The organism is Bradyrhizobium sp. I71, from assembly GCF_022354745.1.
Taxonomy (GTDB): domain Bacteria; phylum Pseudomonadota; class Alphaproteobacteria; order Rhizobiales; family Xanthobacteraceae; genus Bradyrhizobium; species Bradyrhizobium liaoningense.
Genome location: NZ_CP059398.1, coordinates 6,918,808 through 6,975,710, shown reverse-complemented (window position 1 = coordinate 6,975,710; position 56,903 = coordinate 6,918,808). Strand labels below are relative to the sequence as shown.

Genomic DNA, 56,903 nt, shown 5'->3' with positions numbered 1-56,903 from the left:
GCCGCGGCACGCCACAGGAAGGTGCGCGCGGCCTCGAGCTCGATCGCCATGTCGGCAAGGCGGAATTGCAGGGCCTGGAATTCGTCGAGGCGTTTTCCAAACGCCTTGCGCTCCTTCATGTAGGCGCGCGCCTTGTCGAGCGCCGTCTGCGCGCCACCGAGCGAGCATGCCGTGATGTTGAGGCGGCCGCCGTCGAGACCGGCCATCGCGATCTTGAAACCGACGCCCTCCTCGCCGAGGCGATTGGCCGCCGGCACCCGGGCGTTCTCGAACATCACCGCGCGGGTCGGCTGTGCGTTCCATCCCATCTTGCGCTCATTGGCACCGAAGGAGACGCCCGGCGTCTTGCCGTCGATGACGAGGGTCGAGATGCCGCCGGGGCCGTCGCCGCCGGTCCTGACCATCGCGACCAGGAGATCGGTGCCGCCGGCGCCGGAGATGAATTGCTTCTGGCCGTTGAGGACGTAGTGGTCGCCGTCGCGTACCGCGCGGGTGCGCAGCGCAGCTGCGTCGGAGCCTGCGCCCGGCTCGGTCAGGCAGTAGCTCGCGATCAACTCCATGGTGCAGAGCTTCGGCAGCCATGTGTGGCGCTGGGTGTCGCTGCCGAAGGCATCGATCATCCAGGACGCCATGTTGTGGATGGAGATAAAGGCCGAGGTGGTCGGGCAGCCCGTCGCCAGCGCTTCAAATATCAGCGCCGCGTCGAACCGCGTCATCGCGGATCCCCCGACATCGTCGCGGATATAGATGCCGCCCATGCCGAGCGTGGCGGCCTCACGCATCACGTCGACTGGGAAATGCTTCTCCTCGTCCCAACGCAACGCGTGCGGCGCGATCTTCTCCGCCGCGAACGCGAGCGCCATGTCGCGGATTGCAATCTGATCCTCGTTCAGAGCGAACTGCATGCTGCCGTTACTCTCTTGCCCCATCGTCATTGCGAGCGCAGCGAAGCAATCCAGGCTGCCTCCGCGGAAAGACTCTGGATTGCTTCGTCGCACCAGTGCAAAATTGCTACGCAATTTTGTCACGGGCTCCTCGCAATGACGGGCTGGGCTACAGCCTTACTTCATCAGCGGGATCGAGAACTCCGCACCTTCCTTGACGCCGGACGGCCAGCGCGAGGTCACCGTCTTGGTCTTGGTGTAGAAGCGGATCGAGTCCGGGCCGTGCTGGTTGAGATCACCGAAGCCGGACTTCTTCCAGCCGCCGAAGGTGTAATAGGCGATCGGCACCGGGATCGGCACGTTGATGCCGACCATGCCGACGTTCACCTTGGCCGCGAAGTCGCGCGCGGCGTCGCCGTCGCGGGTGAAGATGGCAACGCCGTTGCCGTAGTCATGATCCGACGGCAGCGCCAGCGCTTCCTTGTAGTCGTGCGCGCGCACGACCGAGAGCACCGGGCCGAAGATCTCTTCCTTGTAGATCCGCATGTCCTTGGTGACGTTGTCGAACAGCGAACCGCCGAGATAGAAGCCGTTCTCGTAGCCCTGCATCTTGAAGCCGCGGCCGTCGACGGCGAGCGTCGCGCCTTCCTTGATGCCGATGTCGATGTAGCTCTTGACCTTCTCGACCGCCTCGCGCGTGACCAGCGGACCGTAATCGGCCGACGGATCGATCGAGGTGCCGATCTTGAGCGACTCGACGCGCGGGATCAGCTTCTCCATCAGGCGATCGCCAGTGGACTTGCCGACGGGCACTGCGACCGAGACCGCCATGCAGCGTTCGCCGGCCGAGCCGTAGCCTGCGCCGATCAGTGCGTCGACAGCCTGGTCCATGTCGGCGTCGGGCATGATGATGGCGTGGTTCTTGGCCCCGCCGAAGCATTGGCAGCGCTTGCCGGTCTGCGCGGCGCGCTCGTAGATGTACTGCGCGATCGGAGTCGAGCCGACGAAGCCGATGGCCTTGATGTCGGGATCGTCGAGGATGGCGTCGACCGCCTCCTTGTCGCCGTTGACGACGTTGAGGATGCCGGCCGGCAGGCCCGCTTCCATCATGAGTTCAGCGAGCAGCATCGGCACGCCGGGGTCGCGCTCCGACGGCTTGAGGATGAAGGCGTTGCCGCAGGCGATCGCCGGGGCGAACTTCCACATCGGGATCATCGCCGGGAAATTGAACGGCGTGATGCCCGCGACGACGCCGAGCGGCTGGCGCATGGAATAGATGTCGATGCCGGGGCCGGCGCCCTCAGTGTATTCGCCCTTCATCAGATGCGGAATGCCGCAGGCGAATTCCGCGACCTCGAGGCCGCGCTGGATGTCGCCCTTGGCGTCGGGCACGGTCTTGCCGTGCTCGCGCGCGAGCAATTCGGCGAGCTTGTCGTAATCGCGCTGAACCAGCTCCACGAATTTCATCATCACGCGGGCGCGGCGCTGTGGATTGGTTGCGGCCCACTCCGGCTGCGCGGCGCGGGCATTCTCCACGGCGGCGCGGACTTCGGCCTTGGACGCCAGCGCGACCTTGGCCTGGACGTCACCGGTCATCGGCTCGAAGACGTCGGCAGTGCGGCCCGAGGTGCCCTTGACCTCCTTGCCACCGATGAAATGTCCGATTGAACGCATGGGATGATCTCCTTAGGCCGAGCGTGGTCGCTTTGACAAATCCTATCGACCTGCATTTTATAGGATTCAAGTCTGAGATATTGCACCATAGATGTGCGAAAATGCTGGATCAAGGCGCTATCGACTGGGACGACTTTCGCTTCGTGCTGGCCATCGTGCGGGGCGGCTCGGTCTCGGCTGCGGCAAAACAGCTCGGCGTCGACCATGCCACGGTGATCCGCCGCGTCGATCGGCTGGAAAAGCACCTGTCGGCCAAGCTGTTCGACCGGCGCAAGACCGGCTATCTCCTCACCGAGGCAGGCCAGCGCGTCGCCGACAGCGCCGAAGCGATGGAATCGACCATCGTCGCCAACCAGGAGCAGGTCGGCGGCTCGGTGGCACGGCTGACCGGAACGGTGCGGATCGGCGCGCCCGACGGGTTCGGCACTGCCTTCCTGGCGCCACGGCTCGCCCCCTTCGCCGACCGCTACCCCGATCTCGATCTGCAACTTGTGGCAACCGCGCGGCTGTTCAGTCTCTCCAAGCGCGAGGCCGATATCGCCATCAGCCTGACCATGCCGAAGGAGGGTCGTATCGTCGGCCGCAAGCTGCTCGACTACCGCCTCGGGCTCTATGCCGCACCAGCCTATCTCGACCGCTTTCCCAGGATCTCGTCACGGCAAGACCTGCCGCAGCACCGCTTCGTCGGCTACATCGAGGAGCTGCTGTTCACGCCGGAGCTCGACTATCTGCCGCAGGTGTCGCCGCGGATTTCCGCGCGCTTTCGCAGCGCCAATCTGATCGCTCAGCTCAATGCTACGCTCTCGGGCTTCGGCATTGCGGTGCTGCCGCATTTCATGGCGAGCGACCATCCGCAGCTTGTCGCAGTGTTGCCGGACGACATCTCGATCATGCGGACATTCTGGATGCTGATGCACGCCGACAGCAAGGACCTCGCGCGGATCAGAGCGGTGGCGGACTACATCAGCGAGATCGTCGAGCGCGAACGGACGCTGTTTGCGGGACGGTAGCGCCGCTTCCGTAGGTGGGCAAAGCGAAGCGTGCCCACCATATCAGTCGCGCGAGTAGACAGATGGTGGGCACGGCGCAAGAGCGCCTTTGCCCACCCTACGGCTGCCGACTAACTCTGCTTCGCCTTCTTCGCCGCAGGCACCTTCGGCTCGCGCTTCACGCCACCGAGCGCGCTATCCCGGCCTGCCTTCAGCACCTCGTCCGACAATTCGTTCGATCCGGCTATGCGCGCCAGCAGCATGGTGCCGGCCATCGTCGCCAGCGTCGCGATCGCCTGCTTGCGCGCGGCCTTGCGCGGCATGTTCGGGACATAGTCGGTCATCATCTCGATCATCTGGTCGAGCTTGCCGGCAAAGGCCTTGCGCGTCTTCGGGCTCTCGCGGGCGATCTCGGCGCCCAGCGCGGGGATCGAGCAGCCATGGCCGGGATTGTCGCGGTGCAGCGTGGACAGATAGCTTTCCGCGACCAGCGCCAGGCGCTTTTCAGGAGCGGCCTCGCCGGTGAGCTTGCGCCAATGCTCCATCGAGCGGTCCATGGCATAGCCAAAGGCCTCGATCACCAGCGCCTCGCGGGAATCGAAATGCGCGTAGAAGCCGCCATGGGTCAGGCCCGCCTCCTTCATGAGATCGGCAACGCCGATGCCGTGGGCACCCTTCTCGCGCAGCCGCACGGAGGCCTTCTTCACGATGCGGTCGTGGGTTTCCTGCTTGTGTTCCGGGGAATAGCGCATGCGGATCTCATTGGATGTCGAGAGTCATCTCATAGCACGCAAATGCCGGGATCGGTGCATTAATTCACGTTAAGTTGCGCCGATCATGGAAAAGGTTGCAGTTGCATGGACCGCCAGGGCCCCCTTGCCGTCGCGGACAAAGCCCTCGGTGTAGCTGGTCTGGCGTCCCAGCTTGATCACCTTGCCCTCGGCCGAGACCAGCCCGGAGCGAACCGACAGCGGGCGCAAGTAGGTCAGCTTCAGATCGAGGGTCACCGAGCTTTGCCCGGCCTCGAGCCGGGTGGAGATCGCACACCCCATGGCCGTATCGAGCAGCGCCGCTGCAGTCGCGCCGTGGAGGAGACCGATGGTGTTTTCGAGATCTTCGCGCGGCTCCAGTTCCATGACGATCCGGCCCGGCTCGACCACGGCCATCGTGAAACCGATCAGTTTCGCAAAGGGCGGCGGCGGCAGCCGGCCGTCGCGAATGCCGAGCATGGCGTCCATGCCCGACAGGCCCATTGCCACTTTCGCAACCGGCGCCGGCACCTGCCAGTCCACCACGCGCTCACGCCGCCGTTCAGGCGAAAACAGATCGAGTTGATCGAGATGGGTCATGACATGTCCCTTTGTATGATTATCATCATACTATGCCACGGACTTCGCGCTGGCAACTCGATCTCGCCTGCTTGACAAGCCGGGCGTTTCGGCCCGGAAGTGATCCCGACCAGTGCGCCTCGCACGCGTCCACGAAACCTTCGAGATGCCCCGATGGAAATGCTCAACAACCACTGCGGCGTGACGCGCGATGCGCGCGGCGTCGTTCATGTCGCGATCTGCAACGCCGGCCCGCTCAACATTCTCGGCTCGCCCGTCACCGAGGCCGTGCGCGAAGGCCTCCAGCAGCTCGCCTCCGACCGCAGCATCCGGGTCGTGGTGCTGCGCGGCCAGAGCGAGAAGAGCATGATCGGCGGCGCAGACATCAAGGAGATGGCCAAGCTCGACCCAAAATCCGCCGAAGCCTTCATCAGCCGCCTGCGCGATCTCTGCGAGGCGGTGCGCCAATTCCCTGCCCCGGTGATCGCACGGATGCCCGGCTGGTGTCTCGGCGGCGGGCTCGAAGTGGCGGCGGCCTGCGATTTCCGCATTGCCGCGCATGATGCGCATTTCGGCATGCCGGAGGTGCGCGTCGGCATCCCCTCGGTGATCCATGCGGCGCTCCTGCCGCGTCTGATCGGCTGGGCCCGCGCGCGCTGGCTGGTGATGACGGCGGAGAACATCGACGCCCCGACCGCGCTGGCCTGGGGACTGATCGACAAGGTCGCGCCGGAGGGCGAGCTCGATGCCGTGATCGAGCACATCGTGACGGCGCTGCTCGAATGCGGCCCCGAGGCGCTGCGATCGCAGAAGGCACTGCTGCGGCAATGGGAAGAACTGCCGCTGACGGAGTCGGTGAATCTGAGCGTCAAGGTGTTCGGCGAGTCGTTCCTGACCGACGAGCCGACGCGGCTCATGCAGGCATTTGTGAACCGGAAGCGGTAGGCCTGCTCCAAGAACGGCGTACTGGGTCACCCGCCCGCGCGGGTGATCACAGCGTGCCGTGAAGAAGCATCTCTTCACTCGAACGACCAAATCTCATCTGAATCACGACATTTTCTCATCCCTGGCGCGGTTGCATTTTTTGCGTCGCATCATATGATGACCATAATCTTACCCGTCATCGCAGGGAGTTCCGTCATGGCCGAAGCCGCCGATCCCGTCGTCATCGTCTCCGCCGCCCGCACCCCGCTCGGCCGTTTCATGGGCGAATTGTCGCCGCTTGCCGCCCACAAGCTCGGATCGCACGTGATCGGTGCGGCGCTGGAGCGCGCCAGGCTCGCACCCGAAAAGGTCGACGAGGTCTTCATGGGCTGCGTGCTGCCGGCCGGACAAGGCCAGGCGCCGGCGCGCCAGGCGGCGCGTGGCGCGGGTCTGCCCGATGCCACCGGCGCGACCACGGTGAACAAGGTTTGCGGCTCCGGCATGAAGGCGACCATGCTGGCGCACGACATCATCCGCGCCGGCTCGGCCGACATCGTGGTCTCCGGCGGCATGGAGAGCATGAGCAACGCGCCGTATCTGCTCGCCAAGGCGCGCGGCGGCTATCGCGTCGGCCATGACCGCATCATCGACCACATGATGATGGACGGGCTCGAGGACGCCTATGAGACCGGCCGCTCCATGGGCGATTTCGGCGAGGCCACGGCTGAAGCCTATCAGTTCACCCGCAAGGACCAGGACGCCTACGCCATGGAGACGCTCAGCCGCGCCCGCAAGGCGGTCGAGGGCGGCGCGTTCAAGGCCGAGATCGCGCCGATCACGCTGACCGAGAAGGCCGGCCCGCGCGTCATCGCCAATGACGAGCATCCGCTGAAGGTTGACCCCGCCAAGATTCCCGGATTGAAGCCGGCGTTCCGCGCCAACGGCACCATCACGCCGGCGGCCTCCTCCGCCAATGCCGACGGCGCCGCTGCGCTCGTGCTGACGAAGCGCTCGCTCGCCGATCGGGGCGGCCTGCCTGTTCTCGCCGAGATCAAGGGCCACGCCACTCACAGCCAGGAGCCGCAATGGTTCACCACGGCGCCGATTCCGGCGATCCGCAAGCTGCTCGACAAGGTCGGCTGGGCTGCCTCCGATGTCGACCTGTTCGAGATCAACGAGGCGTTCGCCGTGGTCGCGATGGCTGCGCAACGCGATCTCGGCATTCCCCGCGAAAAGCTCAACATCAACGGCGGCGCCTGCGCGCTCGGACACCCGATCGGCGCCACCGGCGCGCGGCTGATCGTGACGCTGCTGCATGCGCTCGAGGCGCAGAACCTCAGGCGCGGCATTGCCGCGCTCTGCATCGGCGGCGGCGAAGCCACGGCCATCGCGGTGGAGCGGCCGGCACACTAGCCGTCCGCGGAATGGCCGAAATCAAGGGAAGTCTGGCATTTCAGCCTTTCCTCGCCTGTGCCAGAATGTAACGATGACGCGGGTCTCCCGAGGGCTCGCAAACCAAGATTGAGGCCCAATGATCTCGAACTGGCTCGCGGCAGCGCTTTCTCGCCGCAACATTCACTATGGCTGGGTGATGGTCGGCGTGACCTTCCTCGCCGCGCTGATCAGCGCCGGCACGGTCGGCGCGCCCGGGGTGTTCATCGTGCCGCTGCAGAAGGAGTTCGGCTGGAGCACGGCGGAGATCTCCTCCGCGCTGTCGATCCGCTTCGTCCTGTTCGGGCTGATGGCGCCGTTCGCCGCAGCCCTGCTCAACCGCTACGGCCTGCGCAACGTGACGCTGGTCGCGCAGCTGATCGTGGTCTCGGCGCTCGTGCTCTCGCTGGGCATGACCGAGGTCTGGCAGCTCATCGCGCTGTGGGGCGTGCTGATCGGGATCGGCACGGGCATGACCGCCCTGGTGCTCGGCGCGACGATTGCCACGCGCTGGTTCGCAGCAAGACGCGGCCTCGTCGTCGGCATCATGACCGCGAGCGTCGCCACCGGCCAGCTCGTGTTCCTGCCGCTTTTGGCAAGCCTCACCGACCATTACGGCTGGCGGCTCGCACTCGGCTTCGTCTGCATCGCGCTCGGCGTGTCCGCGGTCGCCGTGCTGCTGGTGATGCGCGACCGGCCGAGCGACGTCGGCCTGCGCCCGTTCGGCGATGAAGGTACTGAGCCCCTGCCCGCCCCGCCGGTCAGCCACGGCACGATTACCGGCGTTGCGCTCGGAACGTTGCGCGATGCCTCGAAATCGACGGCGTTCTGGATCCTGTTCGCGACCTTCTTCGTCTGCGGCGCTTCGACCAACGGCCTCGTCCAGGTGCACCTGATCCCGATGTGCCTCGATTTCGGCATCCCGCAGGTTCAGGCGGCGAGCCTCTTGGCTGCGATGGGCATCTTCGACTTCTTCGGCACCATCATGTCGGGCTGGCTGTCGGACCGCTACGACAATCGCTGGCTGCTGTTCTGGTATTACGGCCTGCGCGGACTCTCGCTGATCTTCCTGCCCTTTAGCGACTTCTCGTTCTACGGCCTCTCCGTCTTCGCAATGTTCTACGGGCTCGACTGGATCGCCACAGTGCCGCCGACCGTGCGGATCACCGCGCAGAAATTCGGACCGGAGCGCGCCAATCTGGTGTTCGGCTGGATCTTTGCCGGCCATCAGCTCGGCGCCGGCGCCGCCGCCTTCGGAGCCGGCCTGTCCCGCACGGTGTATGAGAGCTACCTGCCTGCGTTCTTCATTGCCGGCGCGCTGTGCGTGTTCGCCGCGCTGATCGTGCTGGCCCTCTCGCGTCAGCCCAAGCCGCAGCCTGCGATGGCGTAGTATCTCATCGTGATGGTGACGCCGAACACGGCGGCGTCACCAATCCGCTCGAGCCGGTGAAACCTTCGAGCACCCGGCGCGTCGCTGAGGCGGAGAGCGTTTGCCGTGTATGGTAGATTGTGACGGCACGAGGATCGGCATCACTTCGAATCCTTGTTCAATTCGATCGCGACCTCCGACATCCAGGACCCCGGCGCCTCCATCAGGAAGGATTGATGATTGCTCTTGGTCTGGATCGTCACCAGCGCGGCCACCGTGTTTCCCTCGATTCGCGCCTCGATCAGGCCGTCCTTGTTCGTGCCGTAGACCTTGCCGCCCTGTCGATATTCGCTCTCGAACCAGTTGCCGGAAAGCTCCGTCCCGCTCTGCTCGATGTTCGCGGAGAGGACCATCCTGTACGCATCGCTTGCGCAGCGCAGATCGAGTGTCAACGACCGTCCCGGCCTGGTGACGTTGTATGCCACTTTGCAGCGGACCTTCTCACGCGGACCATCCGACGGCTTCATCGTACCGATACCCGACCATGCGCCGGCCAGGCTGTCGAACACCGGCTCTGCGCACAACGGGCTGATGCCGATAAGTACGAGGCAGGCCGCGCCGATGCCGATGCGCGCCGCCGGAAACTTCAATAGCATTCTGCCGATCCTGATTTGTAAAGTCTGGGCGCGTCCTACGCCCCAACAGCCGCGGGATGTTGACGAAGCTGTTTAGAAATGTTGCAAAGATTGCCTGAACGTTGCCGGGATCGGCACAACGAGTACACGCCAAGATGTACCCCAGGGGAAACAAAATGCCGGCTCCATCGTCCGCACCCATCATCCCGACCAATCCAGTGACCGCCGAGATGCGCGATGCGTTGCGCGCGATCGTCGGCGAGAAGGGATTTATCGAGGACGAGCATGGCAAGCAGCCGTTCGTGACGGATTGGCGGGGACTGCTGGTCGGCGGGGCCGGCGCCGTCGTTCGTCCCGGCAGCACCGAGGAAGTGTCGAAAGTGGTCCGGCTTTGCCACGCGCACGGCGTGGCGATCGTGCCGCAGGGCGGCAACACCGGCCTGATGGGCGGGGCCACGCCCTGGCCGGCGCACACCGGCATTGTGCTGTCGCTCGGCCGCATGAATCGCGTGCTGGATGTCGATCCCGTCGGCTATTCGATGACGGTCGAGGCGGGCTGCGTGCTGCAGACGCTGCAGGAGACCGCCAGCGAGCACGACAGGTTCCTGCCGCTCAGCCTCGGCGCCCAGGGCTCGTGCATGATCGGCGGCAATCTCTCGACCAACGCCGGCGGCGTGCAGGTGCTGCGCTACGGCAATGCCCGCAATCTCGTGCTGGGGCTCGAGGTCGTCCTGCCCAACGGCGACGTCTGGGACGGATTGCGTGCGCTCAAGAAGGACAATACGGGCTACGACCTCAAGCACCTGTTCATGGGCGCTGAGGGGACGCTCGGCATCATCACCAAGGCCGTGCTCAAGCTGTGGCCGGCGCCGAAGGACGTCAGCACCGCGTGGCTGGCGATCCGGGATCCACGCGCGGCGCTGGAGATCCTGTCCGAAGCGCATGCGGCATCCGAGGACAATGTCGGCTCCTGCGAGCTGATGAGCCGCGCCGCCATCGACATGGTGCTGCGCCACATTCCCGGCACCCAGGATCCGCTCAAGGCGGACACGCCATGGTATCTCCTGCTCGAATGGTCGTCTGCGCGCCCACGCCGGGATGGGACCGAGGGCATGTCCGAGAAGCTGGAGCAGTTCCTTGCCGACCAGCTCGAGGCCGGCCGCGTGCTCGACGCCGCGATCGCTCACACGGTCGGCCAGTCGCGCAACATGTGGCGGATCCGGGAGGGTGTGGCCGAGGCCTCCCGGGCCGAGGGTCCGGGGCTGAGCTATGACGTGTCGGTGGCGATCTCCAGGATACCGGACTTCATCGACAAGGGGACCAAGGCCGTGCTCGACATCCTCCCGACCATCCGCCCCTACCCCCTGGGTCACATCGGCGACGGCAATCTGCATTTCTCGTTCATGGGGCCGGTCGGCATGGATCAGCAGACACTGACCCAATACAAGGGCGCCATCACGCGGGCCGTGAACGACCTCATCACTTCCATGGGCGGATCGATCTCGGCGGAGCACGGCATCGGCATCGACAAGCTCGACGAGCTCAGTCACTACCGGTCGAAGACCGAGCTCGACATCATGCGCACCATCAAGCGCGCGCTCGATCCGCAGAACATCATGAACCCCGGCAAGGTGCTGCGCCTGTGACTGCCGATCAACAGGTCTTCTTCTGCAAATGCTCGACGCAGGTGCAGGTCTTGGTCGCCGGATATTTCACGTCGTAGTAGGGAAAGCTTGAGGTGGCCGGGCTGTTGGTCGAGCAGCGCGGGAACAGATAGTAGTTGTCGGACAGCTTCACGGTGCCAGCGATGGTGAAGCCGAGGTTGGGCGCGTAGTCATAGGTCACCTCGCTCAGGACGAGCGAGATGTTGGCGTTGGTGGTGCCGCTCGGCCCCGTGAACTTCGACAAGGTCATCGGGTCACCCTTCTTTCTCGCGCCCGTCGAGCTGGTCGACGTGCTCCATTGCACCGTCGCATTGCCGTTGCTGTCGGTCGACACGCCCGAGACCGTGATCGTCATCAAGGAGGTGCTGCCGCTCTTGGTCGGATAGGGAGCCATGATGGCGCTCGCAGCCGCGAGAATGCCGTCCATCTGAGACGAGGTGACGGCCGTGTTCTGCGTGACCATGTCGGCGACACTGTGCGCGGTCGCGCTGACCTTGACGTTCATCGAAAGGCCGGTAGCGAGCTCGACGCCGCCGACATAGAGCACCAGCATGAACGGCGCCACAATGGCGAACTCCGTCGCGGCGACAGCGCGGTCATCGGCGACCAGGTGCCGGGCGCGAGACGACAGGGCGGAGATCATCAGGAGGCTCCTGGCTCGTTCTGGAACGCGGCGGACGACATGATCAGCCGGTTGCCGTTGCTGAGGTTCGAGAGGTTGAAACCGAGCGGCCCGAGCACGACCGGCCAGACATACATGACGCGGAGCACGACGATATCGCCGGCATCGCCGGGGTCGTACTGCCAGGTATTGGTGACCTTGCCCGAGCTGTCGAAGGTCAGGGTCGGCATTCCCGTGTTCGTGGACGTCCACGAGGTCGCCACCTGCATGTCGACCATGAGGCCGCTGCAATTGAACAGGATCACGATCTGCTCGCAGACCTTCTGCTTGAAAGCCGCCTGCGTCATCTGTGCGGATTGAACCTGTCCGGTCATGACGAGGCGCGCCGACTGGCGCACGATGGTTTCGAGCGTCTGCTGCGCGAAGAAAACGAGGAACGTCTGGATCAGCGCGATGATGAGGGCGAGGAACGGCGCAGCGACCAGCGCGAATTCCACGGCCGTCGCGCCCCTCTTGTCCCGCGCGAAAGCCGTGCAGCGATTGCGGCGTCTCATGGTTGTTGCATCTCCCGGCCCCGTCATGGCGCTTTCTCTACTGCACGAGGCTGGCTGTGCTGGACGCGACCTTGATGAACAGGTCGGTCAGCGCATCGGAAATGTTCTTGCCGCTCTGAACACTTTTATAGAAACCAGGCGAGGCGCACGCCTGGAGGTTTTGCGCGATCTTGCCGGTTGAGGACTCAGGCTGGTTATACTTGTGGATCCAGTCCATGTACCATTTATCGGTTTTCTGGATGCCGGTATTGGGATCGGCGATGAGCTGTAGATACTCCGTGTAGAGGACGGCGATCTTGATGCCGCGGTTCTTGATGGTCGTGCACATCGTCGTGTCGAGCGGCTGCTGGCATCGATTGTTGGAGGCGAAGCTCGCGTTGGGGCAGGTCGTGGAAATCTTGTCTTCGACGCCGTCGGTGACGAGGAATACCACTTGCTGCGGCGTATCTCCCGCCGCGTTGCTCCCAAGCCCGGGCGTGGGCATGATGTCGTTGAGGCTCTTGAGCGCGCCTGCGATGTTCGTGCCATTGTCGGTCTTACAGTTGGTCTTCACAACGACGCAGTTCTGGTAGGCGACCGGCATCAGCGAGATGCTGGAAACCTTGGTTCCGGCGAGGGTCGGGGTGGTCAGCGTGGCCAGTGTGTTCAAACTCAAGTCGAACGTGTAGAGCGCCGCCTTGTAGGTGGTGTTGTTCAGCGCCGCCATGCACTGCATGACGCCCCCCGAGATGCCGGACTGCGGGCAGTTCGACCATGAATTGAGCAGCTGATTGACGGCATTTGTCACCAGATCAATCCGCAAAGTGATATTATTGTTTCGCGCGATCGCGAGGTTATCGTATTTCCCGCCGTCGTGGGCGATGTCGGTCTGATGACAAGCGAAGCCGCAATTCTGCGAGGCCGTTGCCGACTGATACGCGGGGGCGGTGTACTTGATGAGATCGCTAATGTCTTTCGCGGTCGCGCCGATCCCCATGGACGGCGAGTCATCCATCAGCAGATAGAAATTCATGTTGGGCGCGCTGGACGCCCGCGCTGTGGCGGATCCATTGACCTGCCAGGTCTGCTTGCCGAGAACACCGGGGAAATTGTTGATGGACTGCGCGGTGTAGGACACCGTGATCGTGCGAGCAAGACCGGTATCAGTGACGGTGACCGTCGGCGTCGGGACCGACGACAGGCCGGGAAGATTCGCCTTCGCAGCGAAAACGGCTTCCGCGGTCGCCTTGACGATGGCCGTGTCGCTCTGCACCAGCATCGCCGGCCGCACGGCTGCGATCGCGGCGGCGTCGGCGGCGGCGTTCAGCTGCTCGCGCTTACGCAAGGCCAGTGTGTAGTCGAGCGTCATGCCCAAAAGAAAGATGATCGGAACCATCGTGAGCGCGAAGATGATGGCGACGTTGGCCTTCCGATCACTCCCGAAACGGAGTACTGCGCGGCGGAGCATGACCTTCATCCTGATTGCCGTCGTTACGGCAAAAAACTTCCCTGAAATCTCGTGATGGGAGAGGCCGCAGCATGGCTGCGATCACCCCCATATCGCAGGCTGCAATATGGATTTGGCCTTCTTAATCAACACTTACGGGCGATCGACAAACATGGACCGCGACAAAGTGCGATGTATCGTATTGAGAAAGCATCATTAACGTCGCTTAAACGCGATCGCAGAGATCGACGGTTAACGGAATCATGCGCAAGGTGCCGACGGGTACACGACGTGCACCGGCAGACGAAGAGCGCGTCAGGCGCGCCTGGCGCGGGCGGCGGCTCAAACAAGCCCCCCGAAAACGCCCCCATGAACAGCTGTCGATGCAAAAAACGCCCTGATTGCCGGGCTTTCCGGGCCATGAATGCGCACCATCAAGCGGGCGCTCGATCCGCAGAACATCATGAATCCCGGCAAGGGTGCTGGGCCCGGCGCCAACAATTGGTCCAGCGTGGGAGGGTCGCAAAGATGTTGCGACCCGTCCGCGATCTGTCGAGCGTGGCGTTAGCTGTCCTCAAGCCACCGAACCGCCACGGGGATTGACGATCGTATACCCTCGCAATGAACGTGCGTGGATTCGCGTCGCGCGCCCGCCCGAGTTGGCGTCATAGGCCATCCAGACGTCGCCCCCCAGGTGCTGCTCCAGGACGAAAACGTGTCCTCGTCGCGCAGCAACCATTCCTGGTGCGGGTGATGTCCGCGGAAAGCGCAGCCAGTTGGACGCAAGATTCAATTCCGGCACAATCCGGCCAAACACGCGCAGGGCCGCGCCGCAGCCGCAGAAGGACGAAGGGCAACCGGCCGGACGGCCACCGACGATGCGAGCGTTGGAGACACCGGAGACGGTCGCCGACGTGGCGGTGCCCCCCGCATCAGTCACCGTCAGTTGCGTCGAGCGGTAGGCTTGCAGCGAGGACCTGGAAACCGGTGAAGATCTGGAAGCTGCTAAGGATCGCGAAGTCCGTTCGCGTCGTGTCTGCGAATACGAGAAGTCGCAGGGCATGGTGACATTACATTCAGGGGCTTGATGAATGCGATAAGGCCGTGCTTCCGAAGCGACAGAACCGAGGACAATGAAGAGGCACGCAGAAAATACTCGCTTGAACATTGCAAGGACTCCAAATGAGAGACCCTGCCCCGGATCATGAGAAACAAATACAGTTTGGCTGAAATGGGACTAAAGGCCGGCTGAAAACCGACTGCATTACGCGACACGGCCAGCAATCGTCATAGCCTACACGTAGCGGCCGAGATGATTAACTCGCAGCGCACGAATGCCCGCTCAGCGGGTCACGCTTGCGGCATGCAATCAAGTCAGATTCGCATTTGGAGCGTTGCGAAGGCAGAACCCGCTGCCGCTCACTGCATCATCGCGGCCGCGATCTTCTCCGCCGACATCAGGACCGGGAAGTTGGTGTTGGCGCACGGCACCACCGGGAAGATCGAGGCGTCGACGACGCGCAGGCCCTGCACGCCCTTGACGCGGCCCTGGCTGTCGACCACCGCCATGGGATCGTCGGCCCGGCCCATGCGGCACGAGCAGGAGGCGTGCCACACGCCGATGGTCGCCTTGCGCACGAAGGCTTCCAGCGCCTCGTCGTCGTTCATCACCTGGTCGAAGGTGAAGCCTTCCACCACGAAATTGTCGATCATGTAGTGACGCAGCGCCGCCGGCCCGTCCATCAAGGCTGCGGCGATCGTGGTGAGGATTCTGTTCCTGGTGTTGACCACGCCGATCTTGCGGACGCGGTCGGTGTAGGCGGCCGGGAACGGCTTGTCCGTCACCTTCCTGACGACGTCGCTCATCTGCACCGCCGCCATCTTGCGGAAGCCGCTCATCAGACGATCGAGGTCGCGCCGGTCGGACAGCAGGTTGAACTCGACGATCGGCTCTGCCGAGGGATCGCGCGAGGCGAGCTTGACCTGTCCGGTCTCGGAATAGGTCTTGTTGACGAAGGTCAGGAGCGAGCCGATCTGCGCGCCGACGGCGTGCCAGGCCGACTTGCTGATGACGACGACGAACATGTCGCCCTTCGGCACATCAGGCAGCCCGGACGAATAACGCAGGCCCAGCTGCATGTGACGCCTGGTATGCTCGTTCATGCGCGCGCCGCGCCGAACGAAGGACGACAGTGAGATCGAGGGATGATCCATCAGGCGCTGGCCGACGCCCGGCAAGCCCATCAGCACGGGAATGCCCATGTCCTTGAGGTGACCGACCGGGCCGATGCCCGCGCGCAGCAGATGCGCCGGCGAATGGATCGCGCCGCTGGAGAGAATGATCTCGCGTCCGCGGAATTCCTGCTCGCGTCCGTCAACCGTCGCCTTCACGCCGACGCAGCGCGTGCCTTCGAATAGAAGCTCTTTGACTTGCGTGTTGGTGGAGATCGTGAGGTTGGTACGCTTGCGGGTGTCGCGGTCGAGATAGCCCATCGCGGCCGAAACGCGCTGCTCGGCCTGGTTGGAATGCGTGACCGGAAAATAGCCGTCGACGAACTCGCCATTCTGGTCGGGCAGGAATTGATGCCCGGCCTGCTGGAAGGCTTGCGCGAACGCCTGCGAATGCCGCGTCCAGTGCTCCCGCGGGATACGGCGCACCGGGATCCGGCCGTCCTTGCCGTGATACGGTCCGTCGAAGTCGAGGTCGCGCTCGACCTTCTTGAAGAAGGGCAGCACCTCGGGCCACGACCACCCCTCGGCGCCCCGCGCCTCCCATTCGTCGTAATCGGTCGGCGCGCCGCGATTGGCCATCTGGCCGTTGATCGACGAGCCGCCGCCCAGCACGCGCGCCTGTTCGTATTTGCGTAAAGGGAGACGCGATTCGTTCGGATTGTTGTGACTAACGACCTGCGTCGTGACCTTGAGCTCGGTCCAGTGAAAGCGCGGATCGAAATAGGCCGTGCCGGGATAGCTGTCCCTGATCTCGGCCGGCTCGTTGCCGGGCGGCGTGTCCTGTCCGGCCTCGCACAGCAGGACCTTATTGGCGCTTCTTGCGGAGAGTCGATGGGCGAGCACGGATCCGGCCGAGCCGCCGCCCACGATGATGAAGTCGTACACGATTGGCGTTTCCTGTTGTTTTTGTTGGGGGGAGCTTAGCGCGGGATTGCGACGCGATGGAAGCTTGATTGCATCGCCATCAACTCGTCATCCTGAGGCGCTCGCGCAGCGAGCCTCGAAGGATGCACGGCCCCGATGCAGCCGGGCCGTCGTCCTTCGAGGCTCGTCCTGCGTTGCAGGGCGAGCGCCTCAGGATGACGGTGATGGAGTTGTGCTTCAGCCGCGTCTAAGGCCTGATCGAAAAGTTCGCCGGCGGCCCCGGCTTGCGCAGCGGCTCGGCGAGGCGCGCGAACTCGCACAGCAGCGAGCGCGTCTTGCGGGGATCGATGATCTCCTCGACCCAGAATTTCTCGGCCGAGCGGAACGGCGAGCGCAGCTTGTTGAGACGCTGCTGGATCTCCTCGAGCTTCGCCGCCTTGTCCTCCGCTGCGTCGATGTCGGCGCGGTAGGCGGCTTCGATGCCGCCTTCCAGCGGGAGCGAGCCCCAATAGGCCGACGGCCAGGCATAGCGGATCGAGAAGCGGTCGGCGGGCTGATGGACGACGCCCGCGACGCCGAAGGCGTTGCGCAGGATCACGGTGCACCAGGGCACCGTGGTCTGGTTGACCGCGGCCATGGCGCGCACGCCGTGGCGGATGGTGGCCGCCTTCTCGGCGTCGAGGCCGATCATAAAGCCGGGGCAGTCCATGAGATAGACGATCGGCAAATGGAAGGTTTCGGCGAAGTCGACCCAGCGCACCACTTTCTGGCAGGCATCGGCCGTCCAGGAGCCGCCATAGTGAAAGCTGTCGCTGGCCAGCAGCAGCACCGCCCTGCCCTCGAGCCGGGCGAGGCCGACAATGATCGGCTTGCCGAAATTCCTGGCAACCTCGAAGAACGAGCCCTTGTCGACGACGGACTCGATGATCGGCCGCATCTTGTAGACCTGCTTGCGGTTGCGCGGCACCGCATTCATCAGCGCTTCGTCGCCGCGCTCCGGATCGTCGGTGCTGGGCAAGGTCGGCGGCAGCTCGTAGACCGATGACGGCAGATAAGAGAGGAAACGCCGCGCGCAGGCAAAGGCCTCCTCCTCGGTGTCGACGGCGTGATCGACCGCGCCGGCGCGGGTCTGAATGTCGGCGCCGCCGAGCTCCTCCTTCGTGAGGTCCTGCCCCAGCGCCTTCACCACCGGCGGCCCAGCGACGAACATCGCCGATTTCCGGGTCATGATGGAATAGTGGCTGGCTGCAAGACGCGCCGCCCCCAAGCCCGCCACCGAGCCGAGGCCGAGTGCGACCACCGGCACGCGCGACAGATTTTGCGTCGTGAAGCGATACCAGCGCGTGCCGCCGATGCCGCCCGGCAGGTTCGCCGCCCCCTTGGTCTCGATGGTCTTGACCGAGCCACCGCCGCCGGAGCCCTCGATGATGCGGACGATGGGCAGACGGAAATCGTGCGCCATCTCCTCCGCCATCAGCGGCTTTGCGGAGATCGACGCATCGGCCGAGCCGCCGCGCACCGTGAAATCGTCGCCGACCACGACGACGGTGCGGCCGTCGACGCGCGCGCGGCCGAACACGCAGTTGGCCGGCGTCAGTTTCTGCAGCTCGCCGCTGGAATCGTATTCACCGGTGCCGGAGACGGCACCGATCTCGTGAAAGCTGCCTTTGTCGATCAGCTTGTCGATGCGCTCCCGAACAGTCAGCCGGCCCTGGTCATGCTGTCGCTTGACCTTGTCAACGCCGCCCATCTCCCGCGCGAAGGCTTCGCGCCGGGCGAGCTCGTCGAGTTCCGGCTTCCAGTTCATTCACTCCCTCCGAATTGATCGGCTTGTTATTGTTGTGCACGGCCATGGCGACCGGTTTACGCGAGATACGGTTGCTGAAGGCGTCGCCCTCCGCCCCTTCCATCAGGCTGCCGAGCGAGCGGCCAAGATGGAGCATCAACGGGGCGACCTCGTCGTGCAGACGCTGCTCGTCATACATCGCAGACAGAAGGCCGATCGTGACGACCACGAAGGTCTGGTACTGCGGCGACCAGATCGGCACCGCGAGGCCGTTGATGTGCGGGCTCCAGAGGCCGCAGGCCACGACATAGCCGCGCTCGCGCAGCGACTGCCGGTTGGCCTCGATGCGGGGCCTGAGGATCTTCGCAGCCTCGGGGGCTTCCCGCTCCATGTCGGAGACGAAGGCATCGCCGACTTCCGACGCCAGGGCTGCGGTGTAGGCCGCGCCCGCGGCGGTCGACGCCATCGAGATGCGGCTGCCGGTGCCCTCGTGCAGGCCGAGTGCGCTCGCCGAGCGCGCGAACAGGAGATAGACGAGATGGAAGCGATCGGGGACGACGAAGCCGACGGTGCCCGGCAGTTGCTCGGCCACTTCCTGCAGCCGCTGCCGGATCATGCTGCGCAGCTGTGCGCCCTTCATCATCGAGGCGCTCATCGCCACCGCGCTCGGGCCGATGCGATATTTCTGATCGCGCGGCAGATAGACGAGCTGGCCCATGCGGGTCAGCGTGTGCGTGAGCCGCGATACCGTCGAGCGCGGCAGACCGCAGCGGTTTGAAATCTCGAGATTGCCGAGCCTGCTATCGTGGCCCTCGAAGCAGCGCAACACGTCGAACGCGCGCGAGACCACCTGGATGACATCACCTTCGCCGGCATCGCCAGCGAGCGCGCCTTGCCTACTCAACCGCTCCGATCGTCGTCCCATGTTCCCTACCATCTGTTCCGCTGTGCGGAATTAAATTCCACTTGCAGACGACGCTACCTCAGGCATTTTGCGACGACAACAAAAAGGCGATGGCATGCCAGAAATTAAGATCGTCACGGAGATCGCGGGACGCGTCTGCGCAACTCCCGTGCAAGTTGGAGGAACCGTCGCGGATGGCGATGACGTTGTGGTTGTCGAAGCGATGAAGATGGAGATACCGGTGGCCTCGCCGGCGAGCGGCACGATCACGTCGCTTCTCGTCAAGCTCGACGACGTCGTTGCCGAGGGACAGACGATCGCGATCATCGCGAGCTAGTGCTTTATCTGTCGTTTCCGCGACAATCTGTCAGCCGCATTCCCGCTTGCACGGTACGGCGTTGCCATCGTGGATGCGCGGTGACATGATCCGGCTCAAGCAAGAATGTCTTCGCGCTGAAGCGAGGATGATGGAGGGAAACATGCTTCGTGGGCTGCTCGTGCTCGCGCCTGCCTTGGTGGCGGGCATTTCTTTTGCGTCTACACGCTACTCGTTCGCCGAAGACATCAAGCTGCCGGCGACATTGACCTTCACGGCCTATGACACCGGAACCGCCGGCTTCAACATCGCGGTCGGCGTCGGCAAGATGATGAAGGACAAGTACGGCACCGACGTGCGCGTGCTCCCCGCAGGCAACGACGTCGCCCGCCTCGCGCCGCTGCGCGCCAAGCGCGCGGCCTCGTCGGCGATGGGATCGGGCACCTACTTCGCGCAGGAAGGTGTGTTCGAGTTCGGCTCGAAGGAATGGGGGCCACAGCCGCTCCAGATCCTGCTCTCCACCGTCGACTGCAATTGCGGTTCGCTCGGCGTCGCTGCCGACACCGGCGTGAAGGAGCTGAAAGACCTGAAGGGCAAGCGTGTCGGCTTCGTCGTCGGCTCGCCCGCGCTGAATCAGAATTCGCTCGCGGTGCTCGCCTTCGCCGGGCTGACGCAGAAGGACGTCAAGGTCGTCGAGTTCGCCAGCTACGGCGCTATGTGGAAAGGGCTGATCAACAACGACGTCGATGCCGCCTTTGGCACCACCATCACCGGTCCCGCCAAGGAGGCCGAGACCTCGCCGCGCGGACTGATCTGGCCGCCGCTGCCCGCCAAGGACAAGGAAGGCTGGGCGCGGATGCAGAAGGTCGGCTCGTTCTTCTTCCCGCAGGTCGCAACCTGCGGCGCCGGCATCTCGCCGGAGAAACCGGTCGAACTCGGCAACTATCCCTATCCGATCTTCGTCGCCTACGCCTCGCAACCGGCCGACCAGGTCTATGCGATCACCAAGGCGATGATCGTGAACTACGACGCTTATAAGGACTCCGCGCCCGGTGCGGGCGGACTCGCGGCCAACCGCCAGACCAAGAACTGGGTGGTGCCGGTGCATCCCGGCGCGGTGAAGGCGCTGAAGGAAGCCGGGCAATGGAGCGACGCGCAGGAGGCACACAACGACAAGCTGATCAAGCGCCAGGAGGTGCTGGCAGCCGCCTGGGCCGATTACGGCAAGTCCAATCCGGCGTCGGAGGACAAGGCGTTTCTCGACGGCTGGATGAAGGCCCGCGCGACAGCGCTCGCCAAGGCCAACATGCCGAACGGGTTCGAGGAATAAGGCGAATGGACCCACGCTTGGCGCCAAGAGGGAAGTGCGCTCCCTCCCCCGCTTGCGGGGGAGGGTTGGGGAGAGGGTGTTTCCACGGTGGGACTCCCCCAGAGGCGAAAGCCCTCACCCGCGCCTTCGGCGCGACCTCTCCCGCAAGCGGGAGAGGTTGAGCGCGCGGCCCGAGCGATTCAAACAACTGCCATTGGCTTAGTCTGCGTTCAACAGCCCACAGGCGCGGGATCAATGATGTCTTCCTCCACCACCACCGCCCCGCAAGACGAGGCCAAGCGGGTCGTGTTCGACGATCCGCATGGCGCCGCCGCCAACATGCAGGAGGCGGAGGTCACGCGCGTGCGCACCCTGCGCGGCGCCTGGCGCTGGATGCTGGTGGCCGCGACCGCGGCGACGATCCTGCTCTGCATCAACCAGCAATTCTCGCTGCGCTTCTTCATCGGTTACACCCAGCTCAACACGGAGTATTTCTACCTCCTGATCGCCTTGATGCTGCCCTTCACCTTCCTGATCTTCCCAGGGACTGAACGCGCCCCGCTCGACCGCATTCCCTGGTACGACCTGGTCTTGTTCCTTGCGACCTTCGCGGCGGCGCTGCTGCTGATGTCGAACGTGCGCAAGGCGGCAGAGGCCGGCTGGGAATTCGGCGGCGCGCCGACCAGCGTGATCGCCGCCGGCCTCGTGATGTGGGTGATGCTGATGGAGGCGCTACGCCGCACCGGCGGCTGGAGCCTGCTGCTGAGCGTCTTGCCCTTCACCGTCTATCCGCTGTTCGCCGAGGCCGGCTGGCTCGGACCGTTCCGCGGCACGCAATCGACGATCGAACAGGCGACCGCCTACCACGTGCTGTCGGGCGAAAGCCTGCTCGGCATTCCCATCCAGGCCTTCGCCGACACCGTGATCGGCTTCCTCGTGTTCGGCACCGCGCTGATGATGACCGGGGCCGGAAAATTCTTCATCAATCTCGCCTTCGCGCTCTGTGGCACGTTCCGCGGCGGCGCGGCGAAAGTCTGCATCTTTGCCAGCGGCCTGCTCGGCATGATGTCGGGCTCGATCATCTCCAACGTGCTGACCGCCGGCACCATGACCATCCCGGTCATGAAGAAGAGCGGCTTCCGCGCCTCCTATGCTGCCGCGATCGAGGCCTGCGCCTCGACCGGCGCGGTGCTGGCGCCGCCGGTGATGGGCGCGACCGCCTTCGTGATCGCGCAGTTCCTCAATGTCAGCTACGCCGACGTCGCAATCGCCGCCATCATCCCCGCCGTGCTCTACTATGTCGGCCTGTTCATGCAGGTCGACGCCTATGCGGCCCGCCACAAGCTGCAGGGCATTCCGCGCGCCGAACTGCCGCGGATCATGGATACGATCAAGGAGGGCTGGTACTACGTCTTCGTCATCGCGCTCCTGGTCGTGATGCTGCTCTACTTCAAGCGCGAGAGCCACGCGCCGTTCTATGCGACCGCGCTGCTGCTGGTTCTCAACCAGCTCTTCTCCAAGGACACGCGCTGGACGTTGGCGACGATCGGCAAATTCCTCGAGGTGAACGGACGCACCTTCGTGGAGCTCGTCGGCATCCTCGCCGGCTGCGGCCTGCTGATCGGCGCATTCTCGATGACCGGCGTCGTCTCGAGCCTCGCCAACGACCTCCTGCACATCGCCGGCGACAACCCGTTCCTGCTGCTCGGCATGTGCGCCCTCACCAGCCTCATTCTCGGCCTCGGCCTGACGACGACCGCCTGCTACATCTTCCTCGCCATCCTGGTCGCGCCGGCGCTGGAGAAGCTCGGGCTCAACCGCATGGCGGTGCACATGTTCATCTTCTACTGGGGCATGCTGTCGTCGATCACCCCGCCGGTTGCGATCGCCTCGTTCGCGGCCGCAGGCATTGCAGGTTCACCGGCGATGAAGACGGGCTGGGAATCGATGTGGGTCGGCAGCATCATCTATTTCCTGCCGTTCTTCTTCGTGCTCAATCCGGCGCTGGTGCTGCAAGGGCCGAGCCCCTATCTCGCCGGCCTCGGCCTGATGGGGCTCGCCGCCTTCGGCACGCTGTTCATCTGCGGCGGCATCCAGGGCTACCAGCCCTTCGTCGGCGATCTCCGCGGTGCCGGCGCGCTGGAATGGCCCATTCGCGTGCTGCTCGTGATCGGCGGCTTCGTGGTGGCGACCCCCGGCGGCGGGATCATGCCGCTGTCGCAGATGCAGGTCACGATGCTGGGGCTGGCGATCCTGCTGCCGACGATCTTGATCGCGCTTCTTCTGGTCCGACGCCAGCCTGTGATGCCGGACGGGTTGCGCGTGCCTTAATTGCGTTGCACAAGTGCGGCGATGAAGCCGCACCTGCCCGCCGCCTCCGCCTGGACGCGCTCGAAACCGCCTTTGCTGCGGTTCCTGGACAATTGCCTCAGCGAATTCTCCGCCGAGACCTCGGGCCATGTCGCCGACTACATTCCCCAGCTCGGCAAGGTCGACCCTGCCTATTTTGGCATCAGCCTGGCGACCCTGGACGGCCATGTCTATGAGGTCGGCGACAGCCGCGTGCCCTTCACCATCCAGTCGATGTCGAAGCCCTTCGTGTTCGCACTGGCGCTGGATCTGCTCGGTGCCGCCACGGTCGAGAGCGCGATCGGGGTCGAGCCATCGGGCGATCCCTTCAACTCGATCCGGCTCAATTCCGACAACCATCCGTTCAACCCGATGGTCAATGCCGGCGCGATCGCCTGCACTGGACTGATCTACGACAGCAAGGGCGTGGAGGCCTTCGAGCAGATTCGCACTGCGCTCAGCCGCTTTGCCGGACGCGACCTCGCGCTCGACGAGGCCGTCTATGCCTCCGAGAGCCAGACCGGCGACCGCAACCGCGCCATCGGCTATCTGCTGAAGACCAATGCGGTCATCTCGGACAATGTCGCCGGCGTCCTCGACGTCTATTTCCGGCAATGCGCCGTGCTGGTCACCGCGCGGGACATCGCGGTGATGGCGGCGACGCTCGCCAATCGCGGCGTCAATCCCGTGACGGGTGAGCAGGTGCTCAGCGCTTACGCGATCTCGCGCACGCTCTCGGTGATGACGTCGTCGGGCATGTACGACTATGCCGGCGAGTGGATCTACCGGATCGGCATTCCCGCCAAGAGCGGGGTCGGCGGCGGCATCTTGGCCGCCCTGCCCGCCCGCCTCGGACTCGGCAGCTATTCACCGCGCCTCGACAAGCACGGCAACAGCGTGCGCGGCATCAAGGTGTGCGAGGCGCTGTCCTCGCACTACGACCTGCACATGCTCAACCGCAGCGACGATGCGCGCAACGCCGTCATCGCGGACTACGACATCGGCAAGAGCCCGTCGCGCCGCGTGCGCCGCCCGCAGGAGCGCGAGATTTTGGCGGCGCACGAACAGGAGGTGCGGATCATCGAGTTGGTCGGCACGCTGTCGCTCTCCGCGGTCGATTACGTCTCGCGGCGCCTTGCCGGGCGACCGCGGCCGCAATTCGTGATCTTCGATCTGCACCGCGTGACCTCGACCACGCGCGCCGGCGCGCGGCTGGTCGCCGAGGCGTTCGAGGAGCTTGCGGCGCTGAACGTGACCGTCGTGCTGTCAGGCGTCAGACGTGCCTCCAAGGAATGGAACACGTTGCGCGAATGGACCGCCGAGCTGAAGAACGTCCGCGACTTCTACCTGCTCGACACCGCGATCGAATGGGCCGAAGACCAGATCGTGTATCGCTACGGCGGCTCGATCGATTTTCACGAGACCACGGAGCTCGCCGAGCAGCCACTGCTGGCAGGGCTGAGCGAGGAAGAGCTGACCGATCTGGCCTCGCTCTGCACCATCAGGACCTATCAGTCCGGCGCGAAGATTCTCACGACCGGCGATCCTGCGGATGCCCTGTATTTCCTGCGCAGCGGCGCGGTGCACGTCACCTTGCCAGACGGCATACGGCTGGCGACGCTCACCGCCGGCATGGCATTCGGTGAGATGGCACTGCTGGAGGCAACGCGTTCTGCCGACGTGTTCGCCGACATGGCGGCAACCGCATGCGAGGTGTCGCTGAAGGATTTCGAACGCTTCCGCAACCAGCATCCACGCGCCAGCGAATGCATCATGCGCAACCTCGCCCAGCTGCTGGCCGACCGCCTGATCGTCGCCAATGCGAAGGTGGATATTCTGACGTCGACGTGAGCGACGGCCGAGGTCCTTTCACCTCTCCCTGATTGGGAGAGGTGATCCGCGCCTCCCGCCCACATGGGCCCTAGCGGCTCGCCGCTTCGCTCAGCCGCCGCTTGATCTTGGCAGCGCTCGCTTCGAGCAGTTCGGACGGCTTCTGGCCGGTCGCGGCGCAGAGGCAGGCCCAGTAATAGATGACATCGCCAAGCTCATCGACCAGGCCCGCCTTGTCGAGCCAATCATCGCGCAAGAGCTTCTTGATGTGGTCGGCGACCTCGCCGGCTTCGCCGGCAAGTCCGAGGCCCAGATAAGACAGCCGCTCGTTGGACGGCTGCTCATCGACTTTCGCAATACCCGCGGCCCAGACCGCGTATTCATCGATCGTCATCGGCATTCCCCGCCGCTTGCGTCGATTCAGCCCACCACTTCGGTGACAGGCTGGAGATCGATCTCGAAGGTCTCCAGGAATTTCGAGGTCATGATGTAGAAGCCGACCGAGAGCTGCAATTCGACCAGAGCGGCCGGCGTCAGCTTCGACGCGATCGCCTTGAACGTCGCGTCCGTCGGCTTCTTCAGCTTCACGACCTCGTCGGTAAAGGCGAGCGCGGCGCGCTGCACCTCATTGAAGCAGGACGCCGCCTGCCAGTTCTCCAGCGCCTCGTTCTGCTCGTCTGTGACGCCGACATTCTTGCCGATCCGCTTGTGCGCGACGATCTCATACGGGGCCTCGCACAAAATTCCGGTGCGGGTGATCGCGAGCTCGCGTACGATCGGATCGAGCTCGCCCTTGTGCCTGATGGCGCCCCCCAAGCGGCAGTATTGCTCGAAGTAACTCGGCGAATGCGCCATCATGCGGAAAATGTTGGCATGACGGTTCTTGTCGAGGATTTCGCGGGTGCGGTCGGATGCCTTGGACGGGTCGCTGTACTGAATGCGGGCCATGATTTTCCTGAAGTTTTCCCTGAGCTTTTGATGCTTTTTGTCGTTGTGGGGATAAGTTCCCACAGACTCTATTCGCGGGCGGACGCAGGAGCAACATCATCGAGTCAAATTGCCGCCGCATTGCTGATCGACCCTGAAACAGTCGATATTCGCCGCGTGGGGACAGATCGCGGTGAATACTCGAGAGTGGGGTGTTCCGAGTAAAAACAATTGGCCGTCGGGTGCGCTAGCCGCGCAACGACGAGTCACGCCCAAGTCTAGGGAGAGAACGGCATGAAGGAAGCCACCAAGGGGGCGGCCTCGGGAGCGCTTGCGCATATGCTGGCGGTGACGGCGATGCTCGTCATCGCCAGCATCTTGTTCTACGGGCGCTAGAGTAGAGTTTCGTCATTCCGGGGTGGCCCTCGCACAGGCCAGGCCCAGAATACCCGTTCCAGGCTCGGTCCCATGACCGCCCCCGAATGACGATCCCACTAGGCCCTCTTCGCGAAGAACGGCACGAGCTTTCCCGCAAAGGGCTTGAAGCTCGCGACGACCGAATCGCCGATGGCGAGATCGTTCGCGCCGTGCGCCATCATGCGAAACCCCTCGGCGCAATCGACCAGCAGGATGTTGTAGGGCACGTGGGCGCGCGTTTCGGGCGTGGCGGCGCGGCAGACCAGTGAGGTCGCGTAGACCCTTCCCTCGCCGCTGGCGCGCTGCTCACGCGGATCGGGCGCGCCGCAGGCCGCGCAGAAGGCGCGGTGGAAATACTGCACATGGCTGCACGCGCCACAGGCCTGAAACGTGATCGCCTCTTCGCCCTTGGTCCAGTCCGCGAGACGCTCGCTCATCGCACCCGCTCCAGGAACATGCTCACGTGCGACGACAGCACGCCGCCGTCGCCGTGCAGCAGCGCAATGGATGCATCGCGCACCTGCCGATTCGTCGCCCGGCCCGTCATCTGCAAATGCGCCTCGACCAGATGCGCCATGGCGCCGCCGACGCCGCAATGGCCATAGCTGAGCAGACCGCCATGAGTGTTGAGCGGCATGGCACCGTCGCGGCCGAAATGGCCGGCGCGGACGCGCGCGGCCGCTTCGCCGCGGCCGGCAAGGCCAAGGTCTTCCAGCAGCATCGCGAGCGTGATGGTGAAGCTGTCGTAGATCGCGGCGTAACGTACGTCGGAGATCGCAAGGCCTGTCGCCTGCCTGGCGCGCGCGATGGAGATCTCGGCACCGAGCTCGCTGAGGCCAGGCGCGGCCGTGACATGCTGATGGGTATGCGCCTGGGCGCAGCCGCGGATGCGCACACCCGCTTTCCCTGTCCGCTCGCGGCTGATGACGAAGGCGGCCCCGCCGTCGGAGACCGGGCAGCAGTCGAGCAGCTTGAGCGGCATCGCCACCGGCTTGGAGGCCATGACGTCGGCGACCGTGATGGGATCGAGAAATTGCGCGCCCGGATGGGTGCAGGCGTGGGCGCGCATCAACACCGCGAACTCGGCGAGGTCCTCTTCGGTCACGCCATATTCATGCATGTAGCGGCTTGCGATGAGGCCGTAATAGGCGGGAATGGTCGGGCCGAGCGGCACCTCGTAGTCGGGATGGCCGACCTGCGCCAGCGCCTGGATCGAGGCATCGCGGCTCTGTCCGGTGAGGCGGTTCTCGCCGGCGACGACGAGCACGTGGCGCACGACGCCTGCGTCGACGAGCTGGTGCGCGAGCATCGTCATCGCGAGTCCCGTGGCGCCACCGACCTGCACGGCATGGGCGTAAGACGGACGGATCCCGAAATGCTCGGCAAAGACGGTGGCGAGCATGATGTGCGGGGAGACGGTGGAGTAGCCGCAGAGGATGCCGTCGATGTCCGAGCGTGTCAGCCCGGCATCGTCGAGCGCGGCTTGGGCGGCCTTGCTCATCAGGTCGAGCGAGGACGAGCCTTCGTGCTTGCCGAACGGCGTGAGGCCGACGCCGGTGATGAAGCTCATGTTCTCTCCCCCTCGTCATTCCGGGGCGATGCGTCAGCATCGAACCCGGACTCTCGAGCTTCCGGGTTCGGTCCTCCGGACCGCCCCGGAATGACGGATGAGAGAGTATGCGCCATCACTTCCTCCCTACTCCGGCGCCGCGCGCGTGACACCATCGCGGACCATGGCGGCGATCTCGTCCTGGGAGTAGCCGATCTCGCGCAGGATCTCCGCTCCATGCTCGTTGAGCCGCGGCGCCAGGCGCACCGGCTCGGCCTCGGTCTCGGACCAGGTCGCCGTCACCTTCATGCTGCGGATCGGACCTTCGGTCGGATGCGTGACGACCGGGAAGAAACCGGTCGCCTCCAGATGCTCGTCGTGCAGGATCGACGCGAGGTCGTGCATCGGCATGACCGGCACGTCGGCCTTGGTGAGCAGGTCGATCCACTCGGCCGTGGTGCGCGTCTCGAAGATGCGCGCGAGCTCGGCGTAGACCACATCGATGTTGGCGGCGCGGCCGGCGAAAGTCGCGAATTTGGGATCGGCGCGCAGATCGTCGCGCCCCGTGGCCTTGAAGAAATTCTCCCACTGCTTGTCGTTGTAGACGATGACGCTGAGATAGCCGTCCGAGGTCTTGTAGGGCCTGCGGTCGCGCGAGAGGTGGCGGGCATAGCCGCCCTTGTCGAGCGGCGGCTCGAAGGTGAGCCCGCCCATGTGATCGCCCATGACGAAACCGGCCATGGTCTCGAACATCGGGATGTCGACGCGCTGGCCACGGCCGGTGCGGTCGCGGTGCACGAGGCTGGCACAGATCGCCCCGACCGCGGTGAGGCCGACGATGCGGTCGACCAGCGCATTCGGCACGTAGCGCGGTACGCCGTCGCCGGTCTGCGCCATCAGCGACGGCAGCGCAGTGGCGCCCTGGATCAGATCGTCATAGGCAGGCTTCGCGGCATAGGGCCCGTCCTGACCGAAACCGAACACGCCGGCATAGACCAGACGCGGATTGATGGCGGACACGACATCGTAGCCGAGCTGAAGCCGCGCCATGGCCTGCGGGCGGACGTTGTAGACCAGGACATCGGCGTCCTTCAGCAGCCGCAGCACGGCCTCGCGGCCGGCGGGCTTTTTCAGGTCGAGGCAGATCGAGCGCTTGCTACGGTTGGTGTTGAGAAACACCGGGCCCATGCCGGCGTGTCGCATCGGACCGATCAGCCGGGTGACGTCGCCATCCAGCGACTCCACCTTGATGATATCAGCCCCGTAATCGCCGAGCATCTGGGTCGCATAAGGACCCATCAGCACGGTGGTCATGTCGATGACCTTGATGCCCTTCAGCGGCCCCATCGTTCGCTCCCGATTGCGCGAGGCTCAAGACGCGGCCCGCGAATTCGGTCCAGCTAACGGCAGCGCCGCCGCTCGCGCAAGGGCGGGCGGCGTATGGCGGCATGCGCAGCGCGGCGGCGATATCGGCCGCTATTTCTTCTGGCGGGATTCCCGGATCTTCAGGAGCCGGTCGAGCTCTTCGTTCTGCTGGCTGATCCGGTCGGCGATGCGCGACTCGTTCTGCTCGCCCGAGGCGGCCGCGGCCTGCTCGATGAGCTGGCGGATATTGTCCTCGAGGATCGCGATGCGGTCGTTGAGTGCGTCGAGGGAGAGAGAGTCTTCGTAGTCGTTGCTCATGATGCGCGTCTCGCCAATCAATCAGGAGCCGTAGGGTGGGCCAAGCGAAGCGGGCCCACCATGATCTAACGCAAGGAAAAGGTGGGCACGGCGCTTACGCGCCTTTGCCCACCCTACGAGAGCCTACTTCAGCGGCTCCAGGATGGAGACGTAGTTGGCGACGGCCGCACCGCCCATGTTGAAGATGCCGCCGAGCTTGGCATTCTTGAGCTGCATGCCCTCGGGGGCCTGCCCTGCGAGCTGCATCGCGGTCATCACATGCATCGAGACGCCGGTGGCGCCGATCGGATGGCCCTTGGCTTTCAGGCCGCCGGAGGGATTGACCGGCAGCTTGCCGTCCTTGAGCGTCCAGCCTTCCTTGATGGCGCGGGCGCCCTGCCCCTTCGGCGTCAGGCCCATCGCTTCGTACTCGATCAGCTCGGCGACCGTGAAGCAGTCATGGGTCTCGACGAAGGAGAGATCGGACAGCGTCACGCCGGCCTTTTCCAGGGCGCGCTGCCAGGCGACCGTGCAGCCCTCGAACTGGAGGATGTCGCGCTTGCTCATCGGCAGGAAGTCCTGGGCGTGCGCGGTGGCGCGGAAGCCGATCGACTTGGTCATGCCCTTGGCAGTCTCGGCATCGGCCAGCACCAGCGCCGCGGCGCCATCGGAGACCAGCGAGCAGTCGGTGCGCTTCAAGGGGCCTGCGACGTAAGGGTTCTTCTCGCTCTCGGCGCGGCAGAAGTCGAAGCCAAAATCCTTGCGCATCTGGGCGAAGGGATTGGCGACGCCGTTCTTGTGGTTCTTGGCCGCGATCAGCGCCAGCGCATCGGACTGGTCGCCATATTTCTGGAAATAGGAGCTGGCAATCTTGCCGAACACGCCGGCGAAGCCGCCGACGGTGTCGCCGTCCTCGGGCAGGTAGGACGCCTTGAGCAGGTTCTTGCCGATCTCGGCGCTAGGGGTGCGCGTCATCTGCTCGACGCCGACGACCAGCACGATCTTGGCGGCCCCTGCGGCAATCGCGCGCAGGCCCTGGTGAACGGCGGCGGAGCCGGTGGCGCAGGCGTTCTCGACGCGGGTCGCCGGCTTGAAGCGCAGCTTCGGGTCGGCCTGGAGCACCAGCGAGGCGGTAAAATCCTGCGGGGAGAAGCCGGCGTTGAAATGGCCAAGCACGATCTCGTCGACGTCGCCAGCCGAAATGCCGGCATCCGCCAGCGCTTCGTTGGCCACGCGGGTGATGAGGCTTTCGACGGTTTCGGTGTCGAACTTGCCGAACGGCGTATGCGCCCATCCGACGATGCTGGCGGTCATGATGTTCTCTCCCTGGGGATCTCTTCCTGAGCTAAGTCATAGCCCAGAGATGGCAAGACTTCACGCGGCTTTCAGGGCCTGGACGGTGCGCTGGCAGATGGCAGTTATGCCGGCCCAGTTCCCGGCCCGGATCTCCGCCGTCGGGCACAGCCAGGAGCCGCCGACCGCAACCACGTTGGGCTCCGCCAGCCAGCTCGCCGCATTGGCCTCGCCGACGCCACCGGTGGGGCAGAACCGCACGTTCGGGAACGGCCCGCCGAGGGCGCGCAGGCCCTTGATGCCCCCGGCCTGCTCGGCCGGGAAGAATTTTGCGACGTCGAAGCCGTAGGACAGCGCCATCATCAGCTCGGAGGCCGTGGCAATGCCCGGCGCGAACGGCAAGGAGCTGTCGGTTGCGGCCTTGAGCAGCTCGGGTGTCAGGCCCGGGCTGATGCCGAACGCGACGCCGAGCTTCTCGACACGGGTGAAGTCGGCCGGATTGAGAATCGTGCCGATGCCGACGACCGCCTCGGGCACTTCGGCCATCATCGCCCTCGCGGCTTCGATCGCGACGGCGGTGCGCAGGGTCACCTCCAGCGTGCGGACGCCGCCGGCAACCAGCGCACGCGCCAGCGGCACCGCGTCCTGGATGCGCTCGATGGTGAGGACGGGAATGACGGTCGCCGCCTTGAACAGCGCGACGAGGTGATTTTGTTGGGCGGTCGTGGTCATAGGTCTCGATTCATTTGGTTGCCTGGCGAGAGGCCGGCGGCCGGTGCCGCTTCTTCGGCGGCATGGCATAGCCCGGAATGATGGCGCCGGGATAGCAGATCACGAGGCTGGCGAGGCGATGTCCGGCCTGGGCGGCCTCGACCGGACCGGAACCGGCGAGCCGCGCCGCGATATAGGCCGCGGCGAAGCTGTCGCCTGCGGCGGTGGTGTCGACGACCGGCTTCGTCATGGGTTCGGCGCGAACCTCGCTGGTCCCGCCGGGAAAGCGCAGCAGGCTGACGGGCTCGGCGAGCCGGAACACCAGCTCCGGACTCGGGATGCGCGCCATCAGCTGGTCGTGGCTCTCGCCGGGATAGAGCGCGAGCAGGTCCTCGGTCGAGGTCAGCACGATGTCGGCGGTCGCGAAGGCTGCGGCAAAGACCTCGCGGGCGACGTCGCGATCCGGCCAGCCCCGCGCGCGAAAATTGGTGTCGAACACGAAGCGGGTACCGAGCAGGCGCGCGCGCTTGATTGCCGCGAACAGGCGCTCGCGTCCGGGAGCGTCGTAGATCGAGAGCGTGATCGCGGAGAGATAGACGACGTCGTAGCTCATCAGCGAATTGAGGATCTCGTCCGTTTCCGGCAGGCTCATCAGCTGCCGCGCCGCCGCGCTGTCACGCCAGTGGAAGAACTGCCGCTCGCCCCTCGCATCTAGCTGGATCATGTAGAGGCCGGGCAGCTTGCCCGCCAGCCGCACGACACGCCGCGTGCCGACGCCCTCCGCATTCCAGGCCGCGATCATCTCATCGCTGAGACCGTCATCACCGAGCGCGGTGAGATAGTCGACCTTGACGTCGAGTCGCGCCAGGTAGACGGCGGTGTTGAGGGTATCACCGCCGAAGCCGCGTGAGTACAGGCCGCCCCCCTGCCCGGCGGACGCACCTCCCTGCGCCTGCCTGAGCTCGACCATGCATTCACCGATGCAAGCAACGCTCGCCATCACTTGACCCGCTCAGTCAGAGGTCTCAGGCGACGAAATTGCCGCCGAGCTCGTCTTCGATGTGAATGCGGATGATATCGTCGAAAGTCTTCTCGGCCGTGGTGAAGCCGAGCTCGCGCGCACGCTTCGGGTCGAAATTGCGCGGCCAGCCGCCGACGATGCCGACGACGAAGGGATCCGGCTCGCGCTTGATACGGGCGGCGACCTTCTCGCCGGCGACGCGCTTCAAGGCCGCGATCTGCTCGCCGACCGTTGCCGACAGGCCCGGCATGGTCAGGTTGCGGCGCGGGCCGACGGTGGCAAGATCCATGGTGCCGGCGTGAAGCAGGAAGCCGACGGCCGAGCGCGGCGTGGCGTGCCAGTGGCGGACGTCCTCGGACACCGGCAGGATCGCTTCCTTGCCGGCAAGCGGCTCGCGCAGGATGTTGGAGAAGAAGCCCGATGCCGCCTTGTTGGGCAGGCCCGGCCGGATGCAGATGGTCGGCAGGCGGATGCCGATGCCGTCGAGGAAGCCGCGGCGCGAATAGTCGGCGAGCAGCAATTCGCCGATCGCCTTCTGGGTGCCGTAGCTGAGCAGCGGGGTGTGGAAGAACTCGTCGCCGATCGCATCCGGGAACGGGGCGCCGAACACCGCGATCGAGGACGTGAAGACGACGCGCGGCTTGTAGCCGCCGCCGACGAGCCTGATCGCATCGAGCAGCATCCGCGTGCCGTCGAGATTGATGCGGTAGCCCTTGTCGAAATCGAGCTCGGCTTCGCCAGAGACGATCGCGGCGAGATGGAAGATCACGTCGGGGCGGCCGGCGATCAGCTTCTCGGCCGCGCCCGGCACGGCGAAATCGCCCGACACGGTCTCGACGGGGAAACCGGCCTTCTCCGGCTTCTTGGGCTCGACCACGTCATGCATGGTCAATTTCGTGATGTCGCTCTTGCCGAGCCGGCCGTCGCGCAACAGCCGTTCACAGAATTTGCGGCCGACCATGCCGGCGGCGCCCAGAACCAGAATGTGCAAGAGCCTACTCCTTCTTATTGGCAGGAGCGCACCGCTCCTGATGCGCCCTCGGCAAGCCCCGCGATCATTCCTTCACGGCGCCGGTCATCGCCGACACATAATGCTCCACGAAGAAGGCGTAAAGGATCACGAGCGGCAGCGAACCGGCCAGGGCTCCGGCCATCAACGACCCCCAGCGGTAGATGTCACCGTCCACGAACTCGTTGACGATCGCGACCGGCACCGTCTTGTTGCTGGTCGACTGCAGGAAGGTCAGCGCATAGATGAACTCGTTCCAGCATAGCGTGAAGCAGAAGATGAAGGCCGAGATCAGCCCGGGAATCGCGAGCGGCACCACGATCTTGATCAGTATCTGCCAGCGGCTCGCCCCGTCGATCAGGGCGCACTCCTCGAGCTCGAAGGGGATGGTCTTGAAATAGCCCATCAACAGCCAGGTCGAGAACGGGATCAGGATCGTCGGATAGGTCAGGATCAGCGCCAGCGGCGAGTCGAAGAGGCCATACTGATACACGACGGTGGCGAGCGGAATAAACAGGATCGACGGCGGCACGAGATAGGCGAGGAAGATCAGCCCCCCGACGAGATTGGCGCCCTTGTAGCGCAACCGCACGATGGCGTAGGCCGCGAACACCGATGCGACGATCGAGAGCACCGTGGCGCAGATCGCCACGTACATCGTGTTCCAGAGCCAATGCGGGTAGTAGCTCTCGAACAGCAGCTTGTGGAAGTGCTTGAACGTGGGATTCCAGGTCCAGAACGGATTGTACTTGTCGAGATCGAGCAACTGCTCGTCGGGCTTCACCGACGTCAGCGCCATCCAGTAGAACGGGAACAGCAGGACGACGACGATGATCGTGAGCGGCAGATAGAGCGTCACGAGCCTGCGCGGTACCGACTGCAGGTAGCTCATGCCCTCGCTGTTGTCGACGCGCGACGGCGCCGATATGACGGCCTTGAGATCGACTTTCGAGGCAGGAAGATCAGTCATTGCTTTCTCCCTGTTGCCGCTTGCGACAGCGCGCGGGGCTTGCCCCGTTCGCGCGAGAAAACCGAAACAGCGCGGAGGTCAGTCATTGCTTTCCCCCTGCTGCCACTTGCGACGCTGCAGGCCGAACCAGGACACCATGATCGCGGCGAGCAGGAACGGGATCATGGCGCTGGAGATCGCGGCCCCCTCGCCCAGCTGTCCGGCGATGATCGCGCGCTGATAGGACAGGGTTGCCATCAAATGGGTGGCATTGACGGGGCCGCCACGGGTCATCGCCCAGATCAGCTGGAAGTCGGTGAAGGTGAAGAGCACAGAGAAGGTCATCACGACGGCGATGATCGGCGTCAGCAGCGGATAGGTGATGTAACGGAAATTCTGCCACCGCGTGGCGCCGTCGAGTGTTGCCGCCTCATAGAGCGAGGGCGAGACGGTTTGCAGGCCCGCGAGCAGCGTGATCGCGACGAACGGCACGCCGCGCCAGACATTGGCGAAGATCACGCAAATCCGCGCCCAGGTCGTGTCGCCGAGGAAGTTGATGTTCTGGCTGATCAGGCCGAGCTGCTTCAGCGACCAGGAAATGATCGAAAATTGCGAGTCGAAGATCCACCAGAAGGCGAGTGCCGAGAGCACGGTCGGAACGATGAAGGGGATGAGCACCATCGCGCGCAGCATCGCCTTGAAGGGCATGTGCTCATTGAGCAGCAGCGCGAGATAGAGTCCGATCGCGAATTTGAAGGCACTGGCGACGAAGGTGTAGAGCAGCGTATTGAACACCGACAGCCAGAAGATGGAGTCGTCCCAGAGCCACTCGTAGTTCTCGGTGGCGATGAACTGCCCGACCCTGCCGATGCGCGTGTCCGTGAACGACAGCCAGATGCCGAGCCCGAGCGGATAGGCCAGGAAGAAGATCAGGAACGCCATGGCCGGCACCATGAACCAGAAGCCGAGCCAGTTGCGATTGTATTTGAGCTGGGTCCAGGCGCTCGCCTCGCTCATCTGAGGCTTGGCCCGGGGAATTGCGACATCAGCCATGCCCGATATCCCTGATCGAAATGTTGACGAGCGGGCGGCCGGACGGCCGCCCGCCCCGTGACCGTCAGCGATAGATGCGCTTCAGCTGGCGCTCGGCATCCGCCATCGCGCCCTTCGTATCCTTGGCGCCGGTGCAGTAGTTGGCGAACATGTCGACGACGATGAAATCGGCGATTGCGGTCGCCGCCTTCTCGCCGACCGTGCCGATACCGGACGCCGGCAGCGTGCGCTTGGAGGCCTGCGAGAACACGGTGTTCTTGGGATCCGCCGTCCAGATCGGCGCCGTCTCGTAGGCGTTCAAGGTCTGGGTCAGGTAGCCCTGCGCGCCATCCAGCCACTTCTCGTAATTCTCCTTCTCCAGCATGAAGGCGACGAAGGCCTTCGCCGCGTTCGGATATTTGGTGAAGTTGAAGGCGAGGATCGGCAGAGCGAGCTGCAGTTCGGTCGGCTTGCCGACCGGACCGACCGGCCACAGCGCGTGATAGGTGTCCGCGGCAAGCTCCTTCTTGCTCGCGTCGGTTTTGGCGGCCACGTAGATCGAGATGCCGTTCGCCGTGCAATAGAGCTCTCCGGCGAGGAATGCCTTGTTGTTGGAGGAGTCGTTCCAGGACGCCGTGCCCGGGATGAAGCTCTCGTACAGCGCCTTGCAGTACTCCAGCGCCTTCGCCGTCTCCGGCGAATTGATGATGATCTTGTCGTTCTGGTCGACCGTGTAGGCGCCGTGCCCCCACAGCACCCAGTGCAGCCACGAATTGCCGTCGCCCGATGCGTGCCCGAGCGCGAAGCCGGCCGGCGTGTTGTTGGCCTTCAGGGCCTTGCACATTTCGAGGAAGCCGGGGAAATCCTTCGGGAATTCCTTGAAGCCAGCCTTATCGAGCGCCGACTTGCGGTAGTTCATGTAGCCGCCGTTGGTCGCGACGGGAATGCCGAGCCAGTCATTGCCGAGCTTGCAGGTCTTGGCGGCCGCATCGGTCCAGCCGCCGTATTTCTGGCCGAGATAATCGGCGACGTCGTTCATCTTCAGCACTTTGGTGGGGAAGAGCTGCGGCAGCGTGTGCAGGCCCCAGGCGAGATCGAGCCCGGAGCCGGTATTGGCCGCGACCGAGGCCTTCGGCTGCACGTCCTCGAAGGATTCGCTGAACACGTTCATCTCGGTGCCGGTGGCAGCCTTGAACGCCGCCACCATCGCGTTGAACGCCTCGTCCTCCTGCGGCACGAAGCGCTTCCATCGCATCACGGTCAGCTTGGCGCCGGGCTCGGCCTTCCAGGGCGCGCTCTGCGCCCAGGCCTTGGCGAAGTCGAACAGCGCCGGCCCAGTCAGCATGCCGGTCGCAGCCAGTGCCGTTCCGCCTTGAAGCAGAGTCCGGCGGGTAAAGTCTTGCATGTTGTCCTCCCTGTGATGCTTTTTTTGTCGTCCTATACTTTGTCGTCTGATGCGCTAGGCGTTCATGCGTTTGCCTGTCGCATCGTCGAACAGATGAACCAGCGACGGGTCGGGCTTCAGCCGCACCTTGTCGCCCGGGTTGAACTGATGACGCTCGCGGAAGACCGCGACGACCTGCTCGCCGCCGACCTTGGCGAACACTTGCGTCTCCGAGCCGGTCGGCTCGACCACGATGATCTCTGCCTCGGCGCCGTCATCGGCGATGGTGAAGTGCTCCGGCCGCACACCGTAGACTGCGGGCCGGCCGTCCGAGCCCGCCGGCGCGGTCTTGAGCGGCAGCTTGACGCCGTTCGGCCCCTCGAAGGTGGCAACGCCGTTGACGCGAACATGACCTTTGAGGAAATTCATCGCGGGCGAGCCGATGAAGCCGGCGACGAACTGGTTGTCGGGTTTGTCGTAGAGCTCGAGCGGCGTGCCCATCTGCTCGACGATGCCGTCATGCATGACGACGATCTTGTCGGCCATGGTCATGGCCTCGATCTGATCGTGGGTGACGTAGACGGTCGTGGTCTTCAGCCGCTGATGCAGCTCCTTGATCTCGGTGCGCATCGCGACGCGCAGCTTGGCGTCCAAGTTCGACAGCGGCTCGTCGAACAGGAAGACCTGCGGATCGCGCACGATGGCGCGGCCCATGGCGACGCGCTGGCGCTGGCCGCCGGAAAGCTGGCGCGGATAGCGGTCGAGCAGCGGCGACAGCGCGAGGATCTCGGCGGCGCGCTTGACGCGCTTGTTGATCTCGTCCGAGCTGGCATTGCGCAGCTTCAGCGAGAAGCCCATGTTCTCGGCCACCGTCATGTGCGGATAGAGCGCGTAGTTCTGGAACACCATCGCAATGTCCCGCTCCTTGGGCTGGACATTGTTGACGACGCGGTCGCCGATCGAGATCGTGCCGGAGGTGATGTTCTCGAGCCCGGCGAGCATGCGCAGAAGCGTCGACTTGCCGCAGCCGGAAGGGCCAACCAGGACGACGAACTGGCCGTCCTCGATCGGAATCGTCACGCCGTGCAGGACTTCAAAATTGCCGAACGATTTCCGCACGTCGCGGATTTGCACAGACGACATCTAGCTCCCTCCTCGAAAGTCCACGACGCCTCTCGCGCCGCGACCGTCTTGTTTTTTCAGACTTCACCGAACGAAGCCCGATCTTAGCGGGCGACATTGTCGGTAGTTTGTGCGGTTTTGGCAATTTGTCTTTGGTTAGTCGTTGCTGGTAGCGCTGTCAACGTTCCTTTGTTTGCAGGACTGACTGTGTTAAGAGCAGCAAATGGGTCGAAAACGCACCAAGTCAGGCAAAATCCGGCTGGCCGAAGTCGCCGAGCTCGCCGGCGTCAGCCCGATCACCGCGTCCCGTTTCTTCCGCAATCCGGAGGCCCTGTCGGTCGCCAAGCGGACGCGGGTCGAGAGCGCCGCCAAGGAGCTCGGCTATGTGCCCAACCTTGCCGCACGCGCACTGGCCTCGCAACGCACCGAAGTCATCGGTGTATTGATCCCCTCCCTCACCAATAACGTGTTCTCGGACGTGCTGCGCGGCATCTATGACGCGTCAGAGGGCAGCCGTTACTCGATCCAGTTGTCCAACACGCGCTACAGCATTCTCCAGGAAGAGAAGTTGCTGCGCCTGTTTCTGGCGCAGAAGCCGGCCGGGCTGATCGTCACCGGCATCGACCAGACCGCCGAATCCCGCGCGATGCTGGAAGCCGCGGACTGCCCGATCGTCCAGATCATGGAGATCGGGCCGGATCCGGTCGACATGATGATCGGCTTTTCGCACTATGATGCAGCCCGCGCGGCGGTTGCGCACCTGTTCGAGCAAGGTCACCGCAAGATCGGCTTCGTCGGTGCGCGCATGGATCCGCGGGTGCAGCGGCGGCTGGACGGATATGTCTCGGCCATGAAGGACGCCGGACTGTTCGAGCAGCGCCTCGTCGTCACGACGGCCACGCCGACTTCGGTGACGCTCGGCGGAGCCCTGTTCACCGATCTCCTGGCGCGCGAGCCCGACATCGATGCGGTGTTCTGCGCCAATGACGACCTCGCGCTCGGCGTGCTGTTCGAATGCCGGCGCCGGGAGATCGCAGTCCCCGGGCAGATCGCGATCGTCGGCTTCAACGACCTCGAATTCATGGCCTCCGCCGTCCCCACCCTCACCAGCATCCGCACCAACCGCTACGAGATGGGAAAGACGGCCGCCACCATGCTGATCAACGCGATCGAAGGGCGGCGCCCGGAGCAGCCGGTGCTCGATCTCGGCTTCAAGGTGATCGAGCGTCAAAGCTCGTTGGCACGACGTTCGGACAGCAGGCCAGCCGTTTCCGGCGCGGGTGCGGTGAACAAAATGATAGCGTTACCAAGTAGCCACGACTAGTATCGGAATCGTGAGGAAACGACCCGCCAGCCGGGAAGGCAGATCATCGCTCGCGCCGTTGGGCATCGCACATGCCGACGCCATGAGACGGACGCCAGTGCGTTTGCATTGCAGGAGAAACCAATGACAAAGAAACCAACCAATGGGCATGCCGCCGGCAGCAACGGTTCTCGCCGCCACCTTCGCTCGCAGGAATGGTTCAACAACCCGCACAATCCGGGCATGACCGCGCTCTACATGGAGCGGTACCTGAATTACGGCCTCACCCGTGCCGAGTTGCAGTCCGGCAAGCCGATCATCGGCATCGCCCAGACCGGCAACGATCTCTCTCCCTGCAATCGCCACCACATCGAGCTCGCCCATCGCGTCCGCGAGGGCATCCGCGAAGCCGGCGGCATCGCGATGGAATTCCCGACCCACCCGATCCAGGAGACCGGCAAGCGCCCGACCGCGGCGCTCGACCGCAACCTCGCCTATCTCGGCCTGGTCGAGGTCCTCTACGGCTATCCGCTCGACGGCGTCGTGCTCACCACCGGCTGCGACAAGACCACGCCGGCCTGCATGATGGCGGCGGCCACCGTGAACCTGCCCGCGATCGTGCTGTCGGGCGGCCCGATGCTGAACGGCTGGCACAATGGCGAGCGCACCGGCTCCGGCACCATCGTATGGAAATCGCGCGAGCGGCTCGCGGCCGGCGAGATCGACTATGAAGAGTTCATGGAGATCGTGGCCTCGTCGGCACCCTCGGTCGGCCACTGCAACACGATGGGCACCGCCTCGACCATGAACGGGCTTGCCGAAGCGCTCGGCTTCTCGCTGCCGGGCTGCGCGGCGATCCCCGCCCCCTATCGCGAGCGCGGCCAGATCGCCTACGAGACCGGAAAACGCATCGTCGAGATGGTCTGGGAAGACCTGAAGCCCTCGGACATCCTGACCCGCAAGGCGTTCGAGAACTGCATCGTGATCAACTCGGCCATCGGCGGCTCGACCAACGCGCCGATCCACATCAACGCGCTGGCCCGCCACATCGGCGTCGAGCTCTCGATCGAGGACTGGCAGAAGGTCGGCCACGACGTGCCGCTGCTCGTCAACATGCAGCCGGCCGGCTTCTATCTCGGCGAGGAATTCCACCGCGCCGGCGGCGTGCCGGCGGTGGTGCGCGAGCTGATGAAGCACAAGCGCATCCATGAGGATGCGGTCACGGTCAACGGCCGCGGCATCGGCGAGAACTGCAAGAATGCGCCGGAGCCCGACAACGACGTGATCTGGGCGTACGACAAGCCGCTGGTGAAGGATGCCGGCTTCCTGGTGCTGAAGGGCAATTTGTTCGATTCCGCGATCATGAAGACCTCCGTGATCTCCAAGGAATTCCGCGACCGCTATCTCAGCAACCCGAAGGATCTCAACGCCTTCGAGGGCCGCGCCATCGTGTTCGAGGGTCCGGAGGACTATCACGCGCGGATCGACGATCCCTCGCTCGACATCGACGAGCGCTGCGTGCTGTTCATCCGCGGCACCGGCCCGATCGGCTATCCCGGCGGCGCCGAAGTCGTGAACATGCAGCCGCCGGCGGCGCTGATCAAACGCGGCATCCTGTCCCTGCCCTGCATCGGCGACGGCCGCCAGTCCGGCACCTCGGGCTCGCCCTCCATCCTCAATGCTTCGCCGGAAGCCGCCGCCAATGGCGGTCTTGCGATCCTGAAGACCGGAGACAAGGTGCGTATCGACCTCAACAAGGGCAGCGCCAACATCATGATCTCGGACGAGGAGCTGAAGAAGCGCCATGCCGAGCTCAGGGCCAATGGCGGCTTCAAGCATCCGCCGAACCAGACGCCGTGGCAGGAGATCTACCGCAACACCGTCGGCCAGCAGTCGACGGGTGCCTGCATGGAGCTTGCCACGCGTTATCAGAATGTCGCCGGCACGTTTGGCGTGGCGCGGGATAATCACTAGGCCAAGTGCGCGTAGCCCGGGTGAGCGAAGCGACACCCGGGACCCCGCTTCCGGATATCGCGCTCGCGCGCTCATCCGGGCTACGGCACTGACAACCAAATTCAAGGTGAGGAGAACAGCAAAATGGCAGACCGCCTCAAGGGCAAGCGCGCCGTCGTCACGGCTGCTGCGGCAGGCATCGGGCGCGCATGCGCCATCGCATTCGCGCGCGAAGGCGCAACCGTGATCGCCACCGACATCAACGAGGCCGGAATCGCGAGCCTGACCAAGGAAGGCATCGCCGAGGTCGCCAGGCTCGACGTCCGCAACACCGCCGACGTCAACGCCTTTGCCAAGCGCATCGGCAAGATCGACATCCTGCTCAACGCGGCGGGCTTCGTGCACCACGGCACCATCCTGGAATGCTCGGAAGAGGATTTCGACTTTTCGTTCGACCTCAACGTCAAATCGATGCACCGGACCATCAAGGCGTTCCTGCCCGACATGCTCGCGGGCGGCGGCGGCAGCATCGTCAACATCTCGTCCTGCGCGGCGCTGCGGCCGCCGGCCAACCGCTACGTCTACAGCGCCTCGAAGGCGGCGGTGTCGCTGCTGACGCGCGCGGTCGCGCTCGACTTCATCACCAAGGGCATCCGCTGCAATTCGATCTGCCCCGGCACCGTCGAGACGCCCTCAATGCTCGACCGCGCGGCAGCCCAGGGGCCGCAGGGCAAGGAGATGTTCATCTCCCGCCAGAAGATGGGCCGGCTCGGCACCGCCGAGGAGATCGCGTCCATGGCGGTCTATCTCGGCAGCGACGAGAGCGCCTTCACCACCGGCGTCGATCTGGTCGTCGACGGCGGCTACATGCTCTGACGCTCGGGAGCAAATCTCATGAACAAGATCGATCTCAACGGCCGCGTCGCCATCGTCACGGGCGGCGCTCAGGGCTTTGGCCGTGCCATCACCGAGCGCTTTGTCGCGTCAGGCGCCAAGGTCGCGATCTGGGATTTCGACGCTGCACTCGCCGAGAAGACGGCGAAAGAGATTGGCGGCGAAACAAAAGTCTTCAAGGTCGACGTCACCGACACCGCGGCCGTCGAGCAGGCGCGCGACGCCACGCTCGCCGCCTTCGGCAAGGTCGACATCCTCGTCAACAATGCCGGCATCGCCGGCGTCAACAAGCCGGTCTGGGAGACCGACCTCGAGGAATGGCGCAAAGTGCTGCGCATCAACCTCGACGGCCCCTTCATCGTCTGCAAGGCCATCGTGCCCATTATGCTCAAGCAGAAATACGGGCGCATCGTGAACATCGCCTCGATCGCCGGCAAGGAAGGCAATCCCAACGCGGCGCATTATTCGGCCTCCAAGGCCGGCCTGATCGCGCTGACGAAATCGCTCGGCAAGGAGTTGGCCGCACATGACATCCTGGTGAATGCGGTGACGCCGGCCGCGGCCAAGACCGCGATCTTCGACCAGATGACGCAGCAGCATATCGACTTCATGCTGTCGAAAATCCCGAAAGCGCGCTTCGTGCTGGTGGAGGAGCTCGCCGCGATGGTGAGCTGGCTCGCGTCGGAAGATTGCGCGTTCTCGACCGGAGCGGTGTTCGACATCTCCGGTGGACGCGCGACCTATTGAGGAGCGCCATGATCCGGGAAGGTGGATGCCTGTGCGGCGCGTGCGGTTCGAGGCGGAGGACGAGCCGCTCAACGTCCGCATCTGCCATTGCAATGAGGAGAGCTTGATGGAGTTCTATTGGGAAGCCAAGGACGACAAGTGGTTCCTGCGTCCCGCCGTCGAGGCGCCACAGCAGGCTCCTATCACCGTCGAGCAGGAGGACTGGTATTGGCTCGTGAAGATCGGTGGTCGTCCTCTCAATTTCCGCTTCACGGGTCTGATAGGAGCGAGGCAAAGCGCTTGGGAGTACGTCAAGCGCTACAGTCACATGCACTATGGCATCAAGTCGGTCACGCTGCGGTCGATTGAGGAGCCTTCGCGATCAGTCTCATGATGACCATCGAGCTTGTTCATCGCCTGCCTTTGCCCGCGGTCGTCGCGATCCAGATCCCGGCAAACACCGCGACGACGCCGGCCGCCAGATTCCAGCGCAGCGGCTCGTTCAGCAGCCAGGCCCCGACCAGCGATGCCGTGACCGGATTGACCGTCACCGAGATCGCGACGCGCGTCGGCGTCGTCCGCTCCAGCGCGAAGGCCCAGAGATAGAAGGTCAGCGCTGCGCCGAAGGCACCCAGATAGAGGGCTCCCACCCACTGCGGCAGCCCGAAGCCCGCGACGGGCGCAAAACTGCCGCGGATGGACGAGAGCAGGATGAGGCAGGCCGCGCCGGCCGCCATGCTCATGGTCGTAAAGGCGATCGGACTGGAGCGCCGGATCAGCGGCTTCGACCAGATGCCGTACAGCGCCATGCACAGTGCAGCCGCCATCATCAGGAGATCGCCGCGCCAGGCGCCCGACGGGGCTGAGGTCAGGTCGGACAGAAGCGCCGCCGCAACGCCAAGGGTCGCGATCACGACACCGACCGATTTGCGCCAGGTCAGGGCTTCGGCGCCGAGCGCAGCCGCGATCACGAGCGACAGCAAAGGAAGCGTCGACAGAGCCAGCGCGCCGCGCGCGGCGGTCGTGAAGATCAGCGACGCGTTGAACAGGATCGGAAACAGCGCGAAGAACAGGATGCCGAGCGCGACGGCGGCAGCCCAGTCCCCTCGCTTCGGCCAGCGATCGCCGCGCAGCAGCGCCAGCGGCAGCAACAGGAGAAAGCCGATGCCGAACCGGAACGAGCCGATCGCGAGCGGATCGATGCTTCCCACGAGATAGCGCGTGGCACCAATGGACGTCCCGCCCAGCGCGCTCGACAACACGGCGGCAAGAACGCCGAGAACCTCGCCCACGATTCCTCCCGATGGCTTTCGGTCAGCATAGGAGACGCGCCGAAACGGGGAATGGAATTTCCGTCATGCCAGGATAAATTTCCGTCATGACCGCGTCCGATCTCGACCCCGACCTTCTGAGGGCCTTCCTCGCCGTTGCCGATCATCGGTCGTTCACGCGCGCGGCCGCGATCCTCAACCGCACCCAATCGGCGGTGAGCGTCCAGATCAGGCGCCTCGAAGAGCGGCTGAACGTCAGGCTGTTTCACCGCACAAGGTCGGGCGTGGCGCTGAGCGCGGCCGGTCACGAGCTGCTCGTCTATGCAAGACGGCTTCTCGACCTCAATGCAGAAGCGGTCGATGCGCTCCGCCTGCGCAAGCCCGATGCCGTGGTCCGTCTCGGCGTGATGGACGATTACGGCACGATCGTCATTCCGCCATTGCTGGCGCATTTTGCCAGAAGCCGTCCGGAGATCCGGGTCGAGATCGAGACGGGGCTGACGGCGACGATGCCGGCCCGGCTCGGCGAAGACTATGACCTTGTTATCGCCATGCATCCGGAACGAAGCGGCAATGGCGAGCTGCTGCGACGCGAGCACGCAGTCTGGGCCGCAGCCGCGTCATATTCAGCCGGGGCGCAGCACTCCACGCTCCCCGTCGCACTCTACCCGCCGGGCTGCCTGTTCCGCCAGTGGGCCACTGAGGCCCTCGATGCCGCCGGCCGCCCGTGGCGGCTCGCCTTCGTCAGCCGGAGCCTCGCGGCGGTGGAAGCGATCGCGGTGCAGGGCCTCGCGATCACGGTCGTGAAGGCGGGCATTCTGCCCCCTCGCCTGCGCGTTCTGTCCGAGCGCGACGGCCTGCCGCCGCTGCCGGCGGCGGATATCCGCCTCCACCGCGCGCGCAACCTGTCGCGTCCGGCGGCACTGCTGGCGGATCATTTGCAGCGGGCAATTTCGGAATCGGGCGCCATATAACAGTAGATCGTAAAGGGTTGTGGCCCTATACGGCCTGCTTTGCAAAGCGCGCGTGCGAACCGGGACGGACGAGCCGTGAACATCTCCTTCTATGATCTTTCCGTCTGGGTGCTGCCCCTGGTGCTCGCGATCACCTTTCATGAGGCCGCGCACGCCTTCGTCGCGGACCGGCTCGGGGACAATACGGCCTCGCAGCTCGGCCGCGTCAGCTTCAACCCGCTTCGGCATATCGATCCGTTCGGCACCCTGATCCTGCCCGCGATGCTGCTATTCGCGCATTCGCCATTCCTGTTCGGCTATGCCAAGCCGGTGCCGGTGAACTTCCGCAAGCTGAACAACCCAAGGCTCGACATGGTCTGGGTGGCGCTGGCCGGGCCCGTCACCAACATCCTGCTGGCACTGGCCGCGGCCCTCGCCTTCCATGCCCTGCCCCTGGTGCCCGCGAGCTCGGCGAAATGGGTTGCGGACAACCTGAAGAATGCCCTCGTGATCAACGTGATCCTGGCCGTGTTCAACATGATGCCGATTCCGCCGCTCGATGGCGGGCGCGTTGCGGTCGGGCTGTTGCCCCGCCCCCTCGCCGCGCCGCTGGCCCGGCTCGAGCCGTTCGGTATGCTGATCCTGATCAGCCTGTTGATCCTGCTGCCGCTTGCGGGTTCGCAGTTCGGTCTAAATCTTGATGTTATTTCAGCAATACTGCGAACGTTGACCGGTTATGTGATTCAGGCTGTTCTGTTTCTGACCGGCAACGTTTAGTTGAACACAACACTCCCACGCCGAAGGGCCAGAGGCCGACTTGGTCAAAGCTGCCGATATGCTGATCGCGCGACGCGCCGACACCCGTGCCCGCGCCGATTTTGCCACCTGGAACATGATGGCCAAGCTCAACGGGGCGTCCGCGCTGCCACCTGAGGCCCAGGAGTTCCTCGCCAGCTACAGGAATCTGCTGACGCAGATGAGCGAGAACGAGGCCAGCGAAGCCACCATCGGCGCGATCTACAGGGCCTATTATGTCGAGATGGGTGGCGCCGGATCGCCGCCCGACGTCCGCACCCGTCCACCTGAACCAGCGGCGGACAATGTTACCGCCTTCCGCCGGCCGGCGCCGAAACCGAAGAAGGCCGCCTCCTTCGGGGCGGCGGCATTCGCTGGAAGCCAGAAACGGCCGCTCCCGGTAGCGCTGATCTTTGTGTGCCTGGTCGTGGTCTATGTCGGGATCCGGCTCTACTGGCGCTGAGCCGTCTTTTTCTTCTTCGCGTCCGGCGGAGTGAAGATGATGTCGACCGTACGTTCGAACCGGTCTTCGGTCAGTCCGGCGGGCGGCTGCGGGATGGGATCGGACTTGCGGACGATCGACACCGCCGCCGCATCGTAGGCTCCGTCCCCCGACGACTCCACGACATCCACCGACAGCACGTTGCCCTTCCGGTTGATGGCGAAGCTCACCTTGACCTTCTGGTTATTGGGCACTTTGCCGTCCGGATTGACCTTGTGCAGCGCCAGATGCGCGCTGATCTTGCGGTTCCAATCGGCCGTCAGCTTCAGGATGTCCTTGCCGATACCGATGACGGGCGCCAGCGCCTTCTCGGCCTCGCGAGCATCCTCCTCAAGCGTCTGCCGCGCGGTCGCAACCGATTTCGGCGAGGCTTCGGCGGCGGGAGTCTCGACCGCCTGAATCTTCGGATCGTCCTCCGTCGGCTTCTTCGCGTTGTTCTCGGTCACGACGCGGTCGGGATCCTCGACCTCCTGCGACAGATCCTTTGGAAGCTCCGTCTCCTTGGTCTCGGCCTTCTGCTCGGGGAGCGCCTGCTGTTCCTGCATCGCTTCGCTGTCGGGTCCGGGCGGCAGATCGGTTTCGGGCGCCTTGGGCGATGCCATTTCCACGGCGAACTCTGCACCGTTGGCACCAAGGCCGTCGCCGTCATCGTCGGTGCGCAAATGGGCCAGCGCGAGCGCAGCACCACCCAGATGGAGCGCGAGCGCCGCCACTGCCGCCAAGATCCAGAGCTTTCGCGATGGTCTGAGTTCGTCCGACATGGCGGGCCTCTAAGGCTGAGCGGCGCCTGGCGCAGGCGCCCCAGGCGCGCCTTCCAGCGCGACCAGTTTCACCCGCGTATAGCCGCCTGAGCGCAAGAGCTCCATAACTCCCATTAATTCGCCATACGGCACCGAACGATCGGCGCGCAGGAACACATACTTATCCTTGCTCATGTCGGACAGGCCGTCGAGGGTGCCGATCAACTCGGCCCGGTGAACCGGGTTCTCTCCGATCGCGAGCGTCAGATCGGGCTTGATGCTCAGATAGGTCGGCTTGTCCGGCTTCTTCTGCGGCGTCGCGCTCGACGTCGGCAGATCGATCGGCAGGTCGACCGTAGAGAGCGGCGCTGCGACCATGAAGATGATCAGCAGCACCAGGATGACGTCGATGAACGGCGTGACGTTGATGTCATGCGTCTCCGAGAAATCGTCGTCTTCGCCGTCGTTGTCTGCGAGCGAAACACCCATGGTTCACTCCGCTGCGCGCGAATGCACGCTGCCGTGGCTACGGTCGAGATCGCGCGAGAGCAGCCGGCCCGCCGCGCCCGAGGCGCGGCTGACGAGTTCGAGATAGCCCTTCGTCACGCGCGAAAAATGGTTGTAGATGATGACGGCAGGAATGGCGGCGACGAGGCCGATCGCGGTGGCGAGCAGCGCTTCGGCGATGCCGGGCGCGACCACGGCGAGGTTCGTGGTCTGCGACTTCGAGATTCCGATGAAGCTGTTCATGATGCCCCAAACCGTGCCGAACAGGCCCACGAAGGGCGAGGTCGAGCCGATGGTCGCAAGCACGCCCATGCCGATCCGGATGCGCCGCTGTTCCGCGCGCACGATCTCGGAAAAGCTGGAAGCCGCGCGCTCCTTGATGCCGGCATCGCTGGACAAGCCGGCCGACATCCGCGCCTCGCGCAGCGCTGCCGCCAGGAAGGACGGCAGGATGCCCTGCTTGGTGCCGAGGGCCATCTGCGCTTCGGCGAGCGAGCGCGCCTCCGCAATCTTCTTCAGTGCCGAACGAAGCTTGGTGGAGGCGACCGAGAGCTCGATCGACTTGGCAATGAAGACAGTCCAGGTCATCAGCGAGGCGAAGGCGAGCCCGATCATCACCGCCTTCACGATGACGTCCGCCGACATGAACATCACCCAGGGCGACAATTCCTTCATGGCCGGCGCGACGGCGGCCGCATCGGGCTTTGCGGTCGTCGAAACGGTGGCCGCGGGAGGCGCCGTGGGAGCGGCTGGCGTCGAAGCCGAAGGCGCCGGCGCTGCGGGCGTGGAAGCTCCTGGCGCCATCGGGGGCGGGCCGGCCGGGGCCGGCTGCGCCACCGATTGCGCCGGTACCGGGGGGCTTTGTGTCTGGGCAGAAACGGGGGATGCGAGCCAGATGGCCGCCAGCATCAAAGCTGCGGCAAGGCTTGCTTGGAAGGACATCGTCTTCATACTTCGGCCCAGTAGCGAATGAGGTTGTGATAGATACCCGTCAATTTGACCGTTTCGGGATCGTCACGCCCGAGCCGTTCCACCAGCGCCTGTATCGCGGTGTCGAGGTCAAAGATCATGCTCCGAGCTTGATCGTCCCGTATCATGCTCTGAAGCCAGAAGAAAGACGCAACCCGCGTTCCCCTAGTCACGGGGGTAACCAGATGAAGGCTGGTCGAGGGATAGAGCACGCAGTCCCCGGCTGGCAACTTGACCTCGTGCGAACCATAGGTGTCCTCGATCACAAGTTCGCCACCGTCGTACTCCTCCGGTTCGGCGAGGAACAGCGTGACCGACAGGTCCGTGCGGATGCGAAGGCCGGTCAGGCGGTCGCCGCGGATCGCATTGTCGACGTGCAGGCCGAAATGATGGCCGCTGCTCGCCGCATAGCGGTTGAACAGCGGCGGGAAGATCTGCAGCGGGATCGCTGCCGCAATAAAGCGCGGGTTCGAGGTCAGCGCCGAGATGATGCGGTTGCCGAGCTTGCGCGCGACCTCGCTGTCCGGCGGCAATTGCTCGTTGCGCTTGACCATCGCCGACTGCGCGCCGGCGGTGGAGCGACCGTCCTCCCAATCGCTGACGTCCATGATGCGGCGGAAATCCGCCACATCATCCTTGCTGAGAACGCCAGGCAGGCAGGTCAACATGATCAGAACTTCGCTGTCGTCACGACGTAGAACGCCCGTCCCGGCGCAACCGCCACGAACGGAACGTTGCTGCGATAGAACGAGTCGTAATAGAGCTTGTTGGTCAGGTTCTGCGCGTAGAACTTCATGGTCCAGTTCTGGTCGATCTTTTTCTCGACGAACGCATCGAAGCGCCAGTAGCTTGGCAGCTCGTTGGTGTTGGCCGCGAACGTGCCGCCATAGACTTTTGAGCGGTAGACCGCCTGCCCGCCGAGTTCCCACCCCCCGTCAAACTTGTACTTGGTCAGCATGCTGAACGACTGGTGAGCGATGTTCGCAAGCTGCAGTCCGATATTCGAGGCGACGCCGCTCTGCGTGACCTTCGACTGCATCAGCACCAATCCGCCGAAGATGCTCCAGCGATCGGTGATCTTGCCCTCCGCCTCGATGTCGATGCCTTGGATCCTGTAGGCAGCACCCGATGTGAGCAGGTTGTTGACGGTCTCGCGCGCGTTGTCCTTGGTGGTTTGGAACAGCGCACCGGTCACCAGCAAGTGGCGATCCGCAAGCTCCCATTTGGTGCCGAGTTCGATCGCCTTGTTGCGCTCGGGCCCAAGCAAGATGGTCGAGTTGGGGGGAACGCCGCCGTATTCGGTGCCGGTCGCATCCAGCTCCGACCCGAACGGATTGGCCGAAGTTGCGTAGGCGGCATAGACGCTGCCGATCGACATCGGCTTGTAGACCACACCGACGTTGTAGTTCACGAGATCGGAATTCTGCTTCACATAGTTCGGACTGTTGTTCGACGCGCTTTGGCTGTAGCCGTCATAGCGGACACCGCCATTGACGATGATCGTGTCCTGCCAGTTCGCGGTGTCCATGACATACACGCTGCTGGTGTTGACGCCATAGCGAGTCGGATTTCCAAGCAGCGACGGCGTGCCGAAGGGAATGTTGGTGTACTGCGGGGAGTAGAGATTGACGTTCTGGACGGCACCGTTGCTCGTGAAAGCGGAGCCGGACAGTTCTGACGCGAGGCCGGCATAGCGGTCGATCGAGATGTTCTCGTTCGAATATTCGACGCCGAACACCGCAGTGTGCTTGACCCCGCCGGTGTCGAGCTTGAACGTGGCCTCGTTCTGGTTGGCCCATACGTCCACGTTCTGGTAGCGGCTCTGAGCGCTCGCCGTCGTGGTCCAGAGCAGCGGATTGGGGCTGGTCGTATTCGGATTCTGCGGCAGCGTGCCGATATAGTTGAGCAGCGAGTGCTCGCCGCGCACCTTGCTGGTCAGGGTAATGGCCTCGTTGACCTTGTACTCGATGATGCCGGTGCCGAAATCCTGCCGCGCGGTCTGGAAATCGCGGTTGAGAAAGCCGTACCAATTGCCACGCGGAATGCCCGCCGAGGTCACCGGCACGTTGCCCTGCTTGTAATAGGGCACGCCGAAATCGGGATAGCCGCTGAGATCGGTATGGACGTAGTTCGTCGTGATCTTGATGTCGTTGGTGGGGGTGTACTTGGTCGAGATGAAGCTGCCCCAGCGATTGTCGGTGACGTAGTTGCGTCCGGCGACGTTGGCATCCTGGAACAGGCCGCCCGTGCGCACCGAGAAGGTCGGATCGATGACCTGGTTCACGTCGAGCGTGACGCGCTTGGTCATGTCGGTACCGAACTCGGTGTCCATGCGCTTGAAGTTGACGTCGCCCGCCTGCTTGGTGACGATGTTGATGGCACCGCCGGCGGTGCCCCGGCCGGCATAGGAGGAGGCCGGGCCGCGCAGAATCTCGATCTGCTCGGTGAAGAAGTTCTCGCGGATCGAGACGGCGGGATCGCGGATGCCGTCGATGAAGACGTCGTTGCGCGCGTCGAAGCCGCGGATGAAGAAGCGGTCGCCGAACGCGTTGCCGCCCTCGCCCGAGCCGAGCGTCACACCCGCGGTCGAGCGCCCGATCTCCTTCAGCGTCGTGGCGTTCTTGTCCTCGAGCACCTCCTTGCTGAGTACCGTGATGGACTTGGGCGTGTTCAGCATCTTCTCGGGAAACTTGCCCGAGGCCTGCACGTGATCGACCTTGTAGGGCGCCGCCGGATCAGCATAGGGATTGCCGTCAGGCGCGCCGGACGGCGTCGTGGGAGCCGTCTGCTGCGCGGTCTGCTGGCGCTGTGCGGCGCGACGAAGCGCGTTGCGGGCGCGGACCTGTTCCGGCGAGGGCTTCGATGCCGCCGGCCGCGGACGCTCGACCGGCGCATCGACCGTCACCGGCGGCAGGTTCGACTGCTGCGCTTGCGCGCCGCCCGACACCGACGCCACCGCGATCAAGCTCGCAACCGCCGAAACCTTCTTGCCGGAAACGCCCGCGAATTTCTCATCCACCAGATCGAATGCTGCGACCGAACGCAACGACTTCGGTGCGACCACCTGCCCCATTACCAAACGCCCCATAATCCTGTTCGCTCATTCACTTCGACGAACGATGGCTGTTGGTATCGGCCACAAAATAGCGGGTCAATGCGAGCCGCTCGCGAGAACCCTTGAATCAATCCAGATCAAAGCGATTCTAAACTGCAGTTTGAAATCGTTCTAAAACGAGATTGGACTCGTTCTAAAGACAACGCGGACGTTCGCTCTCAGTCGCTGCTCGGCGGCTTCATCAGTGAGAACAATTCGTCGACCGTCTTCTGCGCGACGGCGCGCACGCGATCGGTGCTGTCCATGCCGGCGATGTTGACACCGTTCACGACGGCTTTGATCTCGTCGCGAAAGTCGGTGAGGAAGCGCAAGGGATCGCGCTGCTCGTTGGCGACACGCGCGATCAATCCCGTGATCAGAATCTGACAAGCGATCAGCTTGCCGTTCAGCTCGTCCATCCTGCGCTCCATTCGTGGCGGCGCCGATATGAACGATGCCGAAATCCCTGACAACCGAAACGGCCTCCACGCAATTTAGAACCGCTCTCGTGACTGATCCGAACCAGTACTGAGCGCGGCGCCATTCGGCCCGAGCACACCGCTATCGGTACTGCGCAAGAGGCGGAACGCCGGTCGGTCGCGCCCGGAAAAATGCAGCCCTGCACAGCGCGGCGCCAGAGCACTGCCCAGGGGGTGCAAAGCTTTCCAATTGTTTAGGTTTCTGAACCGATAGTGCTGTTTACACTGGAACTTGGCGTGTATTATACAAGCGTGCTGGAACCGTATGATTGGCCCCATAATTCATAAGCGTAGGGCACAAGAGCCGACACGAGACGATATGAAAAAGTCCCGGCCGATCCTCTGGATTTTGATCATCGCGGCCGTGGCCTCCGCAGGTTACTATGGATGGCAGAGATTTGGCTCGGCCGGACAGACCCAGACAGCACAGAAGGCGTCGCCCCGCCCGTCCGCTATTCCCGTCAGCGTCGCACCGGTCCAGAAGACCGACTTCCCGGTCTATCTGACCGGTCTCGGCACGGTTCAGGGCTTCAACACCGTCCAGGTCCGCAGCCGGGTCGACGGCCAGATCATCAGGCTCGAGTTCAAGGAGGGCCAGATCGTCCAGCAGGGCGACCTTCTGGTCTCGATCGATCCCCGGCCCTATCAAGCCGCGCTTGACCAAGCCAAGGCCAAGAAGGCGCAGGACGAGGCAAACCTCGCCAACGCCAACCTGGAGCTCCAGCGCGCCGTGAAGCTCGGCGAATTCGCAACAACACAGCGGGTGGATGCCCAGCGCTCCACCGTCGCGCAGCTCACCGCGCAGATCGCCGCCGACGAAGCCGCGATCGCCAACGCCCAGACCCAGCTCGACTACACGCAGATCAAGGCACCGATCACCGGTGTCGCAGGGCTCCGCCAGGTCGACATCGGCAACATCGTCAACGCCTCGACCCAGACGGGCATCGTCATGATCTCGCAGGTCGAACCGATCGCCGTGATCTTCACCGCTCCGGAAGACCAGCTCCCCTATATCACCGAAGGCCAGAAGGCCGGCGCCCTGAAGGTGATCGCCTTCACGACCGACGGCAAGAAGACGCTGGCCGAGGGCAAGCTCGCGGTCATCAACAACCAGGTCGACACGACCAGCGGAACGATCCGTCTCAAGGCGGTGTTCGAGAACAAGGACCACGCGCTGTGGCCGGGCCAGTCGGTTTCGACGCGGCTCCTGGTGCGGACGCTGAAGGATGCGACCGTTGTTCCTGATGATGCGGTTCAGCATTCCACCAACGGCCTCTACGCCTATACGGTCAATCAGGACAACAAGGCCGAGGTTCACAAGGTCAAGGTCAGCTATGGCATCGACGGACGTTCGGTCATCGAGGAAGGCTTGAGCCCGGGCCAGCAGGTGATCGTCGGCGGCCAGTTCAAGGTCCAGCCCGGAAGCCTCGTGTCGACGGCAGTGGCAAGCTCCGATCCGGCCCAGAGCAAGGTACGACAGGAATGACCGAAGGCGGGATTTCGGCACCTTTCATCCGTTATCCCATCGGCACCTCGCTGCTGATGGCGGGGATCCTCTTCGTCGGTCTCGTCGCCTATCCGCTGCTTCCGGTCGCGCCGCTGCCGCAGGTGGACTTTCCGACCATCCAGATCACCGCCAACCTGCCCGGCGGCAGCCCCGAGACGATGGCCTCGTCGGTGGCGCAGCCGCTGGAGCGGCAGTTCGCTCAGATCCCCGGCATCGCGCAGATGACCTCGACGAGCTATCTGGGCACGGCGTCGATCACCATCCAGTTCGACCTCAACCGCAACATCGACGGCGCCGCGAATGACGTCCAGGGCGCCATCAACGCTGCCAGCGGCCAGTTGCCCAAGAACCTGCCCTCGCCCCCGACCTACCGCAAGGTCAACCCGGCCGACGCGCCGATCCTGCTATTGTCGGCGACATCAGAGACTCTGCCGCTGACCAGCGTCAGCGACGCGGTCGACGCCCAGCTTGCCCAGCAGATCAGCCAGCTCTCGGGCGTCGCCCAGGTCTTCATCGGCGGCCAGCAGAAACCCTCGATCCGCATCCAGGTCGACCCGGCGAAACTCGTCGCCAAGGGCCTGTCGCTGGAGGACGTGCGCAGCCAGATTGCGATCACCACGGTCGACAGCCCCAAGGGCAACATCGACGGCGAAAAACGCGCCTACACGATCTACGCCAACGACCAGCTCACCCAATCGAAGGACTGGAACGACGTCATCATCGCCTATCGCAACGGCGGTCCGTTGCGGATTCGCGACATCGGCCGAGCGGTCAGCGCCGCTGAAGACGCCAAGCAGGCGGCCTGGGCCAATGGCAAGCGCGGCGTCTTCCTGGTGATATTCAAGCAACCGGGCGCCAACGTCATCGAGACCGTGGACCGGATCAAGGCGACCTTGCCCCGCCTCGTGGCCGCAATCCCGCCCGCCATCAAGATCGAGCTCATCAGCGACCGTACCACGACCATCCGCGCCGCGGTCGAGGACGTCCAATTCACGCTGCTGCTGACCATCGCGCTCGTGGTCATGGTGATCTTCATTTTCCTGCGCAGCTTCTGGGCGACGGTCATTCCCACCGTCACGGTTCCGCTGGCGCTGCTGGGCGCGTGCGCCCTGATGTGGCCGGTCGGCTATTCGCTCGACAATCTGTCGCTGATGGCACTCACCATTGCGGTCGGTTTCGTGGTCGACGACGCCATCGTGATGCTCGAGAACATCACCCGCTACATCGAGGAAGGCGACTCGCCGATGGAGGCCGCCTTCAAGGGCTCCAAGGAAATCGGCTTCACCATCGTCTCGATCAGCATCTCGCTGGTCGCGGTGCTGATCCCGCTGCTCCTGATGGGCGGCATCATCGGGCGCCTGTTCCGCGAATTCGCCGTGGTGCTGGCGATGACCATCTTCGTTTCGATGTTCGTGTCGCTGACCCTGACGCCGATGATGGCCTCGCGCTTCCTGCGCGCCCATGGCGAGGTGCAGCACGGCCGCTTCTATCAATGGAGCGAGCGCGCCTTCGACGCGATGCTGCGCGGCTACGAATATGTGCTCGATCACGCCCTTGCCTGGCGGCGCACCACGCTTGCGATTTTCTTCGTCACGCTCGGACTGTCGATCTACCTGTTCGTCCTGATCCCGAAAGGCTTCTTCCCGCAGCAGGACGTCGGCCTGATCACCGCCACCTCGGAAGCCTCGCAGGACATTTCGTTCAAGGAGATGACCCGGCGCCAGGAGGAGCTCGGCAAGATCATCATGGCCGATCCCGACGTTGCCAGCGTTGCCATGTCGATCGGCGGCAGCGGCCGCGCCGGCAACAACGGCAACCTGTTCATCACGCTGAAACCTCGCGATCAGCGCGAGGCCTCAGCTCAGCAGATCATCGCGCGGCTGCGTCCGCAGTTCGACAAGGTCGAGGGCGCCCGGCTTTACATGCAGGCGGCCCAGGACGTGCGGCTCGGCGGCCGGCCGACGCGCACGCAGTTCGAATTCACGCTGCAGGACGCCAATCTTGACGAGCTCAACGAATGGGCGCCCAAGATCCTCGCCAAAATGCAGACCCTGCCGGAGCTGCGCGACGTCGCGACCGACCAGCAGACGCAGGGCACAACGGTGCAGCTCAAGATCAACCGCGACACCGCCGCCCGCTACGGCATCCAGCCGCAGCTGATCGACGACACGCTCTATGACGCCTTCGGACAGCGGCAGGTCACGCAGTATTTCACCCAGCTCAACACCTACAAGGTCATTCTCGAAATCCTGCCGGAGATGCAGGGCAATCTCGACAGCTTGAACAAGCTCTATCTGAAATCGCCGTTGACCGGCGACCAGGTGCCGCTGTCGACCTTCGCAACCTGGACCACCGACCCGGTCCGTCCGCTCTCGATCAGTCATCAAGGCCAGTTCCCATCGATCACGATCAGCTTCAACCTGGCGCAAGGCGTGGCGCTCGGCCAGGCCACGGAGGCGGTGCAGCGGGCAATGGCCGATCTCGGCGCACCGCCGACGCTGAACTCCAGCTTCCAGGGTACCGCGCAGGCGTTCCAGCAGTCGCTCGGCACCGTGCCGCTCTTGATCCTCGCCGCCCTCGTCGTGGTCTACCTGATCCTCGGCATTCTCTACGAGAGCTACATCCACCCGATCACGATCCTGTCGACGCTGCCCTCGGCCGGCGTCGGCGCGCTCGCAATCCTGATGGCAGCGGGTTTCGACTTCAGCCTGATCGCGCTGATCGGCATCATCCTGCTGATCGGCATCGTGAAGAAGAACGGCATCATGATGGTCGATTTCGCGATCGCCGCCGAGCGCGACGAGCACAAGACGCCGGAGGAATCGATCCGCCAGGCCGCGTTGTTGCGTTTCCGCCCGATCATGATGACGACGATGGCCGCGCTTCTGGGCGGCGTGCCCTTGATGCTCGGTCACGGTACCGGCGCCGAGATCCGTCAGCCGCTCGGCTACGCCATGGTCGGCGGCCTGATCGTCAGCCAGGCGCTGACGCTGTTCACCACGCCCGTGGTCTATCTCTATCTCGACAAGCTCAACAACTGGTTC

General features: G+C 64.3%; 52 protein-coding genes (2 of these 52 only partly in view). 19 read left to right on the top strand and 33 right to left on the bottom strand.

The features are described 5' to 3' along the window. Positions 1–905: the 5' portion of an isobutyryl-CoA dehydrogenase gene (locus FJV43_RS33025; RefSeq protein ID WP_239623148.1), read on the bottom strand. The gene continues 241 nt to the left of window position 1, outside the view; the window shows 905 of its 1,146 coding nt (coding positions 1–905); it begins with the start codon at positions 903–905; the stop codon falls past the left edge of the window. A 156-nt stretch (positions 906–1,061) separates the two neighbouring features. Further along, positions 1,062–2,558, bottom strand: a complete 1,497-nt coding sequence (locus FJV43_RS33020) for a CoA-acylating methylmalonate-semialdehyde dehydrogenase (RefSeq protein WP_239623147.1) — start codon at positions 2,556–2,558, stop codon at positions 1,062–1,064. A gap of 101 nt (positions 2,559–2,659) precedes the next feature. On the opposite strand from FJV43_RS33020, the gene FJV43_RS33015 reads away from it, so the two are divergent. Beyond that, positions 2,660–3,568, top strand: a complete 909-nt coding sequence (locus tag FJV43_RS33015) for a LysR family transcriptional regulator (RefSeq protein ID WP_194387810.1) — start codon at positions 2,660–2,662, stop codon at positions 3,566–3,568. Positions 3,569–3,678: 110 nt separating this feature from the next. Here FJV43_RS33015 and FJV43_RS33010 read toward each other — a convergent pair whose 3' ends face one another. Both FJV43_RS33010 and FJV43_RS33005 read right to left on the bottom strand, forming a co-directional pair. Further along, a complete protein-coding gene (locus FJV43_RS33010) occupies positions 3,679–4,299 on the bottom strand; it encodes a TetR/AcrR family transcriptional regulator (protein WP_239623146.1) in 621 nt (206 codons plus the stop codon). A gap of 69 nt (positions 4,300–4,368) precedes the next feature. Then, positions 4,369–4,896 carry a PaaI family thioesterase gene (locus tag FJV43_RS33005; protein WP_239623145.1) on the bottom strand — a complete coding sequence of 176 codons (528 nt, stop codon included), beginning with the start codon at positions 4,894–4,896 and terminating at the stop codon, positions 4,369–4,371. Positions 4,897–5,049: 153 nt separating this feature from the next. Here FJV43_RS33005 and FJV43_RS33000 point away from each other — a divergent pair, with 153 nt between their 5' ends. The 3 genes from FJV43_RS33000 (at position 5,050) to FJV43_RS32990 (ending at position 8,620) form a co-directional block, all read left to right on the top strand. Next, the gene (locus tag FJV43_RS33000; RefSeq protein WP_239623144.1) at positions 5,050–5,820 is read left to right on the top strand and encodes an enoyl-CoA hydratase; all 771 of its coding nucleotides are present in this window, start codon (positions 5,050–5,052) and stop codon (positions 5,818–5,820) included. A 195-nt stretch (positions 5,821–6,015) separates the two neighbouring features. Then, positions 6,016–7,212: an acetyl-CoA C-acyltransferase gene (locus FJV43_RS32995; RefSeq protein WP_239623143.1), complete on the top strand. Its 1,197-nt coding sequence runs from the start codon at positions 6,016–6,018 to the stop codon at positions 7,210–7,212. A gap of 118 nt (positions 7,213–7,330) precedes the next feature. Continuing rightward, on the top strand, positions 7,331–8,620 hold the full coding sequence (locus tag FJV43_RS32990; RefSeq protein WP_239623142.1) for an MFS transporter: 1,290 nt from the start codon (positions 7,331–7,333) through the stop codon (positions 8,618–8,620). Positions 8,621–8,760: 140 nt separating this feature from the next. Here FJV43_RS32990 and FJV43_RS32985 read toward each other — a convergent pair whose 3' ends face one another. Next, the gene (locus tag FJV43_RS32985; RefSeq protein WP_239623141.1) at positions 8,761–9,255 is read right to left on the bottom strand and encodes a hypothetical protein; all 495 of its coding nucleotides are present in this window, start codon (positions 9,253–9,255) and stop codon (positions 8,761–8,763) included. Between the two features lie 155 nt (positions 9,256–9,410). Here FJV43_RS32985 and FJV43_RS32980 point away from each other — a divergent pair, with 155 nt between their 5' ends. Beyond that, positions 9,411–10,880, top strand: coding sequence for an FAD-binding oxidoreductase (locus FJV43_RS32980; protein WP_239623140.1), 1,470 nt, complete (start codon positions 9,411–9,413; stop codon positions 10,878–10,880). 7 nt (positions 10,881–10,887) lie between these two features. Here FJV43_RS32980 and FJV43_RS32975 read toward each other — a convergent pair whose 3' ends face one another. The 7 genes from FJV43_RS32975 to FJV43_RS32945 all read right to left on the bottom strand — a co-directional run bounded on the left by FJV43_RS32975 (position 10,888) and on the right by FJV43_RS32945 (position 19,307). After that, positions 10,888–11,541 carry a TadE/TadG family type IV pilus assembly protein gene (locus FJV43_RS32975; protein ID WP_239623139.1) on the bottom strand — a complete coding sequence of 218 codons (654 nt, stop codon included), beginning with the start codon at positions 11,539–11,541 and terminating at the stop codon, positions 10,888–10,890. Beyond that, complete coding sequence (locus FJV43_RS32970; protein ID WP_239623138.1) at positions 11,541–12,074, bottom strand: TadE/TadG family type IV pilus assembly protein; 534 nt, start codon at positions 12,072–12,074, stop codon at positions 11,541–11,543. The genes FJV43_RS32975 and FJV43_RS32970 overlap by 1 nt, the downstream gene beginning before the upstream one ends. A 37-nt stretch (positions 12,075–12,111) precedes the next feature. Continuing rightward, positions 12,112–13,521, bottom strand: a complete 1,410-nt coding sequence (locus FJV43_RS32965) for a pilus assembly protein TadG-related protein (RefSeq protein WP_239623137.1) — start codon at positions 13,519–13,521, stop codon at positions 12,112–12,114. Positions 13,522–14,074: 553 nt separating this feature from the next. Beyond that, positions 14,075–14,668 (bottom strand): hypothetical protein, encoded by a 594-nt coding sequence (locus FJV43_RS32960; protein WP_239623136.1) that lies wholly within the window; start codon positions 14,666–14,668, stop codon positions 14,075–14,077. A 251-nt stretch (positions 14,669–14,919) separates the two neighbouring features. Further along, a complete protein-coding gene (locus tag FJV43_RS32955) occupies positions 14,920–16,617 on the bottom strand; it encodes a GMC oxidoreductase (protein ID WP_239623135.1) in 1,698 nt (565 codons plus the stop codon). Positions 16,618–16,843: 226 nt separating this feature from the next. Further along, complete coding sequence (locus tag FJV43_RS32950) at positions 16,844–18,403, bottom strand: carboxyl transferase domain-containing protein (protein ID WP_239623134.1); 1,560 nt, start codon at positions 18,401–18,403, stop codon at positions 16,844–16,846. Beyond that, entirely contained in the window at positions 18,333–19,307 is a 975-nt protein-coding gene (locus FJV43_RS32945) for a helix-turn-helix domain-containing protein (protein ID WP_239623133.1), read from the bottom strand. Before FJV43_RS32945 ends, FJV43_RS32950 begins: the two co-directional genes overlap by 71 nt. A gap of 94 nt (positions 19,308–19,401) precedes the next feature. On the opposite strand from FJV43_RS32945, the gene FJV43_RS32940 reads away from it, so the two are divergent. The 4 genes from FJV43_RS32940 to glsA all read left to right on the top strand — a co-directional run bounded on the left by FJV43_RS32940 (position 19,402) and on the right by glsA (position 25,111). Then, positions 19,402–19,623: an acetyl-CoA carboxylase biotin carboxyl carrier protein subunit gene (locus FJV43_RS32940; RefSeq protein WP_239623132.1), complete on the top strand. Its 222-nt coding sequence runs from the start codon at positions 19,402–19,404 to the stop codon at positions 19,621–19,623. A gap of 142 nt (positions 19,624–19,765) precedes the next feature. Further along, positions 19,766–20,932, top strand: a complete 1,167-nt coding sequence (locus FJV43_RS32935) for a TAXI family TRAP transporter solute-binding subunit (protein ID WP_239623131.1) — start codon at positions 19,766–19,768, stop codon at positions 20,930–20,932. Between the two features lie 234 nt (positions 20,933–21,166). Further along, positions 21,167–23,242 (top strand): TRAP transporter permease, encoded by a 2,076-nt coding sequence (locus tag FJV43_RS32930; protein WP_239623130.1) that lies wholly within the window; start codon positions 21,167–21,169, stop codon positions 23,240–23,242. Positions 23,243–23,263: 21 nt separating this feature from the next. Continuing rightward, positions 23,264–25,111, top strand: coding sequence for a glutaminase A (gene glsA / locus FJV43_RS32925; RefSeq protein ID WP_239623129.1), 1,848 nt, complete (start codon positions 23,264–23,266; stop codon positions 25,109–25,111). Positions 25,112–25,181: 70 nt separating this feature from the next. On the opposite strand, the gene FJV43_RS32920 is transcribed toward glsA, so the two are convergent. From FJV43_RS32920 to ugpC, 14 genes are all read right to left on the bottom strand, one after another. Continuing rightward, the gene (locus FJV43_RS32920; protein WP_239623128.1) at positions 25,182–25,484 is read right to left on the bottom strand and encodes a nucleoside triphosphate pyrophosphohydrolase family protein; all 303 of its coding nucleotides are present in this window, start codon (positions 25,482–25,484) and stop codon (positions 25,182–25,184) included. Positions 25,485–25,510: 26 nt separating this feature from the next. Continuing rightward, a complete protein-coding gene (locus FJV43_RS32915; protein WP_131871432.1) occupies positions 25,511–26,038 on the bottom strand; it encodes a carboxymuconolactone decarboxylase family protein in 528 nt (175 codons plus the stop codon). A gap of 473 nt (positions 26,039–26,511) precedes the next feature. After that, positions 26,512–26,871 carry an OB-fold domain-containing protein gene (locus FJV43_RS32910; protein WP_239623127.1) on the bottom strand — a complete coding sequence of 120 codons (360 nt, stop codon included), beginning with the start codon at positions 26,869–26,871 and terminating at the stop codon, positions 26,512–26,514. Then, positions 26,868–28,004, bottom strand: a complete 1,137-nt coding sequence (locus FJV43_RS32905) for a thiolase family protein (protein ID WP_239623126.1) — start codon at positions 28,002–28,004, stop codon at positions 26,868–26,870. The genes FJV43_RS32910 and FJV43_RS32905 overlap by 4 nt, the downstream gene beginning before the upstream one ends. Positions 28,005–28,130: 126 nt before the next feature. Beyond that, positions 28,131–29,330, bottom strand: coding sequence for a CoA transferase (locus FJV43_RS32900; protein WP_239623125.1), 1,200 nt, complete (start codon positions 29,328–29,330; stop codon positions 28,131–28,133). 129 nt (positions 29,331–29,459) lie between these two features. Then, on the bottom strand, positions 29,460–29,666 hold the full coding sequence (locus FJV43_RS32895) for a hypothetical protein (protein ID WP_061876799.1): 207 nt from the start codon (positions 29,664–29,666) through the stop codon (positions 29,460–29,462). A gap of 123 nt (positions 29,667–29,789) precedes the next feature. After that, entirely contained in the window at positions 29,790–30,959 is a 1,170-nt protein-coding gene (locus FJV43_RS32890; RefSeq protein WP_239623124.1) for an acetyl-CoA acetyltransferase, read from the bottom strand. Positions 30,960–31,019: 60 nt separating this feature from the next. Then, entirely contained in the window at positions 31,020–31,670 is a 651-nt protein-coding gene (eda, locus tag FJV43_RS32885; RefSeq protein ID WP_239623123.1) for a bifunctional 4-hydroxy-2-oxoglutarate aldolase/2-dehydro-3-deoxy-phosphogluconate aldolase, read from the bottom strand. 10 nt (positions 31,671–31,680) lie between these two features. After that, positions 31,681–32,649, bottom strand: coding sequence for a sugar kinase (locus tag FJV43_RS32880; RefSeq protein ID WP_239623122.1), 969 nt, complete (start codon positions 32,647–32,649; stop codon positions 31,681–31,683). A 25-nt stretch (positions 32,650–32,674) separates the two neighbouring features. Then, positions 32,675–33,661, bottom strand: a complete 987-nt coding sequence (gene denD, locus FJV43_RS32875; RefSeq protein ID WP_239623121.1) for a D-erythronate dehydrogenase — start codon at positions 33,659–33,661, stop codon at positions 32,675–32,677. 64 nt (positions 33,662–33,725) lie between these two features. Further along, the gene (locus FJV43_RS32870; protein WP_239623120.1) at positions 33,726–34,649 is read right to left on the bottom strand and encodes a carbohydrate ABC transporter permease; all 924 of its coding nucleotides are present in this window, start codon (positions 34,647–34,649) and stop codon (positions 33,726–33,728) included. A 78-nt stretch (positions 34,650–34,727) separates the two neighbouring features. After that, positions 34,728–35,681, bottom strand: a complete 954-nt coding sequence (locus FJV43_RS32865) for a sugar ABC transporter permease (protein WP_061876805.1) — start codon at positions 35,679–35,681, stop codon at positions 34,728–34,730. Between the two features lie 64 nt (positions 35,682–35,745). Next, a complete protein-coding gene (locus tag FJV43_RS32860) occupies positions 35,746–37,065 on the bottom strand; it encodes an ABC transporter substrate-binding protein (RefSeq protein ID WP_239623119.1) in 1,320 nt (439 codons plus the stop codon). Between the two features lie 54 nt (positions 37,066–37,119). Next, positions 37,120–38,187, bottom strand: a complete 1,068-nt coding sequence (gene ugpC, locus FJV43_RS32855) for a sn-glycerol-3-phosphate ABC transporter ATP-binding protein UgpC (RefSeq protein ID WP_028179109.1) — start codon at positions 38,185–38,187, stop codon at positions 37,120–37,122. Between the two features lie 202 nt (positions 38,188–38,389). Between ugpC and FJV43_RS32850 the strand changes: the two genes are divergently transcribed. The 5 genes from FJV43_RS32850 to FJV43_RS32830 all read left to right on the top strand — a co-directional run bounded on the left by FJV43_RS32850 (position 38,390) and on the right by FJV43_RS32830 (position 43,436). Next, on the top strand, positions 38,390–39,490 hold the full coding sequence (locus FJV43_RS32850) for a LacI family DNA-binding transcriptional regulator (RefSeq protein WP_239623118.1): 1,101 nt from the start codon (positions 38,390–38,392) through the stop codon (positions 39,488–39,490). 123 nt (positions 39,491–39,613) lie between these two features. Then, positions 39,614–41,443: an IlvD/Edd family dehydratase gene (locus FJV43_RS32845; RefSeq protein WP_239623117.1), complete on the top strand. Its 1,830-nt coding sequence runs from the start codon at positions 39,614–39,616 to the stop codon at positions 41,441–41,443. Positions 41,444–41,566: 123 nt separating this feature from the next. Then, positions 41,567–42,298 carry an SDR family oxidoreductase gene (locus FJV43_RS32840; protein WP_239623116.1) on the top strand — a complete coding sequence of 244 codons (732 nt, stop codon included), beginning with the start codon at positions 41,567–41,569 and terminating at the stop codon, positions 42,296–42,298. 18 nt (positions 42,299–42,316) lie between these two features. Then, positions 42,317–43,063: an SDR family NAD(P)-dependent oxidoreductase gene (locus FJV43_RS32835; protein ID WP_239623115.1), complete on the top strand. Its 747-nt coding sequence runs from the start codon at positions 42,317–42,319 to the stop codon at positions 43,061–43,063. A 25-nt stretch (positions 43,064–43,088) separates the two neighbouring features. After that, positions 43,089–43,436: a hypothetical protein gene (locus FJV43_RS32830; protein WP_239623114.1), complete on the top strand. Its 348-nt coding sequence runs from the start codon at positions 43,089–43,091 to the stop codon at positions 43,434–43,436. Between the two features lie 16 nt (positions 43,437–43,452). Here the strand turns inward: FJV43_RS32830 and FJV43_RS32825 are convergent, their stop codons facing one another. Continuing rightward, positions 43,453–44,334, bottom strand: a complete 882-nt coding sequence (locus FJV43_RS32825; protein WP_239623113.1) for a DMT family transporter — start codon at positions 44,332–44,334, stop codon at positions 43,453–43,455. Positions 44,335–44,420: 86 nt separating this feature from the next. On the opposite strand from FJV43_RS32825, the gene FJV43_RS32820 reads away from it, so the two are divergent. The 3 genes from FJV43_RS32820 to FJV43_RS32810 all read left to right on the top strand — a co-directional run bounded on the left by FJV43_RS32820 (position 44,421) and on the right by FJV43_RS32810 (position 46,524). Then, positions 44,421–45,287 carry a LysR family transcriptional regulator gene (locus FJV43_RS32820; RefSeq protein WP_239623112.1) on the top strand — a complete coding sequence of 289 codons (867 nt, stop codon included), beginning with the start codon at positions 44,421–44,423 and terminating at the stop codon, positions 45,285–45,287. 75 nt (positions 45,288–45,362) lie between these two features. Further along, a complete protein-coding gene (locus FJV43_RS32815) occupies positions 45,363–46,043 on the top strand; it encodes a site-2 protease family protein (RefSeq protein ID WP_239623111.1) in 681 nt (226 codons plus the stop codon). 58 nt (positions 46,044–46,101) lie between these two features. Next, positions 46,102–46,524: a hypothetical protein gene (locus FJV43_RS32810; protein ID WP_239629718.1), complete on the top strand. Its 423-nt coding sequence runs from the start codon at positions 46,102–46,104 to the stop codon at positions 46,522–46,524. On the opposite strand, the gene FJV43_RS32805 is transcribed toward FJV43_RS32810, so the two are convergent. From FJV43_RS32805 to FJV43_RS32780, 6 genes are all read right to left on the bottom strand, one after another. Continuing rightward, positions 46,512–47,324 carry an energy transducer TonB gene (locus FJV43_RS32805; protein WP_239623110.1) on the bottom strand — a complete coding sequence of 271 codons (813 nt, stop codon included), beginning with the start codon at positions 47,322–47,324 and terminating at the stop codon, positions 46,512–46,514. The genes FJV43_RS32810 and FJV43_RS32805 overlap by 13 nt on opposite strands. Before the next feature lie 9 nt (positions 47,325–47,333). Next, positions 47,334–47,792 carry a TonB system transport protein ExbD gene (gene exbD / locus FJV43_RS32800; RefSeq protein ID WP_061876817.1) on the bottom strand — a complete coding sequence of 153 codons (459 nt, stop codon included), beginning with the start codon at positions 47,790–47,792 and terminating at the stop codon, positions 47,334–47,336. Between the two features lie 3 nt (positions 47,793–47,795). Further along, positions 47,796–48,761 carry a tonB-system energizer ExbB gene (exbB, locus tag FJV43_RS32795; protein WP_239623109.1) on the bottom strand — a complete coding sequence of 322 codons (966 nt, stop codon included), beginning with the start codon at positions 48,759–48,761 and terminating at the stop codon, positions 47,796–47,798. Beyond that, a complete protein-coding gene (locus tag FJV43_RS32790) occupies positions 48,758–49,447 on the bottom strand; it encodes a Fe2+-dependent dioxygenase (protein WP_124158752.1) in 690 nt (229 codons plus the stop codon). The genes exbB and FJV43_RS32790 overlap by 4 nt, the downstream gene beginning before the upstream one ends. A gap of 2 nt (positions 49,448–49,449) precedes the next feature. Continuing rightward, entirely contained in the window at positions 49,450–51,852 is a 2,403-nt protein-coding gene (locus FJV43_RS32785) for a TonB-dependent receptor (protein WP_239629716.1), read from the bottom strand. A 200-nt stretch (positions 51,853–52,052) separates the two neighbouring features. Continuing rightward, a complete protein-coding gene (locus FJV43_RS32780) occupies positions 52,053–52,292 on the bottom strand; it encodes a hypothetical protein (protein ID WP_027571757.1) in 240 nt (79 codons plus the stop codon). Between the two features lie 379 nt (positions 52,293–52,671). Between FJV43_RS32780 and FJV43_RS32775 the strand changes: the two genes are divergently transcribed. Both FJV43_RS32775 and FJV43_RS32770 read left to right on the top strand, forming a co-directional pair. Beyond that, the gene (locus FJV43_RS32775) at positions 52,672–53,838 is read left to right on the top strand and encodes an efflux RND transporter periplasmic adaptor subunit (RefSeq protein WP_239623108.1); all 1,167 of its coding nucleotides are present in this window, start codon (positions 52,672–52,674) and stop codon (positions 53,836–53,838) included. Further along, on the top strand, positions 53,835–56,903 hold the 5' portion of the coding sequence (locus FJV43_RS32770) for a multidrug efflux RND transporter permease subunit (RefSeq protein WP_194387847.1). Its footprint extends 78 nt past the window's final position; the window shows 3,069 of its 3,147 coding nt (coding positions 1–3,069); it begins with the start codon at positions 53,835–53,837; the stop codon falls past the right edge of the window. The genes FJV43_RS32775 and FJV43_RS32770 overlap by 4 nt, the downstream gene beginning before the upstream one ends.

Bases quoted from the DNA above. Each gene is read 5' to 3' on its own strand.
- FJV43_RS32905 (WP_239623126.1), bottom strand. From the start codon at position 28,004: ATGAGCTTCATCACCGGCGTCGGCCTCACGCCGTTCGGCAAGCACGAA.
- FJV43_RS32850 (WP_239623118.1), top strand. From the start codon at position 38,390: ATGGGTCGAAAACGCACCAAGTCAGGCAAAATCCGGCTGGCCGAAGTC.
- FJV43_RS32860 (WP_239623119.1), bottom strand. From the start codon at position 37,065: ATGCAAGACTTTACCCGCCGGACTCTGCTTCAAGGCGGAACGGCACTG.
- FJV43_RS32960 (WP_239623136.1), bottom strand. From the start codon at position 14,668: ATGTTCAAGCGAGTATTTTCTGCGTGCCTCTTCATTGTCCTCGGTTCT.
- FJV43_RS32810 (WP_239629718.1), top strand. From the start codon at position 46,102: ATGCTGATCGCGCGACGCGCCGACACCCGTGCCCGCGCCGATTTTGCC.
- FJV43_RS33010 (WP_239623146.1), bottom strand. From the start codon at position 4,299: ATGCGCTATTCCCCGGAACACAAGCAGGAAACCCACGACCGCATCGTG.
- FJV43_RS32830 (WP_239623114.1), top strand. From the start codon at position 43,089: ATGCCTGTGCGGCGCGTGCGGTTCGAGGCGGAGGACGAGCCGCTCAAC.
- FJV43_RS32970 (WP_239623138.1), bottom strand. From the start codon at position 12,074: ATGAGACGCCGCAATCGCTGCACGGCTTTCGCGCGGGACAAGAGGGGC.
- FJV43_RS33015 (WP_194387810.1), top strand. From the start codon at position 2,660: ATGCTGGATCAAGGCGCTATCGACTGGGACGACTTTCGCTTCGTGCTG.
- FJV43_RS32790 (WP_124158752.1), bottom strand. From the start codon at position 49,447: ATGTTGACCTGCCTGCCTGGCGTTCTCAGCAAGGATGATGTGGCGGAT.
- FJV43_RS32985 (WP_239623141.1), bottom strand. From the start codon at position 9,255: ATGCTATTGAAGTTTCCGGCGGCGCGCATCGGCATCGGCGCGGCCTGC.
- FJV43_RS32915 (WP_131871432.1), bottom strand. From the start codon at position 26,038: ATGGCCCGCATTCAGTACAGCGACCCGTCCAAGGCATCCGACCGCACC.
- FJV43_RS32820 (WP_239623112.1), top strand. From the start codon at position 44,421: ATGACCGCGTCCGATCTCGACCCCGACCTTCTGAGGGCCTTCCTCGCC.
- FJV43_RS32890 (WP_239623124.1), bottom strand. From the start codon at position 30,959: ATGACCGCCAGCATCGTCGGATGGGCGCATACGCCGTTCGGCAAGTTC.
- FJV43_RS32945 (WP_239623133.1), bottom strand. From the start codon at position 19,307: ATGGGACGACGATCGGAGCGGTTGAGTAGGCAAGGCGCGCTCGCTGGC.
- FJV43_RS32835 (WP_239623115.1), top strand. From the start codon at position 42,317: ATGAACAAGATCGATCTCAACGGCCGCGTCGCCATCGTCACGGGCGGC.
- FJV43_RS32980 (WP_239623140.1), top strand. From the start codon at position 9,411: ATGCCGGCTCCATCGTCCGCACCCATCATCCCGACCAATCCAGTGACC.
- FJV43_RS32845 (WP_239623117.1), top strand. From the start codon at position 39,614: ATGACAAAGAAACCAACCAATGGGCATGCCGCCGGCAGCAACGGTTCT.
- FJV43_RS32910 (WP_239623127.1), bottom strand. From the start codon at position 26,871: ATGAGCGAGCGTCTCGCGGACTGGACCAAGGGCGAAGAGGCGATCACG.
- FJV43_RS32880 (WP_239623122.1), bottom strand. From the start codon at position 32,649: ATGGCGAGCGTTGCTTGCATCGGTGAATGCATGGTCGAGCTCAGGCAG.
- FJV43_RS32930 (WP_239623130.1), top strand. From the start codon at position 21,167: ATGATGTCTTCCTCCACCACCACCGCCCCGCAAGACGAGGCCAAGCGG.
- FJV43_RS32995 (WP_239623143.1), top strand. From the start codon at position 6,016: ATGGCCGAAGCCGCCGATCCCGTCGTCATCGTCTCCGCCGCCCGCACC.
- FJV43_RS33020 (WP_239623147.1), bottom strand. From the start codon at position 2,558: ATGCGTTCAATCGGACATTTCATCGGTGGCAAGGAGGTCAAGGGCACC.
- FJV43_RS32895 (WP_061876799.1), bottom strand. From the start codon at position 29,666: ATGAGCAACGACTACGAAGACTCTCTCTCCCTCGACGCACTCAACGAC.
- FJV43_RS32840 (WP_239623116.1), top strand. From the start codon at position 41,567: ATGGCAGACCGCCTCAAGGGCAAGCGCGCCGTCGTCACGGCTGCTGCG.
- eda (WP_239623123.1), bottom strand. From the start codon at position 31,670: ATGACCACGACCGCCCAACAAAATCACCTCGTCGCGCTGTTCAAGGCG.
- FJV43_RS32965 (WP_239623137.1), bottom strand. From the start codon at position 13,521: ATGCTCCGCCGCGCAGTACTCCGTTTCGGGAGTGATCGGAAGGCCAAC.
- FJV43_RS32785 (WP_239629716.1), bottom strand. From the start codon at position 51,852: ATGGGGCAGGTGGTCGCACCGAAGTCGTTGCGTTCGGTCGCAGCATTC.
- FJV43_RS33005 (WP_239623145.1), bottom strand. From the start codon at position 4,896: ATGACCCATCTCGATCAACTCGATCTGTTTTCGCCTGAACGGCGGCGT.
- FJV43_RS32935 (WP_239623131.1), top strand. From the start codon at position 19,766: ATGCTTCGTGGGCTGCTCGTGCTCGCGCCTGCCTTGGTGGCGGGCATT.
- glsA (WP_239623129.1), top strand. From the start codon at position 23,264: ATGAAGCCGCACCTGCCCGCCGCCTCCGCCTGGACGCGCTCGAAACCG.
- exbD (WP_061876817.1), bottom strand. From the start codon at position 47,792: ATGGGTGTTTCGCTCGCAGACAACGACGGCGAAGACGACGATTTCTCG.
- FJV43_RS32775 (WP_239623108.1), top strand. From the start codon at position 52,672: ATGAAAAAGTCCCGGCCGATCCTCTGGATTTTGATCATCGCGGCCGTG.
- FJV43_RS32865 (WP_061876805.1), bottom strand. From the start codon at position 35,681: ATGGCTGATGTCGCAATTCCCCGGGCCAAGCCTCAGATGAGCGAGGCG.
- FJV43_RS32990 (WP_239623142.1), top strand. From the start codon at position 7,331: ATGATCTCGAACTGGCTCGCGGCAGCGCTTTCTCGCCGCAACATTCAC.
- FJV43_RS33000 (WP_239623144.1), top strand. From the start codon at position 5,050: ATGGAAATGCTCAACAACCACTGCGGCGTGACGCGCGATGCGCGCGGC.
- FJV43_RS32950 (WP_239623134.1), bottom strand. From the start codon at position 18,403: ATGAACTGGAAGCCGGAACTCGACGAGCTCGCCCGGCGCGAAGCCTTC.
- FJV43_RS32870 (WP_239623120.1), bottom strand. From the start codon at position 34,649: ATGACTGATCTTCCTGCCTCGAAAGTCGATCTCAAGGCCGTCATATCG.
- FJV43_RS32940 (WP_239623132.1), top strand. From the start codon at position 19,402: ATGCCAGAAATTAAGATCGTCACGGAGATCGCGGGACGCGTCTGCGCA.
- FJV43_RS32920 (WP_239623128.1), bottom strand. From the start codon at position 25,484: ATGACGATCGATGAATACGCGGTCTGGGCCGCGGGTATTGCGAAAGTC.
- exbB (WP_239623109.1), bottom strand. From the start codon at position 48,761: ATGAAGACGATGTCCTTCCAAGCAAGCCTTGCCGCAGCTTTGATGCTG.
- FJV43_RS32780 (WP_027571757.1), bottom strand. From the start codon at position 52,292: ATGGACGAGCTGAACGGCAAGCTGATCGCTTGTCAGATTCTGATCACG.
- FJV43_RS32805 (WP_239623110.1), bottom strand. From the start codon at position 47,324: ATGTCGGACGAACTCAGACCATCGCGAAAGCTCTGGATCTTGGCGGCA.
- FJV43_RS32975 (WP_239623139.1), bottom strand. From the start codon at position 11,541: ATGATCTCCGCCCTGTCGTCTCGCGCCCGGCACCTGGTCGCCGATGAC.
- ugpC (WP_028179109.1), bottom strand. From the start codon at position 38,187: ATGTCGTCTGTGCAAATCCGCGACGTGCGGAAATCGTTCGGCAATTTT.
- FJV43_RS32900 (WP_239623125.1), bottom strand. From the start codon at position 29,330: ATGGGGCCGCTGAAGGGCATCAAGGTCATCGACATGACCACCGTGCTG.